The 54215-nt window shown below is 69.8% G+C and carries 56 protein-coding genes, 1 tRNA gene, 1 other RNA gene and 2 pseudogenes (1 of these 60 running past the window's edge); 32 read left to right on the top strand and 28 right to left on the bottom strand.

From position 1 onward, the window contains the following. Window positions 1-1794 carry the 3' portion of an acetate--CoA ligase gene (gene acs / locus ETO60_RS10315; RefSeq protein ID WP_130005397.1) on the top strand. Its footprint begins 132 nt before the window's first position, so 1794 of the gene's 1926 nt are visible here — the last part of the coding sequence; its start codon lies off the left edge, out of view; the stop codon is at window positions 1792-1794. Between the two features lie 24 nt (window positions 1795-1818). Here the strand turns inward: acs and ETO60_RS10310 are convergent, their stop codons facing one another. From ETO60_RS10310 to ETO60_RS10300, 3 genes are read right to left on the bottom strand one after another with little or no spacing between them, the layout of a single operon-like run. Further along, window positions 1819-2757, bottom strand: a complete 939-nt coding sequence (locus ETO60_RS10310) for a Gfo/Idh/MocA family protein (RefSeq protein WP_130005395.1) — start codon at window positions 2755-2757, stop codon at window positions 1819-1821. Next, window positions 2754-3395, bottom strand: a complete 642-nt coding sequence (locus tag ETO60_RS10305; RefSeq protein ID WP_199798877.1) for a 2-dehydro-3-deoxy-6-phosphogalactonate aldolase — start codon at window positions 3393-3395, stop codon at window positions 2754-2756. Before ETO60_RS10305 ends, ETO60_RS10310 begins: the two co-directional genes overlap by 4 nt. Continuing rightward, a complete protein-coding gene (locus tag ETO60_RS10300) occupies window positions 3392-4285 on the bottom strand; it encodes a 2-dehydro-3-deoxygalactonokinase (protein ID WP_130005393.1) in 894 nt (297 codons plus the stop codon). Before ETO60_RS10300 ends, ETO60_RS10305 begins: the two co-directional genes overlap by 4 nt. Window positions 4286-4395: 110 nt before the next feature. Between ETO60_RS10300 and ETO60_RS10295 the strand changes: the two genes are divergently transcribed. Beyond that, entirely contained in the window at window positions 4396-4725 is a 330-nt protein-coding gene (locus ETO60_RS10295) for an ArsR/SmtB family transcription factor (protein WP_130005391.1), read from the top strand. Then, entirely contained in the window at window positions 4722-4892 is a 171-nt protein-coding gene (locus ETO60_RS10290) for a metallothionein (RefSeq protein ID WP_130005389.1), read from the top strand. Before ETO60_RS10295 ends, ETO60_RS10290 begins: the two co-directional genes overlap by 4 nt. Window positions 4893-4910: 18 nt before the next feature. Here ETO60_RS10290 and ETO60_RS10285 read toward each other — a convergent pair whose 3' ends face one another. Further along, on the bottom strand, window positions 4911-5540 hold the full coding sequence (locus tag ETO60_RS10285; RefSeq protein WP_234026450.1) for a hypothetical protein: 630 nt from the start codon (window positions 5538-5540) through the stop codon (window positions 4911-4913). Window positions 5541-5656: 116 nt separating this feature from the next. On the opposite strand from ETO60_RS10285, the gene ETO60_RS10280 reads away from it, so the two are divergent. Continuing rightward, window positions 5657-5980: an HPF/RaiA family ribosome-associated protein gene (locus tag ETO60_RS10280; RefSeq protein ID WP_130005387.1), complete on the top strand. Its 324-nt coding sequence runs from the start codon at window positions 5657-5659 to the stop codon at window positions 5978-5980. A gap of 19 nt (window positions 5981-5999) precedes the next feature. Here the strand turns inward: ETO60_RS10280 and ETO60_RS11420 are convergent, their stop codons facing one another. Continuing rightward, on the bottom strand, window positions 6000-6233 hold the full coding sequence (locus ETO60_RS11420) for a DUF2061 domain-containing protein (RefSeq protein WP_234026452.1): 234 nt from the start codon (window positions 6231-6233) through the stop codon (window positions 6000-6002). A gap of 691 nt (window positions 6234-6924) precedes the next feature. Here ETO60_RS11420 and ETO60_RS10270 point away from each other — a divergent pair. The 6 genes from ETO60_RS10270 to ETO60_RS10250 all read left to right on the top strand — a co-directional run bounded on the left by ETO60_RS10270 (window position 6925) and on the right by ETO60_RS10250 (window position 9953). After that, complete coding sequence (locus ETO60_RS10270) at window positions 6925-7137, top strand: cold-shock protein (protein ID WP_130005385.1); 213 nt, start codon at window positions 6925-6927, stop codon at window positions 7135-7137. Window positions 7138-7354: 217 nt separating this feature from the next. Further along, complete coding sequence (locus ETO60_RS10265) at window positions 7355-7960, top strand: fasciclin domain-containing protein (RefSeq protein ID WP_130005383.1); 606 nt, start codon at window positions 7355-7357, stop codon at window positions 7958-7960. A gap of 125 nt (window positions 7961-8085) precedes the next feature. Beyond that, window positions 8086-8658: a hypothetical protein gene (locus tag ETO60_RS11415; protein ID WP_234026449.1), complete on the top strand. Its 573-nt coding sequence runs from the start codon at window positions 8086-8088 to the stop codon at window positions 8656-8658. After that, complete coding sequence (locus ETO60_RS10260; protein ID WP_234026448.1) at window positions 8655-9182, top strand: DUF3429 domain-containing protein; 528 nt, start codon at window positions 8655-8657, stop codon at window positions 9180-9182. The genes ETO60_RS11415 and ETO60_RS10260 overlap by 4 nt, the downstream gene beginning before the upstream one ends. A 74-nt stretch (window positions 9183-9256) precedes the next feature. After that, the gene (locus ETO60_RS10255; RefSeq protein ID WP_130005379.1) at window positions 9257-9529 is read left to right on the top strand and encodes a hypothetical protein; all 273 of its coding nucleotides are present in this window, start codon (window positions 9257-9259) and stop codon (window positions 9527-9529) included. Then, on the top strand, window positions 9516-9953 hold the full coding sequence (locus tag ETO60_RS10250) for a COG3650 family protein (RefSeq protein ID WP_234026447.1): 438 nt from the start codon (window positions 9516-9518) through the stop codon (window positions 9951-9953). Before ETO60_RS10255 ends, ETO60_RS10250 begins: the two co-directional genes overlap by 14 nt. Here ETO60_RS10250 and ETO60_RS10245 read toward each other — a convergent pair. Beyond that, on the bottom strand, window positions 9950-10279 hold the full coding sequence (locus ETO60_RS10245) for a DUF962 domain-containing protein (RefSeq protein ID WP_234026446.1): 330 nt from the start codon (window positions 10277-10279) through the stop codon (window positions 9950-9952). The two genes, ETO60_RS10250 and ETO60_RS10245, sit on opposite strands and share 4 nt — an antisense overlap. A gap of 71 nt (window positions 10280-10350) precedes the next feature. Continuing rightward, the gene (locus ETO60_RS10240; protein WP_130005375.1) at window positions 10351-11796 is read right to left on the bottom strand and encodes a S41 family peptidase; all 1446 of its coding nucleotides are present in this window, start codon (window positions 11794-11796) and stop codon (window positions 10351-10353) included. Between the two features lie 225 nt (window positions 11797-12021). Between ETO60_RS10240 and ETO60_RS10235 the strand changes: the two genes are divergently transcribed. The 3 genes and pseudogenes from ETO60_RS10235 to ETO60_RS11410 all read left to right on the top strand — a co-directional run. Next, window positions 12022-12609, top strand: coding sequence for a YbhB/YbcL family Raf kinase inhibitor-like protein (locus tag ETO60_RS10235; RefSeq protein ID WP_130005373.1), 588 nt, complete (start codon window positions 12022-12024; stop codon window positions 12607-12609). Between the two features lie 59 nt (window positions 12610-12668). Then, window positions 12669-12920 (top strand): SWIB/MDM2 domain-containing protein, encoded by a 252-nt coding sequence (locus ETO60_RS10230; RefSeq protein WP_130005371.1) that lies wholly within the window; start codon window positions 12669-12671, stop codon window positions 12918-12920. Between the two features lie 199 nt (window positions 12921-13119). After that, a pseudogene (locus ETO60_RS11410) lies at window positions 13120-13833 on the top strand (Brp/Blh family beta-carotene 15,15'-dioxygenase); the annotation flags it as partial. Window positions 13834-13898: 65 nt separating this feature from the next. On the opposite strand, the gene ETO60_RS10220 reads toward ETO60_RS11410, so the two are convergent. The 4 genes from ETO60_RS10220 to ETO60_RS10205 are packed head-to-tail and all read right to left on the bottom strand — an operon-like array spanning window position 13899 to window position 17483. Beyond that, on the bottom strand, window positions 13899-14513 hold the full coding sequence (locus ETO60_RS10220) for an ABC-type transport auxiliary lipoprotein family protein (RefSeq protein ID WP_130005462.1): 615 nt from the start codon (window positions 14511-14513) through the stop codon (window positions 13899-13901). Next, window positions 14513-15478, bottom strand: a complete 966-nt coding sequence (locus ETO60_RS10215; protein ID WP_130005367.1) for an MlaD family protein — start codon at window positions 15476-15478, stop codon at window positions 14513-14515. Before ETO60_RS10215 ends, ETO60_RS10220 begins: the two co-directional genes overlap by 1 nt. Window positions 15479-15487: 9 nt before the next feature. Beyond that, complete coding sequence (locus ETO60_RS10210) at window positions 15488-16360, bottom strand: ABC transporter ATP-binding protein (protein ID WP_234026445.1); 873 nt, start codon at window positions 16358-16360, stop codon at window positions 15488-15490. Between the two features lie 13 nt (window positions 16361-16373). Beyond that, window positions 16374-17483 carry an MlaE family ABC transporter permease gene (locus ETO60_RS10205; protein WP_130005364.1) on the bottom strand — a complete coding sequence of 370 codons (1110 nt, stop codon included), beginning with the start codon at window positions 17481-17483 and terminating at the stop codon, window positions 16374-16376. A gap of 106 nt (window positions 17484-17589) precedes the next feature. Here ETO60_RS10205 and ETO60_RS10200 point away from each other — a divergent pair, with 106 nt between their 5' ends. Both ETO60_RS10200 and ETO60_RS10195 read left to right on the top strand, forming a co-directional pair. Continuing rightward, a complete protein-coding gene (locus ETO60_RS10200; RefSeq protein WP_130005362.1) occupies window positions 17590-20286 on the top strand; it encodes a valine--tRNA ligase in 2697 nt (898 codons plus the stop codon). A gap of 217 nt (window positions 20287-20503) precedes the next feature. Next, window positions 20504-21238, top strand: a complete 735-nt coding sequence (locus ETO60_RS10195) for a 7-carboxy-7-deazaguanine synthase QueE (RefSeq protein WP_130005360.1) — start codon at window positions 20504-20506, stop codon at window positions 21236-21238. A gap of 10 nt (window positions 21239-21248) precedes the next feature. On the opposite strand, the gene ETO60_RS10190 is transcribed toward ETO60_RS10195, so the two are convergent. The 5 genes from ETO60_RS10190 to ETO60_RS10170 form a co-directional block, all read right to left on the bottom strand. Beyond that, on the bottom strand, window positions 21249-22970 hold the full coding sequence (locus ETO60_RS10190; protein WP_130005460.1) for an ATP-binding protein: 1722 nt from the start codon (window positions 22968-22970) through the stop codon (window positions 21249-21251). A 129-nt stretch (window positions 22971-23099) separates the two neighbouring features. Then, the gene (locus tag ETO60_RS10185) at window positions 23100-23813 is read right to left on the bottom strand and encodes a TIGR02186 family protein (protein WP_130005358.1); all 714 of its coding nucleotides are present in this window, start codon (window positions 23811-23813) and stop codon (window positions 23100-23102) included. 53 nt (window positions 23814-23866) lie between these two features. Beyond that, window positions 23867-24781: a sulfite exporter TauE/SafE family protein gene (locus ETO60_RS10180; protein ID WP_130005356.1), complete on the bottom strand. Its 915-nt coding sequence runs from the start codon at window positions 24779-24781 to the stop codon at window positions 23867-23869. Between the two features lie 55 nt (window positions 24782-24836). Next, entirely contained in the window at window positions 24837-25988 is a 1152-nt protein-coding gene (locus tag ETO60_RS10175; protein WP_165362165.1) for a hypothetical protein, read from the bottom strand. After that, window positions 25985-27412, bottom strand: a complete 1428-nt coding sequence (locus tag ETO60_RS10170; protein ID WP_130005353.1) for a glycosyl transferase family protein — start codon at window positions 27410-27412, stop codon at window positions 25985-25987. Before ETO60_RS10170 ends, ETO60_RS10175 begins: the two co-directional genes overlap by 4 nt. Window positions 27413-27717: 305 nt before the next feature. On the opposite strand from ETO60_RS10170, the gene ETO60_RS10165 reads away from it, so the two are divergent. After that, window positions 27718-28500, top strand: a complete 783-nt coding sequence (locus ETO60_RS10165; protein ID WP_130005351.1) for a metallophosphoesterase family protein — start codon at window positions 27718-27720, stop codon at window positions 28498-28500. A 14-nt stretch (window positions 28501-28514) separates the two neighbouring features. After that, window positions 28515-29825, top strand: coding sequence for a UDP-glucose dehydrogenase family protein (locus ETO60_RS10160; RefSeq protein ID WP_130005350.1), 1311 nt, complete (start codon window positions 28515-28517; stop codon window positions 29823-29825). Between the two features lie 48 nt (window positions 29826-29873). On the opposite strand, the gene ETO60_RS10155 is transcribed toward ETO60_RS10160, so the two are convergent. Continuing rightward, window positions 29874-31925 (bottom strand): S46 family peptidase, encoded by a 2052-nt coding sequence (locus tag ETO60_RS10155; protein WP_130005348.1) that lies wholly within the window; start codon window positions 31923-31925, stop codon window positions 29874-29876. Window positions 31926-32017: 92 nt separating this feature from the next. After that, window positions 32018-32448: RNase P RNA component class A (gene rnpB, locus ETO60_RS10150), an RNA gene on the bottom strand. A 196-nt stretch (window positions 32449-32644) separates the two neighbouring features. On the opposite strand from rnpB, the gene ETO60_RS10145 reads away from it, so the two are divergent. Next, window positions 32645-33664 (top strand): exonuclease/endonuclease/phosphatase family protein, encoded by a 1020-nt coding sequence (locus ETO60_RS10145; RefSeq protein WP_130005346.1) that lies wholly within the window; start codon window positions 32645-32647, stop codon window positions 33662-33664. Between the two features lie 4 nt (window positions 33665-33668). Here the strand turns inward: ETO60_RS10145 and ETO60_RS10140 are convergent, their stop codons facing one another. From ETO60_RS10140 to ETO60_RS10130, 3 genes are read right to left on the bottom strand one after another with little or no spacing between them, the layout of a single operon-like run. After that, complete coding sequence (locus tag ETO60_RS10140; RefSeq protein ID WP_130005344.1) at window positions 33669-34388, bottom strand: N-acetylmuramoyl-L-alanine amidase; 720 nt, start codon at window positions 34386-34388, stop codon at window positions 33669-33671. Then, complete coding sequence (locus tag ETO60_RS10135) at window positions 34388-35047, bottom strand: histidine phosphotransferase family protein (RefSeq protein ID WP_130005342.1); 660 nt, start codon at window positions 35045-35047, stop codon at window positions 34388-34390. Before ETO60_RS10135 ends, ETO60_RS10140 begins: the two co-directional genes overlap by 1 nt. 39 nt (window positions 35048-35086) lie before the next feature. After that, the gene (locus ETO60_RS10130; RefSeq protein WP_130005340.1) at window positions 35087-35497 is read right to left on the bottom strand and encodes a Mov34/MPN/PAD-1 family protein; all 411 of its coding nucleotides are present in this window, start codon (window positions 35495-35497) and stop codon (window positions 35087-35089) included. A gap of 16 nt (window positions 35498-35513) precedes the next feature. Between ETO60_RS10130 and ETO60_RS10125 the strand changes: the two genes are divergently transcribed. The 3 genes from ETO60_RS10125 to mtgA all read left to right on the top strand — a co-directional run bounded on the left by ETO60_RS10125 (window position 35514) and on the right by mtgA (window position 38297). Beyond that, window positions 35514-36458, top strand: coding sequence for an RluA family pseudouridine synthase (locus tag ETO60_RS10125; RefSeq protein WP_130005338.1), 945 nt, complete (start codon window positions 35514-35516; stop codon window positions 36456-36458). A gap of 122 nt (window positions 36459-36580) precedes the next feature. Next, a complete protein-coding gene (rpoH, locus tag ETO60_RS10120) occupies window positions 36581-37492 on the top strand; it encodes an RNA polymerase sigma factor RpoH (RefSeq protein ID WP_130005336.1) in 912 nt (303 codons plus the stop codon). A gap of 127 nt (window positions 37493-37619) precedes the next feature. Beyond that, window positions 37620-38297 (top strand): monofunctional biosynthetic peptidoglycan transglycosylase, encoded by a 678-nt coding sequence (gene mtgA, locus ETO60_RS10115; protein ID WP_130005334.1) that lies wholly within the window; start codon window positions 37620-37622, stop codon window positions 38295-38297. Between the two features lie 44 nt (window positions 38298-38341). On the opposite strand, the gene ETO60_RS10110 is transcribed toward mtgA, so the two are convergent. From ETO60_RS10110 to ETO60_RS10100, 3 genes are all read right to left on the bottom strand, one after another. After that, entirely contained in the window at window positions 38342-38962 is a 621-nt protein-coding gene (locus tag ETO60_RS10110; RefSeq protein WP_130005332.1) for a glycosyltransferase family 25 protein, read from the bottom strand. A 307-nt stretch (window positions 38963-39269) separates the two neighbouring features. Further along, on the bottom strand, window positions 39270-40538 hold the full coding sequence (clpX, locus tag ETO60_RS10105) for an ATP-dependent Clp protease ATP-binding subunit ClpX (protein ID WP_130005330.1): 1269 nt from the start codon (window positions 40536-40538) through the stop codon (window positions 39270-39272). Window positions 40539-40729: 191 nt separating this feature from the next. Then, a complete protein-coding gene (locus tag ETO60_RS10100) occupies window positions 40730-41431 on the bottom strand; it encodes an ATP-dependent Clp protease proteolytic subunit (RefSeq protein WP_130005328.1) in 702 nt (233 codons plus the stop codon). A 150-nt stretch (window positions 41432-41581) separates the two neighbouring features. Here ETO60_RS10100 and ETO60_RS10095 point away from each other — a divergent pair, with 150 nt between their 5' ends. Further along, on the top strand, window positions 41582-43141 hold the full coding sequence (locus ETO60_RS10095) for an amidase (RefSeq protein WP_130005326.1): 1560 nt from the start codon (window positions 41582-41584) through the stop codon (window positions 43139-43141). Window positions 43142-43166: 25 nt separating this feature from the next. Continuing rightward, a complete protein-coding gene (locus tag ETO60_RS10090; RefSeq protein ID WP_130005324.1) occupies window positions 43167-44486 on the top strand; it encodes a cation:proton antiporter in 1320 nt (439 codons plus the stop codon). 59 nt (window positions 44487-44545) lie between these two features. Here ETO60_RS10090 and tig read toward each other — a convergent pair whose 3' ends face one another. Together tig and ETO60_RS10080 are read right to left on the bottom strand one after the other, a co-directional pair. Next, complete coding sequence (tig, locus tag ETO60_RS10085) at window positions 44546-46225, bottom strand: trigger factor (RefSeq protein WP_130005322.1); 1680 nt, start codon at window positions 46223-46225, stop codon at window positions 44546-44548. A 59-nt stretch (window positions 46226-46284) separates the two neighbouring features. Then, window positions 46285-46369: transfer RNA gene (locus ETO60_RS10080), tRNA-Leu, on the bottom strand. Between the two features lie 149 nt (window positions 46370-46518). Here ETO60_RS10080 and ETO60_RS10075 point away from each other — a divergent pair. The 6 genes from ETO60_RS10075 (at window position 46519) to ETO60_RS10050 (ending at window position 49573) form a co-directional block, all read left to right on the top strand. After that, window positions 46519-46707 (top strand): hypothetical protein, encoded by a 189-nt coding sequence (locus tag ETO60_RS10075; RefSeq protein ID WP_130005320.1) that lies wholly within the window; start codon window positions 46519-46521, stop codon window positions 46705-46707. A gap of 8 nt (window positions 46708-46715) precedes the next feature. Then, a complete protein-coding gene (locus ETO60_RS10070) occupies window positions 46716-46898 on the top strand; it encodes a hypothetical protein (RefSeq protein ID WP_130005318.1) in 183 nt (60 codons plus the stop codon). Window positions 46899-46955: 57 nt separating this feature from the next. Then, the gene (locus ETO60_RS10065) at window positions 46956-47273 is read left to right on the top strand and encodes a DUF3297 family protein (protein ID WP_130005316.1); all 318 of its coding nucleotides are present in this window, start codon (window positions 46956-46958) and stop codon (window positions 47271-47273) included. Between the two features lie 42 nt (window positions 47274-47315). Beyond that, entirely contained in the window at window positions 47316-48710 is a 1395-nt protein-coding gene (der, locus tag ETO60_RS10060; RefSeq protein ID WP_130005314.1) for a ribosome biogenesis GTPase Der, read from the top strand. Next, on the top strand, window positions 48707-49225 hold the full coding sequence (locus tag ETO60_RS10055) for a DUF2721 domain-containing protein (RefSeq protein WP_130005312.1): 519 nt from the start codon (window positions 48707-48709) through the stop codon (window positions 49223-49225). Before der ends, ETO60_RS10055 begins: the two co-directional genes overlap by 4 nt. 72 nt (window positions 49226-49297) lie before the next feature. After that, window positions 49298-49573 (top strand): hypothetical protein, encoded by a 276-nt coding sequence (locus tag ETO60_RS10050; RefSeq protein WP_234026443.1) that lies wholly within the window; start codon window positions 49298-49300, stop codon window positions 49571-49573. 12 nt (window positions 49574-49585) lie between these two features. Here the strand turns inward: ETO60_RS10050 and ETO60_RS10045 are convergent, their stop codons facing one another. Then, window positions 49586-50860 carry a DUF418 domain-containing protein gene (locus ETO60_RS10045; RefSeq protein ID WP_130005310.1) on the bottom strand — a complete coding sequence of 425 codons (1275 nt, stop codon included), beginning with the start codon at window positions 50858-50860 and terminating at the stop codon, window positions 49586-49588. Next, window positions 50857-51819, bottom strand: coding sequence for an SPOR domain-containing protein (locus ETO60_RS10040; RefSeq protein WP_165362164.1), 963 nt, complete (start codon window positions 51817-51819; stop codon window positions 50857-50859). The genes ETO60_RS10045 and ETO60_RS10040 overlap by 4 nt, the downstream gene beginning before the upstream one ends. Window positions 51820-51980: 161 nt before the next feature. Here ETO60_RS10040 and ETO60_RS10035 point away from each other — a divergent pair, with 161 nt between their 5' ends. The 3 genes and pseudogenes from ETO60_RS10035 to ETO60_RS11265 form a co-directional block, all read left to right on the top strand. Continuing rightward, complete coding sequence (locus ETO60_RS10035) at window positions 51981-52697, top strand: ParA family protein (RefSeq protein WP_130005306.1); 717 nt, start codon at window positions 51981-51983, stop codon at window positions 52695-52697. A gap of 43 nt (window positions 52698-52740) precedes the next feature. Next, the gene (locus ETO60_RS10030) at window positions 52741-53268 is read left to right on the top strand and encodes a hypothetical protein (RefSeq protein ID WP_130005304.1); all 528 of its coding nucleotides are present in this window, start codon (window positions 52741-52743) and stop codon (window positions 53266-53268) included. Beyond that, a pseudogene (locus ETO60_RS11265) lies at window positions 53265-54215 on the top strand (SPOR domain-containing protein); the annotation flags it as partial. The gene ETO60_RS10030 and the pseudogene ETO60_RS11265, both read left to right, overlap by 4 nt.

Raw genomic sequence — 54215 nt, 5'->3', positions numbered from 1 at the left:
ACCACCCCGCCACGCCGTGCCGGGGAATGGTCGTTCGATCCGGTCGACATCCGCTGGTTCGCGGACGGCCGCCTGAACCTGTGCCACAACGCCGTCGACCGCCACGTGGGGGCCGGACACGGCGCACGCACGGCGCTGATCTTCGAGCCCGACAACCCGGAGGGCGAGCGCCGGACCCTGACCTATGCCGATCTTCAACGGGCGGTGATCCGCATGGCGAACGCGCTCAAGGCGCTGGGCGTGCGGCGCGGCGACCGGGTCACGCTGTATCTGCCGATGGCAGTGGAGGGCATCACGGCGATGCTGGCCTGCGCCCGCCTCGGCGCCGTCCATTCGGTCGTCTTCGGCGGCTTTTCCGCAGAGGCGCTGGCGGGCCGCATCCGCGACTGCGGCAGCCGCTTCGTCGTTACGGCGGATGGCGGGCGGCGGGGCGGCCGCGCCGTGCCCCTGAAAAGCGTCGTCGACGAAGCGCTGCAGGGTGACGGTCTGAAGGTCGACGGCGTGCTGGTCGTGGCGCACAGCGGCGAGACCGTCGCCATGGTTCCGGGGCGCGACCACTGGCTCCACGACCTCCAGACGGAGGACGCGTGTCCGTGCGAGGAGATGAGCGCGGAAGACCCGCTGTTCATCCTCTACACCTCCGGCTCGACCGGCAAGCCCAAGGGCGTCGTGCACACCACCGGCGGCTACGGCGTGTGGACCGCCACCACCTTCCGCTACGTCTTCGACTTCCGTCCGGGCGAGGTGTTCTGGTGCACCGCCGACATCGGCTGGATCACCGGGCACAGCTATGTGGCCTACGGACCGCTGCTGAACGGCGCGACGCAGGTCATCTTCGAGGGGGTGCCGAACTGGCCCGATCCGGGGCGCATCTGGGACGTGGTGGACCGCCACCGTGTCGCCGTCCTCTACACCGCGCCGACCGCCATCCGCGCGCTGATGCGCGAAGGGGATGCGCACGTGACCCGCCGCGACCGCTCCAGCCTGCGCCTGCTCGGGACGGTCGGGGAACCGATCAACCCGGAGGCATGGCGGTGGTATCACGAGGTCGTCGGCGAGGGCCGCTGCCCAATCGTTGACACCTGGTGGCAGACCGAAACCGGCGGCGTGATGATCACCACCCTGCCCGGCGCCCACGACATGAAGCCGGGGGCGGCCGGTCTCCCCTTCTTCGGGGTGCAGCCGGAACTTCTCGATGCCGAGGGGCGCGTGCTCGAGGGCGAGGCTTCGGGCAATCTGTGCCTCGCGGCGAGCTGGCCGGGGCAGGCGCGCACCGTGCACGGCGATCACCAGCGGTTCGTGGACACGTATTTCTCGGCCTATCCCGGACGCTATTTCACCGGCGACGGCTGCCGCCGGGATGCGGACGGCTACCACTGGATCACGGGGCGCGTCGACGACGTGCTCAACGTCTCGGGACACCGGCTGGGGACGGCGGAGATTGAAAGCGCGCTCGTGCTGCACGACGCCGTGGCCGAAGCGGCGGTGGTCGGTGTCGCGCACCCGGTGAAGGGTCAGGGCATCTACTGCTATGTCAGCCCGCTGGTCGGGGTCACGCCGTCCGACGGGCTGCGGGCCGAACTCAAGGCGCTGGTGCGGCGCGAGATCGGCGCGGTGGCGACGCCGGACGTCATCCACTTCACCGATGCGCTGCCCAAGACGCGCTCGGGCAAGATCATGCGCCGGATCCTCAGGAAGATCGCCGACGGACAGGTGGACGATCTGGGCGATGTCTCGACGCTGGCCGATCCGGCGCTGGTCGAGCGTCTTGTCGCCGGACGCGCGGACGACTGACGCCGCGCGCACGGCAACGGCGCCTCACGCGTCCGTCCCGTTCCAGTGGAATGCCGGCGCCGCGCCGCGCCTGGCGACCAGCATCGCGTCGGCGACGATCCGCATCGGCTCGGCATCGACCTCCACCGCGCGGGCGTTCACCAGCCCGGCGAAACGGCGATAGAGCGAGGGATACTCGCCCGCTCCGTCGAGCCGCTGCTCCGCACCGCCCACGAACAGCCGGGCGCCGCCCTCGCGCAGCGACAGCGACAGCCCGTCGGCCGTGTCGATGTCGATCGTCCACTCCTCGGCCCCGGTGTGGTTCCAGTTGAACGAAGCGGCACCGTCGATGCCGGAAAAGGTGATCTCCGCCCCGATCGGGGATTGCCGGTTTGCGGGTACGCTCAGGCAGGCGCCGCCAACGATCAGCGGCGCCGGCAGGATGGCGCTGGCGATGGAAAGCGCGTTGATGCCGGGATCGAAAACCCCCAGCCCGCCCGCGTCCCACACCCAGTCCTGCCCGGGATGCCAGACGCGCACGTCCTCGTGCCAGCGGATCCGCAGCCGCCCGACCGTGCGCCCGGCAAGGAGCCGTGCCGCCGGCTGGACGGCCGCAGCATGCTGCGAGTGCCAGCCGGCATACAGGGCCAGCCCGCGCTCATGCGCCTGCCGCACGAGCGCGTCCACTTCGCCAAGGGTCGCCGCCGGTGGCTTTTCCAGCAGCACCGCGCGCCCGGCGGCGAGCGCCGCCTCCGCGAGGGCGAAGCGCGGCCCCGGCGGCGTTGCCACCACCACCGCCTGCACTGACGCGCCGAGCGCGCCGAACATGGCTGCGGCATTGTCGAACACCGGAACCGGCGCGTCGCTGACGGGCCCCCGCGTGCAGATCGCCTCCAGCCGGAAGCTGTCGTTGGCGGCGATGGCCGGCACGTGCTGGTCGCGGGCGATCTTGCCATAGCCGATGATGGCAATGCCGATTGTCACGCCCGATCGCCCCGGCCCAGCTGCTCCACGAAGCGGCGCGCCCTGGCCCGCGCGGCCGCCGGCGAGTCGCCGGGCCGGTAGAGCGCGCCGCCGAGCCCGAACCCGGTCGCGCCGGCCGACAGGTAATCCGCCATCGCCTCCGGGGTGATCGAGCCGACCACGAGCACCGGAACGGCTGGCGGAAGAACGGCGCGGTGGGCGCGAAGGACCGCCGCCGAAGCCGCCTCGGCAGGAAACAGCTTCAGCGCGTGCGCGCCCGCGTAGAGCGCGACAAAGGCCTCGGTCGGCGTGAAATAGCCGGGTACGCTGGCCATGCCGAGCCCGGCGGTGGCGGCGATCACCTCCCGGTCGGTCGCGGGGGACACGACCAGCGTGGCGCCGGCGGCGGCCACGTCATGCACCTCGCCCGGCCGTGTCACGGTGCCGGCGCCGACGGTCGCCGCGCTTCCGAGCGCCCGCGCCAGACGCGCGATGCTCTCGAGCGGATCGGGCGAGTTGAGCGGCACCTCGATGATCCGCAGTCCCGCCTCGCACAAAGCTTCGCCCACCGCGACCGCCTCGCCGGGCCGGATGCCCCTCAGGATGGCGACGAGCGGGCAGGCAGCCAGATGCGCCTGAAAGGCGGTCACTCCCGTCATGTCAGCACCCTGTCCGCAAGCGCCTGCATCCCGCGCAGAAAGGCCGGTTCATCCCGGTGGACAAGGGTCTGCCGACCGGCCTCGGCCAGCGCCGCCGCGTAGAGCGCGCCAAGGCTGGGCTGGCCGAGCACATGCACGACGCCCTCCGGCCCGGCGGCGATGCCGGACGCCACATCGCTGCCGATCAGCAGCCCGCTGGCGAAGGATGCCGGGCTTCCCAAGTCAAGCTTCAGCACCTCGCGGACCCGGATCTGGAACAGGTCGCCCAGCAGATCGCCCCCATCCAGCGCACGGCGCACGCCCCGGCGGAAATCGGCATCGTCTTCGGCCTCGCCCGTCAGCCGAGCGGCAAGCAGGCTGTGTTCCCGCAGCAGCGCGAACAGTTCTCCGGTCATGCGAGTCCGGAACCAGGCGAGCCGCCCTCCGGCGACGCGCATCCACTTCGTGTGGGTGCCCGGATGACAGACGAGCGCATCCGGCGGAATGGCACCTGCGGCCACTGCACCGAGCACCTGCACTTCCTCGCCGCGCATCACGTCCGGACCGCCCCGTTCCGCCGCCACGCACGCGCCGGGCACGATGCCGGTGCGGCCCGGCTCGACCCAGACGATCGCATCCGCAAGATCGTCAAGAGCGACAGGACAGGCGAGGTAAGGCGCCTCGCGCCAGCCGCGCGCCGAGCCGATCATCCCGGCGAGCAGCATGGGATGGTCCCCGAGTGCTGTGCGCAGCCCCGCCACCGCTTCATCGAAGCCCCCTGCCGGCACCGAGCGGACGCCGAGCCCGTCCGACACCCTGCCCAGCACCGCGCCGCCAGGACCGACAAGCGTGGCCCGGCGGTTGGTCGTGCCCCAGTCGACGAGGATGACGGGTGCCGGTGGTCGCATCATTTGCTGTTCTAGAGGATGTGGGCGCCGGGGCAAACGCGCATTCCTGGTTTCCCGACGCCTCTCTCCTCTTGCCCTCCTCGGTCATCAGGTATATATGCAAAGATGTTCATATGTTGAAGAGTATCAGTCTCGACCGTGACGAAGGCACCCAGCTTGCGGAGCTGTTCCGCCTGCTCGGAGAGCCGAACCGCCTCCGGCTGGTGACGGCCTGTCTGGACGGTCCGCGCAGCGTCGGCGAACTGACGGCGCTTGCGGGCATCAGCCAGAGCCTCGTGTCGCAGCATCTGCGGCTGCTGCGGGCCGGTCGCCTGCTTCGCCAGCATCGGGCCGGGCGGCGGGTGTATTACGATCTTCCCGACTGTCATGTCCGTTCGATGCTCATCAACATGCTTGAACACATGCGCGAGCCCGATGAGGGCGAAGAGGAGAACGAGTCATGAGTGTCGCCGTTGAAATGGTGAAGTGCGCCTGCGCGGACTGCGTGTGCGTCGTAGGAGCGAGCGAGGCCATCATGGCCGACGGACGCGGCTTCTGCAGCGACACCTGTGCCTCGCACCATCAGGACGGGGCCGGCTGCGCCCATGCGGGCTGCCTCTGCCACGGGTGACGGCGGCGGCCGCCCGCGTCATGTCCAGCCCCACGCCGGCGGAGGCACGGGGATGGGCCGCGTGGTGTCGAACTCGACCCTGAACAGCCGCCCCTCGCGGCGGAGCTGATAGGCATAGCGGCCGCCCGGCACGCCGCGCGGGTCGACCTCCACGCGCCAGACGTTCGTGACGCTGGCCTCGAGGCCGTTTGCCCGGAACAGGGCGATGCTGAACGGATCGACCGGAAACTCCTGCGCGCGCGGGGTCCCCGGGCCGGTCGTACGGCCGCCATAGAGCGTCACCGCATCCGCGCTGCCGTCGGCATGGCGGTGATCGTGCTGCAGCAGCAGCCCCTCCTCCACCCGGCTGACCAGCCAGGTGCGCGAGCGGTCCCACACGCCATCGGCGGTCTCGATGTGGAAGGCGATGGCCACCCGCGTCCCCGTGCAGTCGCGCACGTGCATCTGCATCGCCCGGCCGGCCATGGCGGCGTCGGCCGCATCGCTCGACACCAGAGCGCCGGCATAGGCCCGCCCGCAGTGGCTCGACAGGGCGGCGAAGAACGCGTCCTGTGCAGCATGGCGTCCGGCGCTGGCGGACACGCAGCCGGAGAGCGCCGCCGCACAAAGCAGGGCCAGAACGCGTCCGGGGCCGAAAACGGGCTTCATCGGCAGGATGGTAGCGACCCAGGTCTCATCCCGCCAGTCCACGCGCGCCGTCCGGAACCGCCGGCGCCCCCGCCCGGTTCTCCTTCATACCGGCCACATCAAGGAGAGAGCAGAGCATGGACTTCCAGTTCAACACCGACAGCAGCGTGATGGGAACCGAGAACGTCGCCGAGCGCATCGAAACGCAGCTGCGCGAACGGCTGGCGCGGTTCGCCGACCGCCTGACCCGCCTGGAAGTGCATGTGGTGGACGAAAACGCCTCCCGCGGCGGCGCGGACGACAAGAAGTGCACGATCGAGGCGCGCCCGCGCGGCGGCGCACCGGTGGCGGTCACGGCGACAGCCGGTGACGTCGACTCCGCCGCCCGTCAGGCCGGCGCGAAGCTCGTGTCGCTGCTCGACAGCCACTTCGGCAAGGCCGACCGGCACCCGCGCGGATGACGGGGCTGCGGCCCGGTGCTCAGACGCCGGTCCGCGTGTGGCGGTGAAGCATGATGTCGAGCAGCGGCACCTCCGATCGCCGCCACGCCTTCTCGTGAAAGAAGAACACCACCGCGTTCACCAGCGGCTCGACGAGGGCGATGCCGCTGGCGATCGCGACTGACCCCGTGAATACATAGGCCACGGTGAAGCCGACCAGCAGGTGCAGCGCCAGAAAGGTCAGGGTCTTGGTGAAATCCCGGCCAAACGGCACCAGCCAGCGCGGCGGCACCCACGGTTCGGCACTGCCGGCCTCGGCCGGCGCGCGGGACGGGGATGAGGCCGGAGCAGACCCGCCCTGCGCGACCGGACGCGGCACGGGCGCGGTGCGGATCTCCCCGGCACCGGCCGCCGTCGGCGGCACGGCGACGTCGTGCCCGTCCCACCGCGCGGTGAGCGCCGCGCCGTTGTGCTGGCAACGGCCGAAGCGGACGCGGATCGCCTCCGCCCTTCCGAGCAGGTCCGCACCGGTCGCCGCCTCTGGAGAGAACACGGGCATCATCCGCCGCGCCGATCCCCGCCCCGCACACGCTGCGCCGCCGGACAGCCTGTGGAGGTCATCCGGCTGCACAGGCATACGGGCCGGCGCAGCCAGCGCGCCCGTGTCCCACCTGCACTCGCCTTCATCTGTCTGCACAACCTGCCTGCCCTCCTGACCTTCCTGAGCGAGCCATGCGTCTCCCGGTTCCACCAGGATGGCGAGGAAATCCACGATTAGGAGATTGGAGCGTATCGTGCTACGGCAACGGGGCTGACGTCGACGATTGCGACGGATTTCCGATTTTGCGCCGCCCGGCTTCAGCCGCGCCAGCCGCAGAGGACGAGTTCCCTTCCCTGAACGATGCGAAGCACGACCGTCCGGCACGACGCCGGACACACCACGACGTTCTTGAAAGGAACTCCACATGACCAAGACTGGCACCGTCAAATTCTTCAACGCCGACAAGGGCTATGGCTTCATCCAGCCCGATGACGGCTCGGCTGACAGCTTCGTCCACATCACCGCCGTGCAGGCGGCCGGGATGCACACGCTCGACAAGGATCAGCGGCTGAACTTCGAGGTCGAGCGCGGCCGCAACGGCAAGGAAAGCGCCGTGAACCTCTCACCCGCCGGCTGACGCCGCGGCGTTCCAGCGCTCGAAAGGCGCCAGGCGGGGAAGATCCGGCCTGGCGCCTTTTTTGTGCCCGCACCACGGGATTGTTCCCAAACGCCGCCACGAAACCGCCGCGGCTGGAACAACCGGCATTAACAATCGTCAAGTTGCGGGGTGCAGACGGGTCGCGAGCCCGTCCGCAACCCCGTGCGGATCAATTGCGAACGGAAAGAACGGACCAATGAGGACACGGACAGCACTCTTTGCCGGGCTCGGCGCGCTTGCCCTGACGGCGTGCGGGTCGGCGAACGACACCGGCACCGGCACCACCACCACGACGACGACGGCCGACACCACGGTCGCCGGGACGACGGCCACCGCCACCGCACCGGCCGCCTCGGGGAACGTGGTTCAGGTCGCTCAGGGCAATCCGGATTTCTCGACACTGGTGACGGCGGTGCAGTCGGCGGGACTGGGCGAGACGCTGTCCGGTCCCGGGCCGTTCACCGTGTTCGCGCCCACCAACGCGGCCTTCAACGGGGTGCCGCAGGCGACACGTGACCAGCTGCTCAGCCCGGCCGGACGCGAGGATCTGCGCTCGATCCTGACCTACCATGTGGTGCCGGGGACGACCGATGCGGCCACGCTGACGCAGGCCGTTCAGGCTGCGGGGAGCGGCGGGCACCGGCTGACGACCGTCAACGGCGCGACACTCACCGCGACGCTCGATGGCAACACCGTGGTCCTGACCGACGCCGCCGGCAACCGCGCGCGCGTGGTGCAGACCGACGTCAATGCCAGCAACGGCGTGATCCACGCCATCGACCGGGTGCTGATGCCGCGCTGAAGCGCTGCACGGCCCGCGGACAAGGCTGAGGGGCGGCGCCGGCCGGGGCCTCCCCTTTTCGTGTTGTCGCCCGCGCGGGAACACGTCATTCTGGGCGCGGCGCAGTCTGGCGAAAGGCGTTGGGGATGACCGGCATGACGAGCATCGGACGGAGCCTCGGGACACTCGCCACTGCCCTCCTCGCCCTCCTCGCCGCGCCACTGTCCGCGCAGCCGCAGGCGAATGTCGCCGCCGTCGAAAGCCGTGCCGGCAATCTCCACGTGATCCACCTGTGGACCACCGATCCCGACACTCTGGCGCAGCAGATGGGCAGCGGAGCCCGTCCCGCTCCCCGCACGTCGCTTGCGGCCCGCCGCCTTCAGCGCGTGCAGCAGCTCATCCTGTTCGGCAATTGCCGCCGCGACCCGGACGGCAAGTGCTGGCTGTCGGCGCGCGTCCGGATCACCGCCCCGGACGGACAGCCCTATGGCGAGGAACTGGCCTTCGACGCATGGCCGCTCGGCCCGGCTCCCGCCGGCAACGGCTTCGCGCTCGCTCCCGGAGCCGTGGCGGTCACGATCGAGCCGGGGGAAATGCTGGGGCGCTACACGGTCGAGCTGATGCTGACGGACGAGATTTCCGTCCACACGGCGGTGAGCGTGGTTCATCTCGACATCTCCGAGGCGGACGGCGCTCAACCGGCAGGTCCGAAACATTGAGAGGCGACCAAGGCCCGGTCGAACAGCTGGGCCGCCCCGGACACCCATCGCCGGACCGGCACGGGCATGGGCAGGCGGCCGTCCCGCACTGGCCGCTCCGGCTCGGCTGGGCCGGCCTGCTGCCGCAGCTCGCCTGCGCGGCGGCGGTGTGGGCGGGACCGCCGGAGTGGCGCTATGCCGCTCTGGCTATCGCCTGGGGTTATGCGGCGCTCATCCTCTCGTTTCTCGGCGGGCTGTGGTGGGGTCTCGCCGCAGCGGCCGACCACCGGCACGAGCCGGTCCCGACCTCTCTCTGGATCGCGGCCGTGGCGCCCAGCCTGCTCGCGCTCGCCACCTATCTGCCGTGGGTGTTCGGGCTCCAGTGGCCGGGACCGTCGCTGGTGGTGCTGGCGCTGGCGCTGGCGGCGAGCCCGCTTGTCGATCGCCGTCTCGCGCGGCATCATGCGCCGCGCTGGTGGATGCGCTTGCGCTGGCCGCTGTCGGAGGGACTGGCTGCGGCAACGCTGCTCGTCGCGCTGTCTTGAGGAGCAAGCGTCGTGCCGGCACTCCATGCCGGGACGATCGTTCGACGGTGACACTGCCAGAAAGGAACTGCCCGATGCCCCTTCGCCTTGCGGTCTTGAGTGCCCCCGTGCTGCTGCTCGCGGCCGCCTGCAACCAGAACGCGCCGACGAACACCGACCTGCCGACGCAGGCCGGCGCAACCGCGCCCGCGGCGGGAGTGGCGGCAACGCCCGCCCCGGTGCAGGCCGTTCCGCCCGGCGTCGAGCCCGGCACCGCCACGACGGCCGCCCCGGCCACGGCTGCCGGCGGTCCGCAGGGTGGCTACACGACCAACGAGGACGGAACCATCGCCGATGCGCCGCGGTGACCGGGTGCGTGTCGGGATGTGGGCGGGCGCGGCCGCGCTTGCCCTGTCCGCCTGCGGAACGATGGGGCAGTCCGACCAGACCTCTCCCTTCTCCGGCATCGGCCCGGACGAGACGGTGCGGATGATCGGCACGGAGCCGTTCTGGAACGCGAGCGTTCAGGGCGACACGCTGACCTACACGACACCGGACACGCCCGCAGGCAGCACCGCCCGCGTGCGCCGCTTCGCGGGCAACAACGGCCTGTCGTTCAGCGGCACGCTTGATGGTGCGGCGCTTGACGTGGTGCTGACCGCCGCGCCGTGCTCCGACGGCATGTCGGACCGGCGTTACCCGTTCACCGTGACGCTGAAGCTGGGAACGGAGCAGCGGGCGGGCTGCGGGTGGAGCGACCGGACGCCGTTCAGCGGACCAGCGGCGCCCTAGACGGCCGTTCCGGGCTGCACCCCTGCGCGGCGCAGCTCCGGCTCCAGCCGCCCGGTCAGCCACAGCCACCACATGCGGAAGTCCGCGCGCAGGCTCCACCACGGGTGCGTGAAGGTGGCCGGCCGGTTGCGCTCGACCAGCCAGTGCGCCAGCCAGGCAAAGCCGTAGCCGGCCAGCGGCAGGGCGGCGAGCAGCAGCCACCGCCCCGTGACAAGGGCAAGCAGGGCCAGCCCGACCACGAGCGTCGTGCCCGCATAGTGCAGCGCCCGTGTCCCCGGACGCGAATGTTCGCGCAGGTAGTGAAGCCAGAAGGCATCGGGTGTCATCGACGCGCGCATGACACGATGCTGCCATGTCCGCGACCGGCTTGTCAAAGGGCGCCGAGCGCAGGGGGCGTTCAGAACAGGCCCGGCACCTCGCGCTGCGCGGCGTTGTCGGTGAAGCTGCGCAGCAGCGCCCGCTCGGGCTGCGCCGCCTGCGGAGCCTGCACACCCTCGCCGGCGATCGGCGTGCAGCTGCGACCGGCAAGGAAGTCCAGCGCGGCGCGGGTGGAGGCTTCCTGCGGATCGCCGAGCGGGCGCGACAGGTCGTCGGCCGCGCGGCAGGTGTTCGGCATCACCCGCGCAAGGCCGTTGTAGTAGTCGCCCTGTCCCGCCGCGTTGACGGTCCGGAAGGCGACCACGCGCAGGCGGTCGTCGCACGCCGCCCGGTCCAGCGCGATCTGCCCCACCGGCTTGCCGGAGGTGTTCGCCCCGACAAGGGCGAGGTTGCTGCCCAGCAGGGGGATGAAGGCGTTGGCGACCTGCTCGCTCGCGGACGCGGTGCCTTCAGTGCCGATCACCGCCAGGCGGGTGACGCCGATCGCCTCGGCCTCGGCGCGGAACAGCGCGACCCGGTTCTCGCTGGCGAGGGAGGGGCGGAATTCCGTGCGGCTGAACACCTGGCCGACATAGTTGCGGCCCAGCAGGCTGCCGAGCAGCTCCGCCTGAGAGACGAGACCGCCGCCATTGTAGCGGAAGTCGAGGATGATCTGCGTCACCCCGGCCGCCTGGAACTGGCGAAAGGCCGCGCGCAGCTCGTCATCGCCCCGCCGGACGATGAAGGTGCGCAGGTTGAGATAGCCGACCCGTGTGCCGCCGTCGTCGAGGATCCGCACGCCGTAGCGGTCGGACACCGGGTCGAGGGCGTAGTCCGCCTTCGTCACGCTCGCCTCGCGGACAACCCCGCTCGCATCGGTGAAGCGCAGCGAGCGCGTCACCCCCGGATCGCTCGGCCCCAGGGCACGGCTCACGGCCGCCGGCCCGCCCTCCGCGATCAGGCTGGCGACGCTGGTTCCGTTGATGGCGAGCAGTTCGGTGCCGCGGTCGAGACCGGCCGCAAGGCCCGGCGCACCCTCGAACGCTTCGGACACGAACACCCGCGTCCCCTGATAGGACAGCCGGATGCCGAAGCCGGCATTGGAGCCGGTGTTGATGAGGGCGTTTTCCTCCGCGATCGAGGTGATGTAAGTGAAGAACCGGTCGCGGCCCTGCGCCCGCGCCGGCGCGACAAGCGCGTCGATGTAGTCCTGCACCGTGGTGAAGGCGGCCGGGTTCACCCCTTGCGCCACCAGTTCGGGGAACAGGTAATACTGGTCGATCTGCGCCTTCACCCAGCTCTGCCGCTCCGCCAGGGAACATTGCGCGGTTGGTGGCGGGGTCGGAGACGGCGCGGGATTGAAGCCGCCGGATGGCGGGCTGCCCGTGCCGCCCGAACCGCCGCCACCGCTCCCCCCGCCGCACGCCGCAAGACTGGCCGACGCGAGAAGGGCGACGACCATGCGCCAGCGGCGCCCCGATTTCATCCCTGCGCGTGCGTGCATCCTGAACCCGTCTTTCTGCGTCAGTTCCCCCGCAGCCCGGCAGAATGACCGCACAACTCCTTGTGATCAAGCGAAGATTTCGGCGGTCGATGGTGGCCCGTGCGGATGCTCTGGCGGTCGGTGCACCGACGTATGGCCGAAAGCGCTCGACCATCGGCGCGGCACCGGCCATGAGGCGGACCTGATGCAGCAAGGAATGCCCGAACGATGAACGAGACCCTACCCCCCTGGCTCGGCGCGCTTCTGGGTGACGGCCCGCCCCGCGCCGTGCCTGCCATCGCCAGTGTGCCGGAGGAGGTGGTCGGCGCCGGAGGACTGGTCCTGACAAGCGCAGCCTTCGCCAACGGCGAGGCGCTCGACGAAAGCTTCACCGCGCACGAGGAGGACGCCGTCGCGCCGCCGCTGGACTGGAGCGCCCCTCCCTCCGGCACGGCCGAACTCCTGCTGCTGGTCGAGGACGTCGACGCACCGGGCGCTCCCTGCCACTGGCTCGTCTGGGGCCTTCCGGCGCAGCGGGCCAAGCTGCTCGAAGGGGAGACGCCGCCACGCGCCGGCAAGAACGCGGCCGGCAATTCCGAATGGCTGCCGCCGCCGCTGGCGGCCGAGGACGGGACGCACCGCTACCTGTTCCAGCTGTTCGCCTCTGACGTCGCTGTGGACCTGCCGCCGGGAGCGACGCGGGAGCAGGTGCTGGCGCGGATCGCGGGCCGGGTGACCGGCGCCGCCGCTCTCCTCGCCCGCTTCGCTGCCCCGGACGAGGACTGGGACGAGGCTGAGGATGACGGGCCGGGCTGACTTTGCGTGTCGCCATTCCCGTGGCATATGGGCGCGTCGAGTTCAGGAAAGGAACCACCATGGCCGAAAAGAAGAACGCCCTGCAACAACCGGTAAAGGTGTCGGGCGAACTGGAGGACATCGTCGGCAAGGGTCCGATGACCCGCGCCCAGGTCACCTCTAAAGTGTGGGAATACATCAAGAAGCATGATCTGCAGAAGTCGACGGACAAGCGCATGATCGTGCCCGACGACAAGCTGGGCAAGGTCATCGGCAAGGACGAGATCTCGATGTTCAAGATGACCGCGGCGGTGTCGCGCCATCTGAGCTGAAGCTGATTCCCGCACCGGCGCAGCCGGACTGCGGCCCGCGTGGCCGGTCCGGTTGCGCCGCCCGGCAGGCGGCGCGCCGGGAAAGCGAACGCGCTCCCGGCGTTGCGGAAGGGTGAGCCTTTCGCCGACCGCCTTGCCCCGTTCCCCTTGTCGCACCGCGCGCCGCCGGGTCGGGACTGCACCGCGGCGGGCGCCGGGGATGCTGCCGCTGGCGCTGCTCGCCGCGGCGCTGGCGATCGGCGCAGGCGGCACCGAGCCCGCCGTGGGCGCCGGCCTAGCCCTGTTCCTCGCCGGTCTCCCGCACGGCGCCTTCGCGCCAGATGGCGTATCGCTGCTGCGCGACGCGCGGCACGGCGTCCGTTATGCCGGCGTCGGCATAATCGCGGGCACCACGGTTCTGCTGGCGCCGGTGATGGTGCTGGCGCTGTTCCTCCTCCTGTCCGGCTGGCATTTCGCCGCCGACGGCGCCGGCCAGCCGTGGGTCCGCCGCCTCGCAATCGCCGGCCTGGCCATCGGGGGCAGCGCGCTGCTGCGTCCGACCGAGACGGCGGCCGTGTTTGCCGCCCTGTGCGGCGCGCCCGTTCCCGGCGTCCTCGTCACGGTTCTCGCCGCTGCCGGTGCGGCCGCCGTGCTTCTCGCCTTGGCCGCCCTGCGCCGTGCGCCCGGCGACGCGGCGCTGTGGGCGATGCTCGCGGCGCCGGCGCTCCTGCATCCGGTGCTCGCGACGGGGGTGGTGTTCGTGCTGGGCCACGCAGGCCCGGTCTCAGCCCGGTTGCTGGAGAAGACCCCGCATCCGTGGCGCATCGTGGCCGCCGTGGGCGCGGCCAGCGCGCTGGTCGCGGCCGGGCTGGTGGTGGCGGTGCCGCAGGCGAACGTGCCGCTGCCCTTTCTGGCTGCGGCGGGAGTTGGTCTGATCCTGCCGCACCTCCTGCCGCTGCGCGCGCTGCGGGTGCCGGGCGCAGTCCCTCGGCGCAGCGTCTACAGGAACCAGGCGGCCACTTCGTCCGCGACCTGGTTGGCCGCCCGGTTGAGCGCGTCGCCGATCGCCGCGCCTTCGGGCGGGATGCCCGGCACCACCGCTTCGAACCGGCGGGTGGAGACGGCGCCCCCCGCGGTGCTGCGCACGGCGTCGAAGCGGACGACCACCGAGGACGTGCGCGCGTCGTAGCCGAATTCGCGCAGCACTCCCGTCAGCCGCTGCGACGAGACGACGCCCGGATCGTCCCCGTCCACGACCAGCCGGTTGGAGCGCGACCGCAGCGTTTCGGCGATGAGCCGGCGGAAGAGCCGCGCCGGCCGCTCCACCCAGGCGACATCGGCGACATAGGCGACCTGGCTGTCGGTGATCTGGACCGGCACGCGCAGCACGTCGAGGCGCGCCGGCGCGTCGAATTCGGACAGGGTGATGGCCGAGGACGCCGCGCCCGCAGCATCGCGCCCGCTGGCCGCCACGCTGGCCGGGGTGAGGGTGAGCAGCGATGCTGGAGGCCGCGGACCGAGCCGGACGCAGCCGGCGAGCGCCAGGCCCAGCATCACCACGGCAGCGGCAGAGGCGCCGCGACGCTTCGGAACGGCGTTCACACGGGAGAGCATCACCGGCTGTAATCCTTGCTGGGGTCGTAGTCGGGAAGGCGGTTGCCCGAGATGAGCGACGAGGCGCCCCGCGCCTGCACCTCCTCGGTCACGGCGCGCAGGGCGCGGCTCGTGGCGCGCAGGTCGCGCAGCGTCGCCTCTGCCGCGGGCAGGGTCGTTTCCGTCAATTGCCGGGCGACCGGCTCGGTCTGCGCCAGGCTCTGCTCCAGCGCCCGCGCGGCGCCGCTCGCAGAGTTGAGCGTGGTGCGCAGCTGCTGCGCCAGCTGGTTGCCCTCCTCGTTGAGGATCCGGTCGGTCGAGCGGGTCACGTTCTCGAACTCGTTCAGCGCCTCGCTCGACTCGCGCAGGGTGATCTGCAACTCCGCCAGCGTCCGCTCGGTGGCGGCGCCAAGGCCGGTGAATTCCCGCGTGAGCTGGTTGGTGTTGGCGAGAATGCCGGCGATCTCGCCCTGGTTGCGGTCGGAGAGCAGCTGCGTCAGCCGCTCCGTCAGCGTCGCCAGCCGCTCGAGCAGGAGCGGCGCGTTGGACAGGATCTCGCCCAGCCCGCCCGGCCGGGTCGGAATGATGGGGACGCCTTCCGGGCAGCCGCCGGTGGCGCAGGTGATCGGCGCCGCGCCGCGCCGGGCGCCGTCGAGCAGGATCGTCGACACGCCGGTGAAGCTGCCCTGGATGGTGGCGGTGGTGCCGACCAGGATCGGCACGCCTTCGTTCACGCGCACCCGCACCCGGACGAACTGGGGGTCACGCTCCCACAGGGCGATCTCGGCCACCTGGCCCACCGGCACCCCGGCGAAGCTGACCTGCGAGCCGTTGGCGAGCCCCTGCACCGACTGGTTGAAGAAGATGTCGTAGCTGTTCTGCTCGCCCTGTCCCAGACGGGCGATCCAGACGATGAACAGCGCCAGCGCCGCCAGAAGGGCGAGACTGACGACGCCGACCCACACGTGATTTGCCCGTGTTTCCATTCGTCCCGCCTATGCTCTTGAAGGATCGGCCTTGTCCATCGCCTTGATCGGCAGTCCGGCGATGGGCATGTCCATGTGGCTGCGCAGCGTCTCGAGCGCCTGCGCCGTCAGCGCCGCGCGGCCGCGCGGCCCGTTGAAGTATTCGTTGATCCACGGATGGTCGAGCTTCATGAGGTTGGGCACCGTGTCCACGGCGATGACCCGCCGGTCGGCAAGCACCGCCACCCGGTCGCAGATCTCGTGCAGCGTGTCGAGATCGTGGGTGATCAGGAACACCGTCAGGCCGAGCGTCTCCTGCAGCCCCGCGATCAGCCGGTCGAAGGCCGCGGCGCCGATCGGGTCCAGCCCCGCCGTCGGCTCGTCGAGGAACAGCAGTTCAGGATCAAGCGCCAGCGCGCGGGCGAGCCCCGCACGCTTCTTCATGCCGCCGGACAGCTCGGACGGAAACTTGCCGATCGCCTCTTCGGGCAGGCCGCTCATGCGGACCTTGTAGCGGGCGATGTCGTGGCGGCTCGCCGCCGAGAGGTTGGGATAGAACTGCTTGAGCGGAATCTCGACGTTCTCGCCCACCGTCAGGGTGGAGAACAGCGCCCCGCCCTGGAACAGCACGCCCCAGCGGTCGCGCACGCCGAGCACCTCGTCAGGCTCGCGGTCGGTGATCGAACGCCCGAACACGCGGATGTCGCCGGCGGTCGGGGTCTGCAGGCCGATGATCGACCGCATGAGCACCGACTTGCCGGTGCCCGAACCGCCGACGACGCCAAGGATCTCCCCCCGCCTGACCTTGAGCGACAGCCCGTCGTGGATCACCTGCTCGCCAAAGGCGTTGCGCAGGTCTTCGACCACAATCGGGAAGTTCTGCCCCTCGGCGGTGTCGGGCATGGGGTCTTCCATCTCAGCCCCAGCCGACATTGGTGAAGAACACGGCGAAGAAGGCGTCCACGACGATGACCATGAAGATCGCCGCCACCACGGAGGTCGTCGTCCGCAGCCCCACCTCCTCCGAATTGCCGCGCACCTGCATCCCCTGGTAGCAGCCGGACAGGGCGATGATCAGGCCGAAGATCGGCGCCTTGATCAGTCCGACCCACAGATCGTAGGTCGGCACGACGTCCTGGATCCGCTGGATGAAGCTGAGGAAGGGGATGCCGAGCGTCAGGTCGGCAATGACCGCCCCGCCGATGATCGCCATCACAGAGGCATAGAAGCCGAGCAGCGGCATGACGAGGATCGCGGCCAGCACCCGGGGAATCACCAGCGCCTCGATCGGGGAGATGCCGATGGTGCGCATGGCATCGATCTCCTCGGTCAGCTTCATGGTGCCAAGCTGGGCGGCGAAGGCGCTGCCCGAGCGGCCCGCGACCATGATCGCCGTCATCAGCACACCGAGTTCGCGCAGGGTGATGCGGCCGACGAGATTGACCGTCAGCGTCTCCGCCCCGAACTGCGCCAGCTGCACGGCGCCCTGCTGGGCGATGACGATGCCGATGAGAAAGCTCATCAACCCGACGATGGGCAGGGCGGACACGCCGACCTTCTCCATCTGGTTGACCAGCGCGTTGCCGCGGAAGCGGCGCGGATGGCGGATCAGCGCGCCCGCGGCGAGCAGGATCTGGCCGATGAAGCCGACGACGCCGACAAGCGCGGTGAAGAACTCCACCACCAGCTCGCCCATGCGAGCCGGCACGCGGCGCCAGATCGGCGCGCGCGTCGGCCAAGGCTCCTCCGCCTCGCCCGTGTCCGCCACGGCGCGGATCAGCCGCTCGGTCCGTTCGCTGCCGTTCTCGAGCGGCGCGTCGAGCCGCCGCGCCGTCGACAGCGCCAGCCACGCGCCCACCGTGTCGATGGCCGTGATGCCGCCAAGGTCGACCGCCGCCACCGGCCCGCTGACCTGGCCAAGCGGCTTTTCGACGGCTCCGATGGTCGACAGGAGGTATGCGCCCGACAGGCGCAGCCGCGCGCCGCCGTCCTCGCCGTCGATTTCGAAGGCCGCCCCCGTCCGCATCTCCCTCCCTATGCTGGCAAAACGGCAAGCGGGCAAGCCGCCGGACGCCCCCGTTGCGCTGCGCGCCGTTGCGCGCCGTGGAGCGCGCTGGCATGACGCGCGCGTCATGGACAGCGCCCTTCCCACCACCTTCGACCCCGCCGCCCTTGAGGCCCGCTGGTATGCCTTCTGGGAGGAACGCGGCCTGTTCCGCCCCGCGCGACCGGATGCCGAGCCGTTCACCATCGTCAATCCGCCGCCCAACGTCACCGGCTCGCTCCACATCGGCCACGCGCTCGACAACACGCTGCAGGACATCGTCGTCCGCCATGAACGGATGCGCGGCAAGGACGCGCTGTGGGTGGTGGGCACCGACCACGCCGGCATCGCCACGCAGATGGTGGTGGAACGCCAGATGGCCGAGCGCGGCGAGAAGCGCACCGACTTCACCCGCGAGGCGTTCGTGCAGAAGGTGTGGGAGTGGAAGGAGGAAAGCGGCGGCGCCATCACCCGCCAGCTGCGCCGGCTGGGCTGCTCGATGGACTGGTCGCGCGAACAGTTCACCATGGACCCGCACTTCACCCGCGCGGTGACCAAGGTGTTCGTCGACCTCTACAATGACGGCCTCGTCTACCGCGACAAGCGGCTGGTGAACTGGGACCCCAAGCTGAAAACCGCGATCAGCGACCTGGAGGTCGAAACGCGCGAGGTGCAGGGCCATTTCTGGACTTTGCGCTATCCGCTGGCCGAGGGCAGCGGCGAGGTGCGCGTGTCCACCACCCGGCCGGAAACCATGCTGGCCGACATGGCGGTGGCGGTGCACCCGGAGGATGAACGGTATCGCGACCTCGTCGCGCGCGGGGCAAAGGTGCGCCTGCCGATCACGGGCCGCGAAATCCCGATCATCGCCGACGCGCACGCCGACCCGGAACTGGGTTCGGGCGCGGTCAAGATCACGCCGGGGCACGACTTCAACGACTTCGAGGTGGCACGGCGCGCGGGCATCGCGGCCGCCGACATGCTCAACATGTTCGACGCCGACGCCTGCGTGACGCAGACGGCGGACGGGCTGGTGCCCGAGGAGCTGCTCGGCCTCGACCGCTACGCCGCGCGCGAGCGCGTCGTGGCGCTGCTGAAGGCGCAGGGCTTCCTCGTGCCGCACATCGACAAGGACGGCGCGGAACACGACGCCGAACCGCGCACGATCCAGCTGCCCTATGGCGACCGCGGCGGCGTGCCGATCGAACCGTGGCTGACCGACCAGTGGTATGTCGACGCCGCCAAGCTGGCGCAGCGGCCGATCGAGGCGGTGCGTTCCGGCGAAGTCGAGATCGTGCCAAAAAGCTGGGAAAAGACCTTCTTCAACTGGATGGAGAACATCCTGCCGTGGTGCGTCAGCCGCCAGCTGTGGTGGGGGCACCGGGTGCCGGCGTGGTACGATGCCGACGGCACGGCCTTCGTCGCGCCCGATGAAGCGGCGGCACAGGCGCTGGCCGGCCCGGATGCCGTGCTGCGGCAGGACGAGGACGTCCTCGACACCTGGTTCTCCTCCGCCCTGTGGCCGTTCGCCACGCTCGGCTGGCCGGACGCGGACGACCTCCTCGCCAGGCACTACCCCAACGACCTGCTGATCTCCGGCTTCGACATCCTGTTCTTCTGGGACGCCCGGATGCTGATGATGGGGTACTACAACAGGGACGAAGCGCCTTGGAAGCGGCTCTACCTCCATGGCCTCGTGCGCGCCGCGGACGGGCAGAAGATGTCCAAGTCCAAGGGCAATGTCGTCGATCCTCTCGGCCTCATCGACCGCTACGGCGCAGATGCACTGCGCTTCTTCATGGCCGCGACCGAGAGCCAAGGGCGGGACATCAAGCTCGACGAGAAGCGGGTCGAGGGATACCGCAACTTCGCGACGAAGCTGTGGAACGCGGCGCGGTTCTGCCAGGCCAACGGCATCGGCGGCAGCACGACCATCGCCGCCCCGCCCGCGCGCCTCGCCGTGAACCAGTGGATCGTCGGCGAGGTGGTGGAGACGCTGGCCCGGCTGGACAAGGCGCTCGCCGACCTGCGCTTTGACGCGGCGGCGGACGCGATCTACCATTTCGTGTGGGACCGGTTCTGCGACTGGTATCTCGAACTCATCAAGCCGGTGCTGCAGGGCGAGACGGACACGCCGGCCGCGGCCGAGACGCGCGCGGTCGCCGGCTGGGCGCTCGACCAGATCCTCGTGATGCTGCACCCCTTCATGCCCTTCGTCACCGAAGAACTGTGGCAGGCGCGGGGCGAGCGGTCCCACTATCCGCTGATCACGGCGCAGTGGCCTCGGCCGGACGCGACCGTGGACGCCGATGCCAAGGCCGCGATCGACTGGGTAATCACGCTGACCACCGCGACCCGCAGCGCGCGGAGCGAACTGGGCATTGCCCCCGGCGTGAAGCTCGCCGCGACCATCGCCGATCCATCGCCGCTGGCGCAAAAGGTCATCGGCCGCAGCAGCGCCGCCATCGAACGGCTTGCGCGGCTGGCCCCGGTGACGGTGGGCACGCCGCCGGCCGGCGCGGCGATGCAGGTGACGGCGGGCGAGGACGTGTTCGTCGTGCCGCTGGAAGGCGTGATCGACGTGGCGGCGGAACGGGCGCGGCTGCACAAGGCGCTGGAAGCGAGCCGCAAGGAGGCGGACTCGCTGACGAAACGCCTGTCCAACCCCGCCTTCGTGGAGAAGGCCAAGCCCGAAGCGGTGGCCAAGGCCCGCGCCGATCACGCCCACCACGCAGGCGAGGCGGAGCGGCTGGCGGCGGCGCTGGCGCGGCTGGGCGAGGCCTAGCGGCGCGAGGCGGGAGGCCAGCGTTTCCTACGGGCGGCCACCATGCCAGACACCCGGAATGATGATGATGCGAGCCGACCTGCCGATTCAATCCGCCCGCCTGCACGGGGCGGCGTGTTCTTGTTCTTCTNATCCGCCCGCCTGCACGGGGCGGCGTGTTCTTGTTCTTCTGGACCGTGTCACATGCGGTCCATGTGTGGCTGAGGAGCGACGAGGCGTGCCCCTGACCCTCGCGACGCAGGCGCCCGGCGAGCCGGAGATCTTCGCCTCGCTGCAAGGCGAGGGGCCGAGCATCGGCACGCCCGTCGCCTTCGTCCGGCTGTCGCGCTGCAACCTTGCCTGCGTGTGGTGCGATACGCCCTACACCTGGCATTTCGAGGGCGACAACCGCTTCCACCGCGGCGGCGTGCGGCACGCGCGCGCGGCGAACCAGATCACGCTGGAGGAAGCCGAGGTCGCCGCGCGCATCGCCGCGCTGGGACAGCGCCGGCTCGTCATCACCGGCGGCGAACCGCTGCTCCAGGGGGCGGCGCTCGCCCGGCTGCTCGACCACCTTCCGGACATGGCGGTGGAGGTGGAGACGAACGGCACCACCCGCGCTCCCGCCGCGCTCGACGCGCGGGTGACGCAGTACAATGTCAGCCCGAAGCTCGCGCACAGCGGCAACCCGGCTGCGCTCGCCCTGCTGCCCGGACGCCTCGCCGCCTATGCCGCCGATCCGCGCGCCTTCTTCAAGTTCGTGGTGGCGCAGCCCGGGGATGTGGACGAGGTGCTGGCACTGATGGAGGAGCACGGCCTGCCGGCGGAGCGGACCTTCCTGATGGCGGAAGGCACGGACAGCGCGACCCTGCACGCGCGTCAGCGCTGGCTCGCCCCGATGTGCCTTGCCCACGGCCTGCGGCTGTCGGACCGGCTCCACATCCACCTCTACGGGGACACGCGCGGCACCTGATCGGGCCGGATCAGCCGGCCTGCGCGCGCCAGCGCTGCACCGTGCGCCGCACCGCGTCCTCTTCCCCGCCCGCCTGGCTCCACAGTTCGACGAAGCTGGGGTCTTCGGAGGCCGGCCGCTTGGCTTCGTCGAGATTGTCGAAGGAGACGCGGATGGGGATCGACACACCCTCGCCGCAGATGATGCACTCGCGGTTGCGCAGGGCGGAGATGGAGTCGAGGAAGCCGCGCGCGCCTTCGGGCATGGCGGCCTTCACGAAGGACTGGTCCCGCTCGTTGTTCAGCCGCATCGAGATGATGGTGCCGCACTGCGACAGCACCCCTTCGGCAAGGTCGGACGGCCGCTGCGTGATGAGGCCGAGGCTGATGCCGTATTTGCGGCCCTCCTTGGCGATGCGGCTGAGGATGCGGCCGACCGAGTTGCCATCGGCATTGGCTTCGTTCGGCACGTAGCGGTGCGCTTCCTCGCAGACCAGCAGGATCGGCCGCGGCTTCTCCTCCCGGCCCCAGATGGCGAAGTCGAACACCAGCCGGCTGAGCACGGCGACGACGGTGGCGGTGATGTCGGACGGCACACCCGACACGTCGATGATCGCGATCGGCTTGCCGTCGGCCGGCATGCGGAAGATCTTGGCGATGAAGTCGGCCATCGTGTCGCCGACCAGCATGCCGGAAAACAGGAACTGGTAACGGGGGTCGGATTTCACCTCGTCCAGCTTGGCCTTGATGCGGATGTAGGGCGCGGACGAGGTCGCCTTGTCGAGCTTGCCCATCTGCGCCTGAAGCTCGGCGCTGAGGTCGGACAGGAGGTAGGGGATTGGCGAGTCGACCGTGATCTTCCCGAGCGATTCGGCCAGCCGGCTCTTCTTGCGGGCGACCAGCAGGCACTTGGCCAGAATGTCGGCGTCGACCTGCCGCTCGGCGTCGCGGCTGGTCAGCAGGATCTCGCAATGCTCCTCGAAGTTCATCAGCCAGTAGGGCATGTTGAGATTCGAGACGTCGAAGATGATGCCGGTGTGCCGGAATGCGGCCGAATATTCGCCGTGGGGGTCGATCATCACGATGTGCCCTTCGGGCGCGGCCTCGCAGATGCGGTGCAGGATCAGCGCGGCGCTGGTCGACTTGCCGGTGCCGGTCGAGCCCAGCAGGGCGAAGTGCTTGCCCAGCATGGCGTCGATGTAGAGGCCGGCTCGGATGTCGCGGGTCGGGTAGACGCGGCCGATCTCGATGTTCGGTCGCCCGTCGCTCGAATAGATCTGCTTCAGATCCTCGGTGCTGGTCGGATAGATCAGCGCGCCGGGGACCGGATAGCGGGTGACCCCGCGGCGGAAATGGTAGACCCGGCCGGTCAGCTTCTCCACGCTGCCTTCGCCAAGGAAGTCGATGTCGGCGAGGATCCCGCCTCCGGCTTTCCGGTCCTGCTTCTGGTTGCGAATGCTGGCGAGCAGCCAGTAATTGCCGACCTTGACCTTGATCTGGCTTCCGACCTGTCCTGTCTGGGTGATCGCCGGGTCGGGATCGTCCATGCACTCGCCAAGCCGCTGCGGGTCGATGGCGATCAGCGCGCCCGCGCCCGACACGTCGACGATGACGCCGATCGGCGTGTTGCTGTTGCCGCTGTCGCCGGGCACCTCGTCGGCCGCGGCGGCAGGGCGCTGGGGCGCCGGAGCGTCGGCGCCCTGCGAGGCAGGCGCCGCCCGAAGTTCCGCCGGCACCGGATGCGGGATCCGCATCGCCGGGTTGAAGCCTCTGCTGTCATGGCGGGAAATGTCGTTCACGGGCGCTGGTCCTTGCCGGATGGAGCCAGCCTCATGCACCGGCAACGGTTAACACGCTGCCAATGGCGCCTTGCCTGCCGGTGCTCAGATGAGGGCGAAGGCGCGTCCGGCGAGCCAGCCGGTCCCGACTGACAGCAGCACCGCAAGCGCCCCGTAGAGCAGCGAGCGGCGCTCGGCCATGTCGGCGATCGCGCGTTCGAAGCCGACCTTCTCGACCCGCACCTGCGCCTCGGCCGAGGCGATGACCCGGCCGCGGGCCACGGCAAAGGTTTCGGCGGTGTACAGACCGGTGACGACGTTCGACGGCAGATAGATCCGCGCCTGGTAAAGCACGCCCTCGCTCAGGCGCACGCCGTTCTCGTCCTCGCTGAAGAGCCCCTGCCGCCGCCGCAGATCGACCAGCCCCTCGGCGAAGCGCCGCTGCTCCGCGCTCTCGATGATGCCGCTTGGCGAGAGCTGGATGAAGCGGGTGCCGAATTCGAAGATCGCGGCCGTGCGCTCGTCGACGATCTCGCGGATCGGGCGGGTCGAGGAGACGGCGAAGAAGGCCGGCGCGGAGCGGAAATCGGTGCTGTCGGCGTTGATCCAGATGCCGCCGACCTGCTCCTTCTCGCGCAAGCGGATAGCCTGCGACGGGCCCTTGAGCACCACCACGATGTCGTAGCTTTCGCCCGCCCGGCGTCCGGCGGGATCGAGAATGGCGCCGAACAGCAGCAGCTCGGTGCCGGTGAAGCCCTGCCGCACGGCGACCTCGTGCTGCGACACCTCCGGAACGAGGATCGCGTCACGCTGGCCCATGCACGCCGCCGCGGCTACAAGGCACAGAGCCGCGCGGATGACGGCGTGCGGCGTCACAGCGGCTGCACCGTGAAGATCTCGTCCGGGCGGACGCCGAGGTTGAACAGCATCCGGAACGCGACAAGCAGCACGATGCCCGCCAGCGCCGCGCGCAGCAGTTCCGGCCGGGCCATCTGCGCCAGCCGCGCGCCCGCCTGGACGCCCGCGACCGAGCCGACCAGCAGAAGGGCGACGAGCACGATGTCGACCGCCTTCGTGGTCAGCGAATGGACGATGGTGGAGGCGATGGTGATGAACAGGATGTTGAACAGCGACGTGCCGACCACGACCCCGGCGCTCATCCCGAGGATGTAGAGCATGGCGGGCACGAGGATGAACCCCCCGCCCACGCCCATCAGCATGGTGAGAATGCCCGTGACAAACCCCAGCAGAAGGGGTGCGAGCGGCGATATGTAGAGGCCGGAGCGGTAGAAACGCCACCGCATCGGCAGCGCCGCGACCAGCGGGTGGTGCCGCCGCCGGACGACCGGCCGGGCGCCCTCGCCCTTCCCGCCGCGCAGGCCCTGCCACGCCTCGCGCCCCATCATCGCCCCGATGGAGCCGAGCAGCACCACATACAGGGCGCTGATGATCACGTCGATTTGGCCAAGCGACTGGAACAGCTGGAACAGGGCCGCCCCGGCAAGGGTGCCGACCAGCCCGCCGGCCATCATCACCGCGCCCATGTGGTAGTCAACACCGCGGCGCCGGCCATGGGCAAGCACGCCCGTCACGCTGGCCCCGGTCACCTGCGTCGAGGCCGAGGCCGCAGCCACGGTCGGCGGCACGCCGTAGAAGATCAGCAGCGGCGTCGTCAGGAAGCCGCCGCCCACGCCGAACATGCCCGACAGGATGCCCGTCAACCCTCCCAGCAACACGATCAGCAAGCCGTTGACCGACAGGTTGGCGATGGGAAGGTAGACGTCCACGGCCGAACCCTAGCGCCGGGAACTTGCGGCGCAAGGCTCCCCCGCGCGGCCCGCTTCAGAACCCTGCGGCAAGTGACAGCACCGGTCCGCCGGACGGCTGCGCCTCGCCGGCGAGGCGAAGGCGGTAGCTGGCCTCGACCCGGACGCGGCCGCGGCCGGCGGGCAGGTCGAGCGCCACCTGCGGCCCCGCCTCGAAACGCTCTGCGCCGCGCTGCGCTCCGCCCCACACTCCCGCGCCGAGACGCAGGTTCGCCTTCCCCGTTGCCACGACTTCGCGCTCGACCACCGTTTGACCGTCGACGAAGGCGGTCGCGTGTTCTCCGCCGGCATAGCCGGCCTGCCCGAAAGCGCGCAGCGTGACGCCGGCGCCAAGCGCCCGGTCGTGAACGCCGCCGCTGACGAACAGGGCGGGCGACACATCGGTCCCCTGTTCGCGGTCGGTGACGCGCAGTTCGGCATGGACGGTCATCGGCACCGGCGCGGCGAGCGAGATTTGGACCCCCGCCGCCGCTCCGCTTTCGCGGGCCGCGCCAAAGGACCGGCTGACGCGCGCGTAGACAGCGCTCTGCACGACGGCGGAACGGCTCAGCGCATGGCGGACGACCAGCCCGGCCTGGCTCCCGCCGAGCACCGCGCGTGCGGGCACGGCGCGTGCGGGGTCGGCGCTGCCGCCGGAGGAGCGCACCAGCACCCAGCCATCCGCCGACCACGGCGTGCCCCTTGCCCTGGCCGCTCTCATCGGCACCGGCACCGGAACCGGCAGAGGTGCGGCGGGGAGGCTCGCCGACACGGGCGGGAATCCAAGTGCCATGCCGCCGGCCGGGGTGACGACCGCCCAAGCCTGCGGCCCCGCGGCCCCGTCCGGCGCGGCGGGCCGCGCAGCGCACGAGGCACACCTCGCCGCCCACTTCCCGTCGTGCCGCACAGGCCCTGTCGGCGCGTGCGGTGGCAAACCCGCCCACAGCGGCAGGGGCGGGTGGAGCGCCGCGCTGCGCCGTGTCGCCGGCCGGGTGTGCGTTGGCCCCCGCACAGCCGCCGCGTGGAGCGTGACAGGGGTAGGCAGGAACGCCGCGCGCGCGCCGGGCCGAACCTCGGCGGGCAGCGGCAGCCCGGCGTGGCTGAGCGCGCGGACCGCAATCCACGCCGCCAGCAGCACACCCGCCGCCCGCAGGGGCGCGCCGCGCCTCGTCGCCGCCACGACCATCACGCCGCTTGGCGCAGCGGCAGGAGCGAGGCCGGATGGTGCGTGTGCTCGGTCTTGTCCCAGCGCACCTCGCCCCCGCGCAGGGCGCGCAGATAGGCGGCAAGGGCCCGGCGCGCCGACATGATCGCGATGATGTTGGCGATCACGATCCGCCCGATGGCCCGAACACCCTCGCGCCAGCCATGTTCGCGGGCGGTGAACATCGCCCGCAGCGCTGCACGCCACAGAAGAAAGGCGCCGTTGACGGTCAACAGCACGCGCATTCCGGGCGTGAGGCTGAGGGGCGGCACCAGCCCCGCCTCGCGCAGGACCAGCCCGGCGCCGGTCAGGACGAGCAGGCCATACGCAAGCGCCAGCAGCCCCGCGCCCAGCGGTCCCCGGCGATCGCGGGCCAGCATGTAGCGGTCACGCAGCCGCCCCGGCCACCCGATCCGGTCCCAACCCTGAAAGGCGATCCCGTGCGTCCAGCGGGTTTTCTGCCGCACCGCAGCCGTCAAGGTGGCCGGAAAATACGCCCGCGTCGCCACCAGCCGGCCGTCGGCACGGCGCACGCGGACGAAGCGGCTCCGGCCGCCCAGCCGGGCGATCTCGAGCCCGCACTCGTAATCCTCCACCAGCGAGCCGGCGCCGAACGGGCCGTGTCCGGGATGCGTCTCCGCCAGCCGGTCCAGCATGGTACGTCCGATGGCGCAGCCCACGCCCGCGGCCGGGAGCGCCGCCCCGAGCGCGTCGCGCACCACCATGGTCTTGGCGTGCGCCTCGGCGAATTCGTCGCAGTAGTGCCCGGCGATCCAGCGCGACTGTGCCTGCGGCAGCGCGAGCACCGGCAATTGCACGAAGTCGCAGCGGGCAAGCGCATCGCGCATGACAGTCAGCGCGGCCGGATCGACCATGTCCTCGGCATCGTGCAGCACGACGAAGCCGAAGCGCTCGCCCCGCTCGGCCTCGTGGGCGCACAGGGCGGCGAACAGGTGGTTGAGGCAGTCGGCCTTGCTCGTCGGTCCGGCCCTCTCCAGCCGGACGAGCCGGACCTCGGGCCCGTCACCCATGCCCGCCGTCCGTGCCGCCGCCACGGTGGCGGGATCGTTGGCGTAGCAGCCGACGAAGATCACCGGCCGCTCATCGCTCCACGCCGCGCGCATGTGGCGGATGGTCGCACCGATCACGAGCGCCTCGTCCCAGGCAGGAACGAGAACGGCCGCCGGCGGATGCATGGCGCGTCCCGGAGCGGCCGCCTCCGGCAGGGGCGCGAGGGCGCCGCCGCCGGTCTCCAAAAGGCAGGCTGGCGGCACAGGGTGACGCGTGCGGCCGGTCACGCGCGCCCACACATAGAGCGCGTCGATCACCAGCTCGTCGAGACTCGACAGCAGGAAGCACACCGCTGCGAACACCACCAGCTCGTGGTAGATCGCCTGCACCGCGCTCACCACGTTTTGCCGCCCCGCGCCAGCCCGCGCGGCGTTTGTGCTGCCCCTGTCACCGCCCCGTTCCCCCAAACGCCCCCTGACTCGACGCCTGCTTACAGGGAGCAGCTTCAAAGAAGGTTACCGCCCGACAGCCTTTTCCACCCCGGTCTGGTCCGAGGCAGTCCGGCTGGCGTATGCGGGAGCTTGTTCGGGCACGATTCAGCCGGTAGGGCGTAGTGCGCGCGTGGCGGCTGCACATCGGCCACGGCCGGCGAGCCGCCATCGGGATCCGCCAGCGGATCGCACTCACAGGCCCTGTCGTTGTTATGTTCACATCTCTGCGCGATCTGCTGCGCCCCCGCTCCTCCCAGCAACCGCCCAGTGTTCCGCAAGGAGAGCGGTACTACGCCATCGGAGACGTGCACGGACGCTCGGACCTGCTGGCGCAGCTGATCGACCGGATCGAGGCGGACGATGCCGAGGCGGGGCCGGCCGACACGACGGTGATCATGCTGGGCGATCTGGTCGATCGCGGCCATGACAGCGCCGGCGTGATCGAGCAGGTGATGGCCTGGGCCGGCCGCCGGCGCGTCCGGTGCCTGGCCGGCAATCACGAGGAGATGTTCCTTCAGGCCTTCCGCGACGAGACGCGGCTGCGCACCTTCGTGAAACATGGCGGCCGCGAAACGATCCTGAGCTACGGCATTCCCGTCGCCGAATACAACGCCCTCACCGTCGGCGAGCTGCTGGCGCGCCTGCCGAGCCTCGTGCCGGTGCGGCACCGCGAGTTCCTGCAAGGCTTCGAGGAGTACATCGTCGCCGGCGATTACGTGTTCGTGCATGCCGGCATCCGGCCGAACCGTCCTCTTGAGGAACAGGACCGCGAGAGCCTGTTGTGGATCCGCGAAAGTTTCATCAAGCACACCGCGCCCCACTCGCACGTGGTGGTGCATGGACACACAATAGTTGAAGACGCAGCCGATTACGGTAATCGCATCGCCATCGACACGGGCGCGTATCGCACCGGTCGCCTGACCGCCCTCGTCCTCGAGGGAGCGGGGCGACGGTATCTGGAGGCAGCGGACCGGGGCGACGCGGCGGCCGCTTGACGGGAAACGGGGTTATGAAGATTGCCATGGTCGGCTCGGGCTATGTCGGCCTGGTCACGGGAGCCTGTCTGGCGGAACTCGGCCATGAGGTCGTGTGCGTCGACCGTGACGGGGAAAAGATCGCCCGCCTGCAGCGCGGCGAAATCCCGATCTTCGAGCCGGGCCTTGGCGAACTGGTCCAGAAGAACGAGGCCGCCGGCCGGCTGACCTTCACCACCGCCCTGCCCGCCGCGCTCGAAGACGCGCGGGCGGTGTTCATCGCCGTGGGCACGCCGAGCCGCAATGGCGATGGCCATGCGGACATGTCGTTCGTGCATGCCGTGGCGCGCGAGATCGGCGCCCACGTCCAGACCGATCTCGTCGTGGTCACGAAGTCGACGGTTCCGGTCGGCACCGGCGACCACGTGGCGCGGCTCGTGGAGGAAGGAGGCACCAACCACCGCGTCTCCGTCGTCTCGAACCCGGAATTCCTCCGCGAGGGGGCGGCAATCGGCGACTTCATGAACCCAGACCGGGTGGTCATCGGCGCCGAGGACGATTTCGGCCGCGAGGTGATGCGCGAGATCTACGCTCCGCTGGCGGAAGCGGGCAAGCCGCTGCTGTTCGTCAGCCGGCGCTCGTCCGAGATGGTCAAGTACGCCGCGAACGCGTTCCTCGCCACCAAGATCGGCTTCATCAACGAAATGGCGGACCTGTGCGAGCGCGTGGGCGCCGACATCCAGGATGTGAGCCGCGGCATCGGCATGGACGAGCGGATCGGCAGCCGCTTTCTCCAAGCCGGTCCCGGCTATGGCGGGTCGTGTTTCCCCAAGGACACGCTCGCCCTGCTCAAGACGGCGGAGGACAACGACAGCCCCGCCCGCATCGTCGAGGCCGTCGTCCGGGCGAACGACGCGCGCAAGCGGGCCATGGGACGCAAGGTGATCGAGGCGCTGGGCGGTCCCGAGTTCGCGCGCGGCAAGACGGTGGCGCTGCTGGGCCTCACCTTCAAGCCCGACACCGACGACATGCGCGACTCCCCCGCCATCGCCATCGCCCAGACGCTGCACGATGCCGGAGTGGCCGTGCGCGGCTTCGATCCCGAAGGCATGGAGCAGGCCGCGCCGCTGCTGCCCTATGTCGACATGTGCGCGGACGGCTATGCCGCCATGGACGGCGCCGACGCGGCCGTGGTCGTCACCGAGTGGAGTGTGTTCCGCGCGCTGGATCTCGACCGGGCCAAGGCCCTGCTGACGACCCCGGTGCTGGTCGATCTGCGCAACATCTTCGATCCGGCCGCGCTGCGCGCCGCCGGGTGGCAGTACCAGAGCATCGGCCGCGCCTGAGGCCGGCGGCGGGAGCGGGCACGTCGTGATCCGCTCCCCGGCGCGCCGTCAGCGCCGCGCGGCAAGCTCGCGCACGAGGGCCGGAGCGGGATAGATCCTCTCCAGCGCCTCCTGGATGGCCTGCGTGCTGACCGCGACGGTCCGGTTCAGGCTGCCGTCGTACCCGTAATTGCCGCCCAGGGAATGGATGTTGCCGTCGAAGGCCGTGCCGATCACGGCGCCGGCGCGGTCGATCACCGGGCTGCCGGAATTGCCGCCGATGATGTCGTTGGTGGTCACGAAGTTGAACGTCGCCTGCGGATTGATCCGGTTCCGGTTCGCCGCGAAGGCGGGGGCGAGGTCGAACGGCGGGCTGCCGGTCGCGCGATCGAACGTGCCGCCCATCAGGGTCCGGTAGGGCACGGCCCGGCCACGCTCCTGCCAGCCGCGCACCTGGCCGTAGCTGATCCGCAGGGTGAAGGTGGCATCCGGGTAGATGCTGTCGCCGAAGGCGGCGAAGCGGGCGTCGGCGAGACGCGCGCCTGCCGCCGTGAGCGGCCCCGAGAACACCTCGTCCACCTGGCGACGGAGTTCGTCCTGCCGCGGGGCGAGCGCAAGGGCGTAACGGATCATGGGATCGTCGGACGCCTCGATCGCCGCGAGGCCGCCCTCCCACAGCTGCCGGCGGTAGGCAGGATCGGCAAGGCGCGTGCCCGACACCAGCCGCTGCGCCAGCGTCTCAGGGCTCTCGGTGCCAAGCAGGAGCCGCGTGTCCGGATCGTCGGCGCCCAGATACTCGCGCGCCTTGGACAGGCTCCAGCCGAGGGTCAGCTCGTCCAGCCACGGGTGGATCGGCCGCTGCTCCAGCACGCGCCGCTCCGTCAGCGGCAGGGCGCTGTCGGTGAAGCCGGGCAGGCGTTCGGCATTCGGCTTGGCCCGTTCGCGCGCGGCGAGCACAAGCGTCTGCGCATGGCTGTACAGGGCGCTCGAAGGCGTGATGAACCGCGCCGCCATGTACAGGTCCCGATAGGCCCGCACCGCACCGTCGACCTGCGCCCAGGGGTCGCCGATCGCCGCATTGCCGGCGACCCGCTGGCGCAGGTCCGCCTCGCGCGCGGCGAGGGTCGCCGAGAACGCCTGATCGTTGAGCGCGCGCTGCCGCCCGAGCGCCACCTTGAGGCTGTTCTCGATGCTGTTGAGGCGGTCCGTCCCTTCCCGCTCGCGTTCCGGACTTTCACTCATCGCGCGGATCAGCCGCCCGCGCAGTTCGGAATTGACCGCAATGGTCGTGGGCAGCGCCACCTCCCGCTCGAAAGCGATCTGGCTCTGCGTCCATCCGCGGCTGGTCGAGCCGGGATTGCCGACGACGAAGGTGATCTCGCCCTCGCGCGGCGCACGCGGATCCCAGCGCAGGTGGCGCGGGGTGGAAACGGGCCGGCCGTTCTCGTAGGCGCGCAGGAAGCTCGCATCGAGCGCGTAACGCGGGAAGTTGAAGTTGTCGGGGTCGCCGCCGAAGGTGGAGGCGCGCGCCTCGGGCGCCCACGCCAGCCGCACATCCGCATACTTGCGGTAGGTGTAGAGCCGGTACTGCCCGCCGCCGAACAGCGTCACGACCTGGCACCGGGTCCGTTCCCGGTCGGGGCAGTTTTCCGTCTCCAGCTGCGCGATGCGGGCGTTGCGCGCCCGTGTCAGCGCTTCGCCCGTCAGGTCGGCGATCGCGGTGCGAACGTCCTGTGTCACGTCGCGGATCGCGGTCACCACCTCCGCCTGCTGACCGGGACAGCGCAGCTCGTCCTCCAGCCGGTTGGCCACATGGCCGCGGGCAAGATAGTCCATCTGCGCATTGGAGTTGTCGGCGAGGCAGGTGCTGATGCAGTGCTGGTTGGTGAGGATGAGGCCGTTGGGCGACACGAAGCTCGCCGAGCACCCGCCCGTCAGGCGCACCGCGGCCGCCTGCGTGCGGTCGAGCCACGCCTGATCAGGTGCCCAGCCGTAAGCCTGCCGGACCTGATCGGCAGGGAAATTGTCGAACGTCCACATGCCCTCTTCCGCCGCGGCCGGAACGGCGGCGACGAGGGCCAGGGGCGCGGCGGCGAACAGCAGGGCGATGCGGTCAGGCATGGAGCAGGATCCTCGGAGATGATGTTCTGCGCGCTGTTTTCTGTGCCTTCTCGCGAATGTCCAGTGCGATCTTCGCCGACAGCACTGGCGGATGGTGCCGGGGTCCGCGTAAGCCGGGTTCTGTCATGCCGCTTAGCAAAGCGGCACGGGCAGCCATTCCTCTGGGCGCGGGATCGCTCCTCGCGCTCTAGCGGCCAACCCGAACGGCCTCGGGGCGAAACTCCCCTGCCCGCCTTCGTCCAGGTGGACGGATGCGGACGCGCCGTTCCTATTCGGCCTTGCTCCGGGTGGGGTTTGCCGTGCGGACCCTGTTGCCAGCGTCCCGGTGCGCTCTTGCCGCACCCTTTCACCCTTGCCTGTGCGCCGGACGTGTCTCCGAAGCCATCGGCGGTCTGCTCTCTGTGGCACTGTCCCTCACCGCCGCGCGGGGCGGCGGCGGGCGGGCGTTACCCGCCACCCTCGTTTCGTGGAGCCCGGACTTTCCTCGAACGGGAACCCCGTCCGCGGCTGCCTGGACCCCGGCACCACCCGGAACATAGGCGACGGTGCAAAAGGCGCAATGGCCGTGCGGCCGAAACCGTCCCGGCGCCTCGCCGTTGTGGAAGGCGATGATCTGCCTTCGCCTCGCCGCCCTGACCTCCGCGGCCCTTCTGGCGAGCGCATGCGCGCATCACCCTGCGGTGGCGCCCCTCCCCCAGCCGCCTCGGCAGGCGGCGCTGGTGACCGTCAGCGATGACGGAATCGCGTCAACCACCATCACGGTGGTGAACTACAACGTCGCCGGCCTTCCCTTTCCGGTGCGCCGCGGCACCGGCACGGCGATGGCCCGCATCGCCGACGCCATGACGGCAAGCTGGAACGGCGACGGGCGGCCTGACCTGCTTCTGCTCCAGGAGGCATTCGTGCCCTCGGCGAGCCGCCTCACCTTCGCGGCGGGTTTCGCCAATCACGTGCGCGGACCATCGGCGGCGTCCCGCCCCTCGGTGGTCAAGCCGAACCGGGAAAGCGCCGAGGTGCTCTCCCGCCGCATCTGGCGGCGCGGGGAAGGATGGCCACGCATGACCGGAGCCGGCCTCGCCCTTGGCACCGACTTCGGCATCGCGGCGCAGGTCAACGAGCCGTTCGGTCCGCGCAGCTGCGCCGGGTGGGACTGCCTCTCGAACAAGGGGGTGGCGCTGACCTGGGTCGAGATCCCCGGTGTCCCCGAGCCGCTGCTGATCCTCAACACCCACCTCAATTCGCGCGGGTCGACCGGGGTCAGCCGCGAGCGGGCCGATCTGGCCCACCGGCAGCAGGTGCGGGAGATGGGCGACATCCTTGCCCGGCACTGGCAGGGCGAAGTGCCGCTCGTCTATGCGGGCGACTTCAACACCCGCAACGTGCCGTTCCGCTTCGATCTCAAGGACGAGCGGCTGCCGGGCGAACTCGCCCACCGGTTCTGCTTCAACCATCCTGAACGGTGCCGCATCACGATGTCGTGGGACAGCGACGAGCCATGGATGGATACGCAGGACCTTCAGGGCTACGCCTCCTCGCGCCGCATCCGCGTCGAACCCGTCGCCATCGCGGCCGAGTTCGACGCGCCGGTCGACGGCGAGATGCTGTCGGATCACGACGCGCTGCGCGTCACCTACCGGTTGTCGTGGCGCGTCGATGGCCAGCCGTGGAGCGACGGCCTGCAGGCCGATGCCGGGGCCGGCGCGGCGGAACAGGCGTTGGGGGCGGAACCCGCGCCGTAGAACGCTAGCGCGCCAGCCCCCGATCGCGGTCGAGCAGGAGCTGGAACAGGATGGCGCGCGTCTGGCCGCAGATCTCGCCGTCGATCCGCTCCGGGCGCCAGCGCCGCTGGAAAGCCTCCACCGCCTTGCGTCCTTCCGTGATGTCGTAGCCGAACCGCTCCAGCGCGAGGAGGAAGGTGGCATCGTTGTCGTACGGATCGCCGCGCTCGAGCTTGTCCGGCCGGGCGAGGCACTGCCGCACCGCCGCGAGCCGGTCCCAAGGGAACAGCTCTCCGGGATCGATCTTGCGCGCAGGCGCGACATCCGAATGGCCGACGACGTTGGCGCGCGGAATGTCGTGGGTGCGCCGGATCCGGGCGAGCAGCGGGAGCAGCGCCCCAATCTGCGCGTCGGCGAATGGCCGGTAGCCGCCGGCATGGCCGGGATGGTCGAGCTCGATGCCGATGCTGGCCGAGTTCACGTCCCGAAGGCCGCGCCAGTAGGACTGCCCCGCATGCCACGCCCGCCGGTCCTCGGCGACAAGCTGGGTGACGGCGCCCGCTTCGCTGATGAAGTAGTGCGCCGACACCTTGCTGGCCGGGTCGCACAGGCGCTCCAGCGCCGCGTCCGCCGGCATCTCCGTGTAGTGCAGCACCACCATCGTGACGGGCAGCACGCGCGCGTCATGGTTGGGCGAGAGGCGGACGTGGTGGACCAGCTCTCCGTCAGCCTCGGGGCGCTGCATCAGCCGATCCACCCGTCTCCGAACGGAAGAACCGCCCCCATGAGGAGCGTGGTGTCGGTGCGCTGGTACTGCAGGCTGCCGCCCTTTGCTTCGGCCAGGAGCGCAAGCATGTGGGCTGCGGCGGTGCGGCTGCTGAGCCCGGCGTCGTCGAGCGCGCCTTCGAGCGCGCGACCGATCTCCTCGTCGAAGGCGATCCGGCTGCCGGTGGCCCGCACCACGATCTCGCTCTGCCCGTCACTGATCTCGGCGCCGATGTCGAGCGTGCCGCCCCGCACGAGCGCCTCCAGCCCGATCTGCGCGAGGTTGAGCATCACCTTGACCGCGTCCTTGAGCAGCGCGCTGCTGGTCAGCGCCCAGTGCAGCGTGACGCGGCTGTTGCTGCCCGCGAGCGCCTCGATCAGGGCGCGCGGCTCCTCCACCGGCACGCTTTCGTTGAAGCCTCCGGCCGCCCCAAACGCCAGGCGGAAGAACTTCAGCTTGTCGGCGCTCGTGCGCGCGCTCTGTTCCAGCAGCTCGATGCAGCGTGCGCGCATGGCCGGATCGCGCTCCTCTGCCAGCAGCTCCAGTCCGTTGTTCAAGGCGCCGATGGGGGACAGCAGATCGTGACACAGGCGCGAGCACAGCATGGCGGCAAGCTCGATCGCGTCGGTGTCCCTCATGATCGGCAATCTCCCCGGTGCAAACGGCAACGCTCCGCCTTAGCGGTCAAACCCTTGCAGTGGAAGCGGGTCGAATCCTCCGGCGCGCGCCCGCCACGCCCGCAAGGTCCAGCCGCCCTCCGCGCTCCGGCCGGCGATCGCCCAGACGGCGCCGTCTGCCGCCGCCATGGCGCGGTCCGCGGCCGACGGCTCGGGCGGGCCTTGGGGATGCGAGTGGTAGCAGCCCAGCACCTCCAGCCCCCTCGCCCGCGCGCTCCGCTGGACGGCGAGGAGCACCTCGGGAGCGATGAAGAAGAACGCGTGCGGATGCGGATGAACATTGGCGGCGGGGATGGCGCGCGTGACCGTGCCGGCGCGGCCGAGCAGCAGGCCGCAGCACTCCTCCGGCGCCTGTCGTGCCGCCATGGCGGTCACGGCGGCGCACACCTTTCTTGCGATCACGATCGCCATGGATCATTGCCATAGCATGGATGCGGAGCGCATCATCACCGGCACGCTCGCGGCGCCAGACCGCCTCGACCGCGCCCTCGCCGCCGCGACCGGCCTGTCACGCGAGCGGGTGAAGCGCCTTCTCGCATCCGGCGCCGTGTCGCTCGACGGCGCCCCCGCGCGCGATCCGTCGGCCCGCGCCGCCGCCGGCGCCGCCTATGCCGTGCGGCTCGCGGCGCCGCAGCCACTGGCGACTCCGGCGCAGGACATCCCCCTCGACATCGTGTTCGAGGACAAGGATCTGCTGGTGGTGAACAAGCCCGCCGGCCTCGTCGTTCACCCGGCAGCCGGCAATCCCGACGGCACGCTCGTCAACGCGCTTCTGCACCATTGCCGGGGCACACTGTCGGGGATCAACGGAACCGCACGGCCGGGCATCGTCCACCGCATCGACAAGGATACGAGCGGCCTGCTGGTCGTCGCCAAGACCGACCGCGCGCACGAGAACCTCGGCGACCAGTTTTCCCGCCACGCGGTCCACCGCCGCTATGTCGCGGTCTGCAACGGCCACCCTCAACCCTCCTCCGGCACGGTGACGGCGCGGATCGGGCGTTCCCCGCACGACCGCAAGCGCATGGCGGTGCTGCCGGCGGACAGCGCGCGCGGCAAGCATGCCGTGACCCACTACCGCCTGCTGCAGGTTCTTAAGGATTGCAGCGTAATCGAATGCCGGCTGGAGACGGGGCGCACGCACCAGGTGCGGGTTCATCTCGCATCCATCGGGCACCCGCTCGTCGGCGATCCGGTCTACGGCCGCGCGGTGCCTGCCCTGCGCCCGGTGCTGACGCGCCTCGGCTTTGCCCGGCAGGCACTGCATGCGGCCGAGCTCGGCTTCGCGCATCCGCAAAACGGGAGACAGTTGAGGTTCAGCGCGCCGCTGCCACAGGATATGGTGGAACTCATCGAAGAAAACGCACGTTGAAATCGCGATAATGCAACCCCGTCCGGGGCAATTTTCTGCTAGCAGGACGTTCTATCCGCACATCGGCATCGCATCGGGTTCAGCAAGGGCGCAATGGCCGCCCAGGGAAGGCAAGGGAACACGTGTCCACGAGCAAGCGCACCTCGGTTCCGGCTCTCAACGGCGAGCAGAGCCTCAACCGCTATCTGGCTGAAATCAAGAAGTTCCCCGTGCTCACGGCGGAGCAGGAATACATGCTGGCCAAGCGCTATGCCGAACATGGCGATCCCGAGGCGGCCGCGCAGCTGGTGACCAGCCATCTGCGGCTGGTGGCGAAGATCGCCATGGGGTACCGCGGCTACGGCCTGCCGGTCAGCGACCTCATCTCGGAAGGCAATGTCGGGCTGATGCAGGGCGTGAAGAAGTTTGAGCCCGATCGCGGCTTCCGCCTCGCCACCTATGCCATGTGGTGGATCAAGGCGTCGATCCAGGAGTTCATCCTGCGCTCCTGGTCGCTGGTGAAGATGGGCACGACGGCCGCACAGAAGAAGCTGTTCTTCAACCTGCGCCGGATGAAGAAGAACCTCGACGCGTATGAGGATGGCGACCTGCATCCCGACGACGTGGCGAAGATCGCCACAGATCTTGGCGTGCCGGAGCAGGAGGTCATCAACATGAACCGGCGCATGATGATGGGCGGCGACGGGTCGCTCAACGTCGCGATGCGCAACGGTGAAGAAGGCTCGGGCGAGTGGCAGGACTGGCTCACCGACGATCGGCCGCTGCAGGACGAGCTTGTCGCCGACGACCAGGAACGAATCCTGCGGCACGAGATGCTGACGGAGGCGCTCGAAAGCCTCAACGAACGCGAGAAGCACATCCTGACCGAACGGCGCCTGACCGACGACCCGCAAACGCTGGAGGAACTGTCGCAGGTCTACGACGTCTCGCGCGAGCGCATCCGCCAGATCGAGGTGCGCGCTTTTGAGAAGCTGCAGAAGGCGATGCAGCGGATTGCTGGGGAGCGGCTGCTGCCGGCGCCCGCCGCGTCATAGGCCGCCCCTCCATGCGGCATCAGGCGGCCGTGTCCGGAAGGCGATGTGACACGCTCTGAGCAACGCGGGCTGGCAGGCGACGCCAGCCTTTGCAGGCGCTCAACCCATCCGCTACTCCGTGGGCGTCATGTTGCGTCTCGCCCGGTTTCTGCTGTCCCTTCTTCTGGGCTTCATCCTGCTCAGCCTGGCGGTGGTGATCGTCTACCGCTTCGTCCCGGTGCCGGTCACCGCCACCATGCTGATGGACGAGAACGGCTGGACGCGCGACTGGACTGCGCTGTCGGACATCGACCGTGACCTCGTCCGCGCCGTGATCGCGGCCGAGGACGGCAAGTTCTGCCAGCACAACGGCTTCGACGCCGAGGCGATCGAGCAGGCGTTTCGCGAGAACATGCAGGGCGGGCGGGTGATCCGCGGCGGTTCCACCATCAGCCAGCAGACGGCCAAGAACGTGTTCCTGTGGCAGGGCGGCGGCTACCTGCGCAAAGGACTTGAAGCCTGGCTCACCTTCCTGATTGAAAACCTCTGGGGCAAGCGCCGCATCATGGAGGTGTACCTCAACGTCGCCGAAACCGGGATCGGCACCTATGGCGTGGAAGCCGGGGCGCGGCGTTATTTTGACAAATCCGCCGCCAGCCTGTCGCCGGCAGAAGCCGCACGCATGGCAGCGGCCCTTCCCCAGCCCAAGGCGCGGGCGGTCAACGCCCCGCGCGGCTGGACCCGCCGTTACGGCAACCTGATCCAGCAACGCATGACCATCGTCCGCCGCGACGGCCTCGACGCGTGCGTGTATAATCCGGGGTGAGGCACTGCTCTGTCCACGTGTAGTTATTCAGCGGCTGAAGAAGGTCAGACGCTTGTCAGGCGTTCCCGCAGGCGGCGTGCGCTGTTCGCCAGGACCCGGACGCCGGGAGTACGATCGAACCACTTGAGGTCAGCGACGTCGCTGGCAGAGTCGCGGTAATCGGCAAGCGGCAGAAACTCCGTCACCAATTCAGGATGGTATCGCCTGAACCAGACATAGGCGCCATCGATGGGCGGGCGAATGGCCGGGTCAAAATCCGAGCGCACGATGCGTGAGTCGAACTTCGTTGAGCGTTGCAGAAGCGAATTGAGAAATGGCACAAGCTTCTCCAGCGCCGCGACCGAAAACCCCATGCAATGCGAACCTTGAATGTCGGCGCTCAGCAGATCATCGGCGTCGCTTGCCTGCGCATAGCCACCGTAGAGGATGTCGGTTTCTGGTGACGGAGCAAGCCACCGCGCTTCGGGTCTGAAGCGGCAATCGTCCTCGAGCACCAGAACCGAAGAGCGCGCTGCCCAAGCCTCGCTCAGGACCGCGAGATGGCTGCGGAAGCAGCCATGCGCCCCCGGCCGGTGGAACAAGCCCGGACGGGTCTCCTTGGTCGCCGTGTAGAAGCCGATGCGGGCATCGCCGGACATGCCAAGGCGGGCAAACTCCCGCTCCATCTCGCGCCGGCGATCGGTCCGATGCGCAAGGTTGATAACGCGGATCAGTTCGAATTGGTCGAGCACCGCGACTTTCCGATCCGTCTTGATGAAGGCGTCGCCTTCAACATACGCTGCCGCCGTCCGCCTCGCAAACCTGTTCCGGGCAGACCATACCTTAGGCTCAGGCGCCGAGCCACCTCGCTGTCGCGTGCGGAAGCATCGCTCCGGCCCTGCAAAGCCGCCGCACCCGCGCCGGGCGCACATTACAGGCTCGGGTACATGGGCGGGCAGATGAAATGATCAGACGCTGTGTTCGCGGTGTCCGTCAGGCCGCCGCTTCCTTCTTCTCGGCCTTGCCGTGGCGGACCTGGACCGGAGCCTTGCGGCCTTCGACGACCTCCTTGTCGATCACGATCTCGTCCACCCCGTCCATGTCCGGCAGGTCGAACATCGTGTCGAGCAGGATGCCTTCGACGATCGAGCGCAGCCCGCGCGCGCCGGTCTTGCGCAGGATCGCCTTCTGCGCGATCGTCTCCAGCGCGTCCTGCGTGAAGGTCAGCTCCACGTCCTCCAGCTCGAACAGCTTGCGGTACTGCTTGACCAGCGCGTTCTTGGGTTCGGACAGGATCTGGACGAGAGCATCGACATCGAGATCCGTCAGTGTCGCGATCACCGGCAGACGGCCGACGAATTCCGGGATCAGCCCGAACTTGAGCAGGTCTTCAGGTTCGCCCTTCTCCAGCAGTTCGCCGACGCGACGCTTGTCGGGATCGGCAACATGCGCGCCGAACCCGATCGACCGCTTCTGCAGACGGTCGGCGATGATCTTGTCGAGCCCGGCAAACGCCCCGCCGCAGATGAACAGGATGTTGGTGGTGTCGACCTGCAGGAACTCCTGCTGCGGATGCTTGCGCCCGCCCTGCGGCGGGACGGAGGCGGTGGTGCCCTCCATCAGCTTGAGCAGCGCCTGCTGCACCCCCTCGCCCGACACGTCGCGGGTGATCGACGGGTTCTCCGCCTTGCGGGTGATCTTGTCGATTTCGTCGATGTAGACGATGCCGTGCTGCGCCTTCTCGACATTGTAGTCCGATGCCTGCAGCAGCTTGAGAATGATGTTCTCCACATCCTCGCCGACATAACCAGCCTCTGTGAGGGTGGTCGCGTCGGCCATGGTGAAGGGCACGTCGAACGTGCGCGCCAGCGTCTGCGCCAGCAGCGTCTTGCCCGATCCGGTCGGCCCGACCAGCAGGATGTTGGACTTCGCCAGTTCGACGTCGCCCGACTTGCCGGAGTGCTTCAGCCGCTTGTAGTGGTTGTGCACCGCCACCGACAGCACCCGCTTCGCCCGGTCCTGCCCAATCACGTAGTCGTTAAGGGTGGCAAAGATTTCCTGCGGCGTCGGAACGTCGCCTTCCTTGCGGCCGACGATGCCGGCCTTCGTCTCCTCGCGGATGATGTCGTTGCACAGCTCGACGCATTCATCGCAGATGAACACGGTCGGACCGGCAATCAGCTTGCGCACCTCATGTTGCGACTTGCCGCAGAAGCTGCAGTAAAGGGTGCTCTTGCTGTCGGAATTGCTCAATTTCGTCATTCCCAGGTTTTCCGAACCTTCCGGACGGGAGATTCGACGGAGTCTAGTGCCGACCCCGGATTAATCAACACGCGTTCCGCGCCGCGCAAGACGCGCTCCGCGCGGCGCCGCGTTCTGGCACGCTTCTGTCACCGGGCGGACCTGTCACGGAGCGGGGCAACGAAGCGTTAACCCGCGGGAACGGATCGCCGCTATTCCGGCGCGCCGCCGCTGCCCTTGTCACCCTCACCCGGCGTGTCCGTCTCCGGCCGGCTCTCGAACACCTTGTCGACGATGCCGAACTTCATCGCCTCTTCCGCTTCGAGGAACGTGTCGCGGTCCATGGCGCGCTCGATGTCGCTGAGGCTCTGTCCCGTGTACTTCACGTAGAGGTCGTTCATCCGCTGGCGGATGCGCAGGATCTCGCGCGCCTGAATTTCGATGTCGGACGCCATGCCGCGCGCGCCGCCGGACGGCTGATGGACCATGATCCGCGCGTTGGGCAGCGCGATGCGCATCCCCGGCTCTCCCGCGGCCAGCAGGAACGAGCCCATCGAGGCGGCCTGACCCACGCACACGGTGGAGACCCGCGGCTTGATGTACTGCATGGTGTCGTGGATCGCCATGCCCGCCGTCACCACGCCGCCGGGCGAATTGATGTACATGGAGATCGGCTTCGACGGATTCTCGGATTCGAGGAACAGGAGCTGCGCCACGATGAGGGAAGCCATGGTGTCCTCGACCTGACCGGTGACGAAGACGATGCGTTCACGCAGCAGGCGGGAGAAGATGTCGAAGCTGCGCTCGCCCCGGCTGGTCTGCTCGACCACCATCGGCACCAGCGCGCCCGTCACCGGATCTTGGGTGAAGCGTCCCTGCGTGCCATAGGCGTCGGTGCCGAACAGGTCGATCATGGGGGAAAGGTCCTCTTGTCCAGAAATGCGAGGCCCTATGTCGCCATCGCCCGGCGCAATTCAAGGGCGTTAACGGTGTCGCACGGAGGGGCGGGCCTTGCCGGACGGTCAAGGCTTGTGCGGCGCGGCAGCCCCCGTCAGGATACTGACATGATCAGACCGCTTCTGGCAGCGTGTGCCCTCTCCCTTATCGGGAGCCAACCTCTTCTCGCGCAGGAGCGGCGGGAAGAGACGCCCACGCTCAGGATCGAGCCGCCGACATCGGAACTTCCGGTCCCTTGGTTTCCCGCGGAGCGGCCAGAAGAAGCGGACCTTTTGGCAAACCTCGTGGCGATCTCGACCCACGAGGGCGGGGCGGACGGCGTCAACGCCATCGTCACGCTCAACCCGGATGTGCAGCGCGACATTCGCGCCGCCCTCGACCGGCGCCTGCCGCTTGCCGGCCGCACCGTGCTGGTGAAGGACAACATCGAAACGCGCGAGCTGCCGACCACCGCCGGGAGCCTTGCGCTGGCCGGCAACGGCACGGGCCGCGACGCGCCGCTGATCGCGCGGCTGCGGCAGGCCGGAGGTGCGGTGCTGGGCAAGACCAACCTGTCGGAATGGGCGAACATCCGGGACACGAACTCCACCAGCGGATGGAGCGCGTTGGGCGGCCTCACCCGCAATCCGCACGCCGTCGACCGCAACGCCTGCGGCTCCTCCTCGGGCAGCGGGGCGGCGGTGGCGGCGGGGTTCGCGTGGGCGGCGCTCGGGACGGAGACGAACGGATCGATCACCTGCCCCGCCTCCGTCAACGGGGTGGTCGGGTTCAAGCCGACGGTGGGTCTCGTCAGCCGCACCCACATCGTTCCGATCAGCGGCACGCAGGACACCGCCGGTCCCATGGCGCGCACCGTGCGCGACGCGGCGATGCTGCTCACCGCCATCAGCGGCCACGACCCGGCCGATCCGGCCACCGCCGAAGCCGACCGTCACCGCACCGATTTCGCCGCCGCGCTTGAGGGAGCCTCGCTGAAAGGCATGCGGATCGGGGTTCTCACCCGGCAGGTTGGGAGCGATGCGCGCGTGGCGGCGCTTCTCGAGCAGGCCAAGGCCGACATGGTGGCGGCCGGAGCGGTGCTGGTCCCCGTCGACTATGACTGGCCCGACGGGTTCTGGAGCCGCGCCCTTGCCGTGCTGCTGTTCGAGCTGCGGCGCGACATGGACGCCTATCTCGCCAGCCTGCCGGATCCGGCGATGCCGGACACGCTCGCCGATCTCGTCGCCTTCAACGCGGCCAACGCCGCGGCGGAGCTTCGCTGGTTCGGACAGGACCTGTTCGAACGCGCGCTGACGGCGAGGGATGAGGCGGCATACCGCGCGGCTTTGGAGACGAACCTGCGGGCGACGCGGGAGGAGGGCATCGACCGGCTGCTGGCGGAGCACGAGGTGGCGGTCCTGATCGCCCCGACGACTGGCCCCGCATGGCCGATCGACCTTGTGCTCGGAGACCACTTCCCCCGCGGGATCGGGGCGGGCGCGCTGGCGGCCATCGCCGGCTATCCGCACCTCACCGTGCCCATGGGCGCGGTCGAGCGCCTGCCCGTGGGCCTCAGCTTCATCGGCGGGCGCTGGCAGGATGCGGCCATCCTGCGTGCCGGCGCGGCGTTCGAACAAATTCGCAGCGCGCCGGTGCCATCTCCGTCGTTCCGGCGTTGGGAGCCGTAACCTACCGGATCAGCGAGTTTTTCCCATGTTCGAGTTCGAGCCGCGCATGTTCCTGTTCGTGCTGTTCGGCATGGGTCTGATGGCGACCTCGCTGGCGGAACGGTGGCTCGCCGACCGGTGGCTTTCGCTGCCGATCGCCTATGTGCTGCTGGGCTACGGCATCTTCTCGCTGCCGCTGGGCCTGCCGAACATCAATCCCGCCGCCGACGGGTTTGATGCCACCGTCCTCGAATATGCGTCCGAGTTCATCGTCATCGCCTCGCTGATGGGCGCGGGGCTTGCCCTCGACCGTCCGGTGAGCTGGTCCAACTGGCGTCAGGTCTGGCCGCTGCTGGTGATCGCGATGCCGCTCTGCATCGCTGCGGTCGCGGCGCTGGGGTGGGGTCTTCTGGGGCTGCCGGTCGCCACCGCCCTGTTGCTGGGCGCCGCGCTTGCCCCCACTGACCCGGTGCTCGCGAGCAGCGTGTCGGTCGGTCCGCCGGGCGACAAGCGCCGTCACGACGTGCGCTTCAGCCTGACCACCGAAGCAGGCCTGAACGACGGGCTTGCCTTTCCGTTCGTCTATCTCGCCATTGGCGCGGTCGGCGTGGCCGGCATCGGCACGTGGACGGCCGAATGGTTTGCGGTGGATCTGGTCTGGCGCGTCGCGGCCGGCGTCGTGGCGGGGCTGATCACGGGCCGGCTTGCGGCCTGGTACATCTTCGAGCGGGGCGGAGACGCGGCGCTCGACGCCGACGGCCCGCGCAAGGGCGAGCACACCGCCGAAGGGCTGATCGTGCTCGGCTCGCTGCTGTTTTCCTACGGCTTTGCCGAGATGGTTCAGGGCTATGGATTCCTAGCGGTGTTCGTCGCCGCCGTCACCGCCCGCCAGTACGAAAGCCGCAGCCGCTACCACCGGATGAGCCACCATTTCATCGAGCAGGTGGAAAAAATCGTCCTCGTCGCCATGCTGTTCGCCTTTGGCGCCATGCTCGCCAGCGGGGTGCTCGCGCAGCTGACCTTGGCGGGCGCGCTGATCGGCGTGCTGCTCGTGTTTGCGATCCGGCCGCTGTCGGGGCTCCTCGCCGAATGGCGTTCGCCGCTGCCGATGCCGGGCAAGCTCGCGGTCGCCTTTCTCGGGGTCCGGGGACTGGGTTCGATCTACTATCTTGCTTACGGCCAGAACAGCGCGGATTTCGGACAGCTCGGCACGGTCTGGTCGGTGGCGAGCTTCACCATCCTTCTGTCGATCCTCGTCCACGGCGTGAGCGCCAACCGGGTCATGCGCTTCGTGGAGAGCCGCGGCCATCACATCCACGAAGGCGAGGACGACCGCCTTCCGCCTGCCGACGCGGCGAAGGCATAGCCTCTCGCTGCGTCGGCGCAAAAGTGCATCTCGATCCCCGGCCAACCCGCCGGGACCGGTCAGGCGGCGGAACCGCTTTCCTTGGCGGGAGGTGTGTCGGAGGCGGCCTTCCCGCCGCTCTTGCGAGCCGGGGCGCGTTTCTTCGGCTTGTCGTCTGCGTCCGCCTTCGCCGCCGCATCCACGGCCGGCGCAGCGTCATCGGCCTTGCGCCGGGTGCGGGGCTTGCGCGCGGGCGCGGGCGCGTCCACTGCTCCGTCAGCGGCGTCGTCGCTGCGGCCCGCCTCTTTACCGGCAGCCGCATCCCCGCTCTCGTCCGCAGCCTTGTCCTTCGCCTTGGTCTTCGCACTGGTCTTGCGCGCCGGCTTGCTTTCCTTGGCGGCGCCCGCCTCCGGCTTGGACTGCGGCGCGCCCTCCTCGGCTTCGATCGCCGCCTCCAATTCCGCGCGCGTCACCTCGCGGTCGGTAATTTCCGCCTTGCCGAACAGGAAGTCGACCACCTTGTCCTCGTAGAGCGGCGCCCGCAGCTGGGCGGCCGCCATCGGCTCGGACTGCACGTAGTCGATGAAGCGCTGCCGGTCCTCGGCGCGGTACTGCTGCGCCGCCTGCTGGATCAGCATGTTCATTTCCTGACTGCTGATCTGGATGTCGTTGGCCTGTCCGATCTGCGACAGCAGCAGGCCAAGCCGCACCCTTCGTTCGGCGATGCGGCGGTAGTCGTCGCGCTCGGCTTCGATCTCCTTGCGCGCCTCGGCAGGATCTTCGGCGCGTTCCACCTCCTGCTCGAGCTGGCGCCAGATCTGCGCGAACTCGGCTTCGACCATGCCCTCGGGGACAGCGAAGTCGTGCCCGGCCGCCAGATGGTCGAGCAGCGCGCGCTTCATCTGCGTCCGGGTGAGACCCGCGGTCTCCTGCTCCAGCTGCGCCCGCATGATGTCACGCAGCTTGGCGATGCCGTCGAGGCCGAATTGGCGGGCGAAATCGTCGTCCAGCCTCGCCTCGCCGGGGATCTTCACGGCATGAACCGTCACCGCAAACTGCGCCTCCCGTCCGGCGAGGTGGCTGGCCTGGTAATCCTCGGGGAAGGTGACGGTGATGGTCCGCTGCTCTCCGGCTGTCACGCCGGCAAGCTGATCCTCGAAACCGGGTATGAAGGTTCTGGAGCCGAGCACCAGCGACGCGCCTTCGGCCTTGCCGCCCTCGAACGCCTCCCCATCGATGCTGCCGGCAAAGTCGATCACGAGCTGGTCGCCGTCCCCGGCCTTGTGCCCCTCGGGCGCATCGGCATAGCTCTTGTTCTGGCCCGCCAGCCGCTCCAGCGCCGCGTCGACGTCGGCGTCGCTGACCGGCACGGTCAAGCGGTCGAGGCGGATGCCCTCGAGCGAAGGGGTTTCGACCTCCGGCAGGACTTCGAGATCGACCGACACTTCGGCGTCCTTGCCGTTCTCGTAGCCGTCCTCCAGCTGCACCTGCGGCTGCATCGCCGGGCGCAGATGCTTGTCGCGCAGGAGCGCGTCCACCGCCTCGCGCACCGTGTCGTTGAGCGCCTGCGCATGCAGCTGCTCGCCATGCATCTTGCGGACCAGATTGGCCGGCACCTTGCCCGGCCGGAACCCCGGCATCCGCACCTGCGGAGCGATGCGGCCGAGTTCCGCGTCGACGCGCGCTGCAATCTCGCCCGCCGGAATGGTCAGGCGGTATCCGCGCTTCAGGCCGGCATCGGTCGTCTGGGTGATCTGCATAGGTCTGTTCTGCTGCCTCTACTTCGAAAGCTTCACGACAAGGGCGGGGGTGGGCGGACTGGTGCGGGCGAAGGGACTCGAACCCCCACATCATGCGATACTGGTACCTAAAACCAGCGCGTCTACCAATTCCGCCACGCCCGCCGAACGCGCAACGCGTCGAAGCCGGCAGCCCCGCCGCGCATGATGCCAGCGCCTCTAGAGACGTTGCCGCCAAAGGGCAAGCGCGCGAACCGCGGCGCGGGAACAGGTCCGCGGCCGCGTTCGTTCGACGCTGCGGAAGGACTGACATCATGGTCACGCCACTGCCCGAACCCGTCCCCTTGCCGATCGACACGGATCGGCGCCCCCTGGGCGCCAGCGAGCTGGAGCGCGACGCCGACGCGGCCGGGATCGACGCGGACGAGGCGGTCACGCAGCGTCGCCCCGACCGCGAGCAACCCGGCGAAGTGGCAAGCCCGGCCCTTCTCCCTCCCGACTAGGAGTGTTCATGGCCACCACCCCCGAACCGCCCGCGCCCGATACGATCGAGCCGGCCTCGCCTCCGGAAAGCCCGCCGATGCCGGCGCCGATGGAAGAACCGGGCACGACGCCCGACGAGATCGACCCGCCGCAGCCGGACTATGACCAGCCCGACACCGCTCCGAGCGAAGCGCCGCCGCAGACCCTGTAGGCCGCGCCGCGCTTTGTCGGTTGCCCTGCCGCAGCCGGCAGCCTAGAGCCGCCCTCCATGTCCGAAGATCTTCTCGACACAGCCGAGCAGGGTGCAGCCGCGGCACCGGACGTGCCGCCCGACCATCTGTCGGTCAACCCGCGCAGCCCTGCCTTCGACGCGGCGCTGCTGCGCCGGGGTGTGGGCATCCGCTTCAAGGGACGGGTCCGCCGCGACGTGGAGGAATACTGCATCTCCGAAGGGTGGGTGCGCGTGCAGGCCGGCAAAAGCGTCGATCGCCATGGACGGCCGCTGACCATCCGGCTCAACGGACCGGTCGAGGCATGGTTCGAGGATCTGGGCGAGGCGGCGCCGGTTGCCCGCGCGGCGTCCTGAGATGTCGTGCCCGGCGCGCAAGGGCGTGTGCCTGACGGCAGGATGAAGCCGCGCGTTGTCATCATCGGCCGGCCCAATGTCGGCAAGTCCACGCTGTTCAACCGTCTGGTCGGCAAGAAGCTGGCGCTCGTCGACGACCAGCCCGGCGTCACGCGCGACCGCCGCTACGGCGATGCCGAACTTGCCGGCCTTCAGTTCACCATCGTCGACACGGCCGGGTGGGAGGAGGAGGACCCCACCTCCCTGCCCGGACGGATGCGGGCCCAGACCGCCGCCAGCCTCGAAGGCGCGGCCGCGGCCCTGCTGGTCGTCGATGCCCGCGCGGGCCTGACGCCTCTGGACGAGGAGATCGCGCGCTATCTGCGTGAACAGCGCGGCGCGGCCGTGCCGGTCGTGCTCGTCGCCAACAAGGCGGAAGGCCGCGGAGCAGAGCCGGGGATCCTCGAAGCCTACGCCCTCGGCATGGGGGAGCCGGTGGCGATCAGCGCGGAACACGGTCAGGGCATGGCCGACCTCTTCGACGCCCTGCTGCCGCTGCTCGAACAGGCGGAGACGACGGGGTCCGGCGGTGCAGCGGCGCAAGACGGCGAAGACCCGTCCCCGTCCGGACCGCTGAAGCTGGCCATTGTCGGCCGGCCCAATGCAGGCAAATCGACCCTCGTCAACCGCCTGCTTGGCGAGGACCGGCTGCTGACCGGGCCGGAGGCGGGGATCACGCGCGACTCGATCGCGGTCGACTGGACCTGGACCGATGCCAGCGGTGTGCCGCACGAGGTGCGCCTCATCGACACCGCGGGGATGCGCAAGAAGGCGAAGGTCGACGACAAGCTGGAACGGCTGGCTGTCGCCGATGCGCGCCACGCCGTCGACTTCGCGGAGGTGGTGGTGCTGCTGCTCGACGCGACGCGCGGTCTCGAGCACCAGGACCTCAAGATCGCCAACATGGTGCTCGAGGAAGGCCGGGCACTCATGATCGCGATCAACAAATGGGACGTGGCGCAGGATGCCAGTCGCCTGTTCAACGGCATCAAGCTGGCCCTCGACGAGGGGCTGGCGCAGGTCCGCGGCCTCCCCGTCCTCACCGTCAGCGCGCGCACGGGCAAGGGTCTGGACGCGATGATCGGCGCGGCATTCGAGCTGCGCGAGGCGTGGAGCCGGCGCGTGCCGACGGCGGCGCTCAACCGCTGGTTCGAATCCGCGCTGGAGGCCAATCCGCCCCCTGCCCCCGGTGGCAAGCGCATCAAGCTGCGCTACATCACGCAGGCCGGCACCCGCCCGCCGCGGTTCGTGGTCTTCGGCACCCGGCTCGACCTTCTGCCCGCCAGCTACGAGCGGTATCTGGTGAACGGCATCCGCCGGGATCTCGGCCTCGGCGCGGTTCCCGTGCGCGTGACCCTCCGCTCGGCCAGCAATCCCTTCGACCGGTCGCGGCGATGATCGAGCACGGCCTTCTCGACCTGCCGTTTCTCGATCAGGCGCGCAGCACGCCCTATGTGCAGTCGGTCGTCCAGCTCAGCCTTGCCCCCGCGTTCCTGCTGGCGGGCATTGGCGCGATCATGAACGTGATGACAAATCGGCTGATCTGGGTCGCGAACCGGATCGAGCGGATCGAGCAGTCGGCGCGCGAGGGGACCGCCGGCTCATCGGTGCGCGACCTGCCCGCGCTGGAACAGCGCCGCATCTACGCGCAGGGTGCGGTGATGCTGAGCACGGCCGCGGCGCTCATCATCAGCGTGGTGATCGCGCTCCTGTTCGTGAGCGCCTTCATCCAGCCCCGGATCGGCGTGCTGATCGCCGGTTTCTGGATCCTGTCGATGGTGCTCCTGGTGGGCGGTCTTGCCCTGTTCCTGCTGGAAACGCGGGTGGCCACGCACCGCAACCGCCAGCGGATGCGCGAACGGCGCGATGCCCATCGACGCGGCGGAGAGGGCGACGGCAGCGCGCAGCCCTGACGGTGCGGCCGGAGCCGGTCAGCGCCGCCGCGTTCAGAATTTCGCAACCATCTTGTGGCACTCCGACGGGCGATGGCTGCGGCTCCGAAGGATCGGCCGCGGCCGCTGCGGGACGCGAACGGCTTCGGAGAGGCGGAAGGCGCGGTCATGGTGGCCTTGTTCAAAGCGGTGATGCCGGCGACCTTGCTGACCTGGATCGTGTGCCTGTTCATCGGCTCGGCCGGGTCGGGTGGCGGATTCCTGCACATCCAGCCGCTGCTGCTGGCCGATCACCGGATCTTCTGGTCCTGGCCGCTGTTTCTCGCCGGCACGCTGCTCTCGTGGTTCATCTACACGATGCTGGAGTGACGCTGGACCGCGTCAGCGGCGAAGCGGCTGCACCCGCCCGTAGGTGAGACTGCGCCACAGCCACTCCAGCGGCCCGAAGCGGAACCGCGCCAGCCACGGCGCCGACCACGCCAGCATGCCGATGACGACGAGCACGGCCACGCCGTAGAGCTCCCAGCGGTTCAGGGTGCCGAACAGTCCCAGCCCCCAGCCATGGAAAACCGGCAGCAGGACGAGCGAGGTGCCGATGTAGTTGCTGAAGGCGACCCGGCCGGCGGCGCGGATGCGCCCGGCCAGGAAACCCTGCCGCTGCGCGGAGAGGACCAGCAGCAGCCCGGCCAGTCCGAGGATCATCGGCAGCCGGGGGAGCGCCGTGGTGCCCATCACCGCGGCCAGCGAGTCCCAGTAGGTCAGCCCGGCGCGCAGCTCTGCCAGCCCGATGAGGAACGTCGCCGCACCGCCGGTCAGCAGCCCCGCCACGCTCAGCGCCAGCAGCCGTGACAGACGCTCAGGCGGGTGGAAGAAGCCTGTGCGCAAGAGCCCCATGCCGAGCACCGTCAGCGGCAGCGTCTCGCACAGCACCAGCAGCAGGGTGGAAGCGAGCGCCGCCGGAAGCTCACGCCAGCTTGCCGCCACAACGTCGAGGTAGCGGCCACCCTGGACCAGATCGGCAAAGGCGCGCTCCTGCGCGAGCGTGACGCTCTCGGCCGTCTGGAACTGGGCCTGCAACGGCCCCATGCCGCCGCCAGGGTCGAGCGAGCCGGCGGCCGTCCACGCGACGAACAGGTACATCGCACCCAGCACCGCCGCGCCCACGCCATACCCGACGAACCCGGCCCACAGCAGCCTCCTGCCGCTCCACTTCACCAGCGGCAGCGCCAGCAGGCCCGCCATCGCGTAGGACATCAGGATGTCGCCCTGCCACAGCAGCACGAAGTGCGCCGCTCCGAAACCAAACAGCCAGAGCAGCCGGCGTAGCTCGACGGCCGGGCCGAAGCCGCGTCGGCGCAACCGGTCCCGCATCAGCACCAGACCGGCGCCGAACAGGACGGTGAACAGTCCGCGCATCTTGCCGTCGATCAGCACGAGCTGCACCAGCCATCCCGTCTGGGCCTGCTCTCCCGCGGGGGTCAGGAAGGCGCCGGGATAGAAGGTGGCGGAGAGCGGATGTCCGAACCCCGCGATGTTGGCGAACACGATTCCCATGACGGCGATGCCGCGCACGAAGTCGAGCGACTCGATCCGCTCGCTCTCCGCCGTCGGCGCGGGCGCGACGGGCGCGGTTTTGGCGCTGTCCGGGGTGTTCAACGCCGCACCAGACAGTCAAAGCCGCGCCTGCGCAGGCGGTCGCACGTCTGCCGCGCCGATTGCGGATCGGCAAATCCTTCGGCCTGAACGATGTGGAGGCCGCCCTGCATCCTCATTGTGGGTGGCGTCGGACCGAGATCGGGCTCGGCGCGCAGACGCTCGAGCAGGCGGCGGGCGTTGGCGGGATCGGCGAAGCTCCCGAGCTGGAGCACGACACTTCCGGGCGGACGCGTGGTTCGCGGATCAGGGAGCTGGAGCCGAGACGCAGCCTGCTCGCCCACAGAACCCACGTCAGCGCGCGCGCCCCGTTCCTCCGCGTCGGCAAGGGCTGCCAAAGCCGCATTGCGCCTCGCATCCGCCGCGCGCAGCGCGTCGGCTTGGCGCCGCGCCTCGGCCTGCTGGGCGGCGTCGAGTCGGGGCATGGCCAGCGTCAGCGCCCGGCGTGCCGGTCCGGAACCCTGTTCGCTCGCGCGGAGCAGCAGCGCCGCGCCGCGCGGCAGGTCGAGGTCGAGCCAGTCGCCGTTGATGTGCGCCAGTCCGACGAGATAGCGCGCGCGGGCATCCCCCGCCTCGGCGGCCGCGCGCAAGAGCGGCATCGCCGCGCGCTGCTCGCCTTCGGCATAGCGGAGGATGGCGTGGTTGATCGCCGCCTGTTCATGTCCCTGCGCCGCAGCGGCGGCATAAAGGCGCAGCGCCTGCTGCCGGTCCGGCGCCACGCCCCGGCCGAGGCGATAGGCCTGCGCGAGGTTGAACTGCGCCGCCGCGTCGCCGGCCTCTGCCAGCGCCCGCCAGTGCCGCACCGCTTCCGCGTCGTCGCCCCGCTCCCACGCCGCAACGCCCGCCGCCAACGTGGACTCGCCGGCGCCGTCCTGCGGGGTGCCTTGCTGAGCCGCTGCCTGTCCGGCCAGAAACAGGACACCTCCTGCCAGCAGACACACTGCCCGTCGCGCTGCGACCATGCGCCCCTCCCCGCCTGTTCCGGCGCCCAGTTGTGAACCGCCGCCGGGGCGTGCGCAAGAGAGCGGACTTAACGCAATATTAGGGGTGCGCTGCAAGAACAGCCGGTGCCGGGCCGTGGAAGACTCACGATCGGGCGTGTGTCCATCAAGGGGGATGATCCTTGCGAGTACTGGCATTGGCATCGCAAAAGGGCGGTTCTGGCAAAACAACCCTGTCGGGGCATCTGGCCGTGCAGGCGCAGCGCGCCGGAGCGGGTCCGGTGGTCCTGATCGACATCGACCCGCAAGGCTCGCTCGCGGACTGGTGGAACGAGCGCGAGGCCGAATACCCGGCCTTTGCGCAGACCACCGTCGCGCGCCTTGCCAACGACCTGCAGATCCTGCGGCAGCAGGGCTTCAAGCTCGCGGTGATCGACACGCCGCCGGCGATCACCATGGCGATCCAGTCGGTGATCTCCGTGGCCGAACTCATCGTGGTCCCGACCCGCCCCTCGCCCCACGACCTGCGCGCGGTGGGCGCCACGGTGGACCTGTGCGAGCGCGCCGGCAAGCCGCTCGTGTTCGTCGTCAACGGCGCCACGCCCAAGGCCAAGATCACCTCGGAGGCGGCGGTCGCCCTGTCGCAGCACGGCACGGTGGCACCGATCACGCTCCACCACCGCACGGATTTTGCCGCCTCGATGATCGACGGACGCACGGTGATGGAGGTCGATGCCAACAGCCGCTCCGCGCTCGAAGTCACGACGCTGTGGAACTACCTTGCCGACCGGCTCGAGAAGAACTTCCGCCGCACCGTCTTCGCCGCCCCCGCCTCGACATCGCAGATCGCGCATCAGCAGCGTCCGGCCGGAGGGTTCGGACGTCGGGTCGCCCAGTAGTCACTGGTTCGGCGGCCCCGGTGCATCAAGGAAACCGATCGTCATGAACGATGCCAGCTTTGCCTCCCTTTCCCCGCGTCTTCTGGCCCGCAAGGGCGGTGCCCGTCCGGCGATGCGCTCGCAGGCCGGGCTCGCGCACAGCATGGCCAAGGTGCAGGAGAGCGATCTGGAGGATCTGGGCTGGAACGACCTCGGCGACGATGCGCATGACAATCCCGCGGCCGGGACCATCTCGACCGCATCGGCCGAGGTGATCGCCATCGCCGCGCGCAAGCCCGTCGCGAAGACCGCGCCCGCGTCCCCGCCGTCGTCTCTGCCCGCCAAGCGGTCCAAACGTGCTCCCTCCGACAGCACCGTCGCCCGCGACAAGGCGGATCGCGCCGCATTCACCCTGCGCCTCGATGCCGAACGCCACCTCCGGCTGCGGCTCGCCTGCACGCTGCGGCAGCGCAGCGCCCAGCAACTCGTCACCGAAGCGCTCGACGCCCTGCTGTCGGGCATGGCCGATGTTCAGAACCTGGCCGCGCAGGTTTCCGCGCGCCCAGCCCATTCGCAAGGGGGTCCAGCATGAACCACGCGAGCATCGACAACCGGCACCGGATGAGGGCGCTCGCCCTTGGTACCGCCCTTGCCGTCCTCGCGCTGCCGGGATGCACGGCCGAACGTGCCCCGGATGCGCGGGTGTCCGCCGGCAAGGCCGGAGCCGCTCTGGAGAAAGGCCGCGTCGACGCCGCCATCCGCCATGCGGAAGCGGCGGTGATGGCGGAACCGCGCGCCGGCGAGCACCGGGTGGCGCTGGGTGCGGCCTACCTTCAGGCCGGGCGCTTCCACTCGGCCGCGGAAAGCTTCGCCGAGGCGATGGAACTGGGCGAGGTGACCCCGCGCGTGGTGGTCAGCCGCGCCCTCGCGCTGGCGGGCAGCAACCGGATGACGGAGGCGCACGCGCTTCTCGCCGCGCATGCCGACTCGATCGATCCGGCCGATCTCGGCCTTGCCTTCACCCTGGCCGGGGATCCGCAGCGCGGCGGCGCCGTTCTCCAGCGCGCCATGATGCAGGGCCAGAACACGGCCAAGGTGCGACAGAATTTCGCCTACGCGCTGGCGATGCAGGGCGAATGGCGCGGCGCCCGGATCCTCGCGGCCGAAGATCTGCCGGCCGACAAGGTCGGGGAGCGGCTGGAGCACTGGGCCACGGCAGCCACCTCGGCGCCGCAGCCGCTTCGCGTCGCGAACGTGCTCGGCGTGACGGTCGCGCCGCACGACCAGCGGCCGGCGCATCTTGCGCTCGTCAATGCCCCCAGCGTGCCGATGCTGGCTGCCGAGGCCGCCGCCCTGCCCCGCGCCGAACCCAGCCCGTCGATCGCCGTCGTGACCACGGAGCCGGAGGCAGAGCTGCCTGCGCTGGCGGCCGCGCCGGTTCTGGCCGACCGGATGCGCGCCTTCGCCGACGTGGCGCCTCCCGCGCCTGTGGCGCCTGCCGCGCCGCCCGCGCGGCCTGCGGCCGCGGCGTCGCGCCCC

Source organism: Qipengyuania thermophila, from assembly GCF_004153605.1.
GTDB classification, from domain to species: domain Bacteria; phylum Pseudomonadota; class Alphaproteobacteria; order Sphingomonadales; family Sphingomonadaceae; genus Qipengyuania_B; species Qipengyuania_B thermophila.
This window is presented reverse-complemented; position numbering and strand designations above follow the sequence as displayed.

What these genes read in the sequence shown, in the direction of transcription:
- ETO60_RS10125 (WP_130005338.1), top strand. Translation starts at nt 35,514, where the DNA reads ATGGATGCGGAGCGCATCATCACCGGCACGCTCGCGGCGCCAGACCGC.
- ETO60_RS10090 (WP_130005324.1), top strand. Translation starts at nt 43,167, where the DNA reads ATGTTCGAGTTCGAGCCGCGCATGTTCCTGTTCGTGCTGTTCGGCATG.
- ETO60_RS10255 (WP_130005379.1), top strand. Translation starts at nt 9,257, where the DNA reads ATGCCCCTTCGCCTTGCGGTCTTGAGTGCCCCCGTGCTGCTGCTCGCG.
- ETO60_RS10075 (WP_130005320.1), top strand. Translation starts at nt 46,519, where the DNA reads ATGGTCACGCCACTGCCCGAACCCGTCCCCTTGCCGATCGACACGGAT.
- ETO60_RS10245 (WP_234026446.1), bottom strand. Translation starts at nt 10,279, where the DNA reads ATGACACCCGATGCCTTCTGGCTTCACTACCTGCGCGAACATTCGCGT.
- ETO60_RS10095 (WP_130005326.1), top strand. Translation starts at nt 41,582, where the DNA reads ATGATCAGACCGCTTCTGGCAGCGTGTGCCCTCTCCCTTATCGGGAGC.
- ETO60_RS10185 (WP_130005358.1), bottom strand. Translation starts at nt 23,813, where the DNA reads ATGGGCCAGCGTGACGCGATCCTCGTTCCGGAGGTGTCGCAGCACGAG.
- ETO60_RS10270 (WP_130005385.1), top strand. Translation starts at nt 6,925, where the DNA reads ATGACCAAGACTGGCACCGTCAAATTCTTCAACGCCGACAAGGGCTAT.
- ETO60_RS10240 (WP_130005375.1), bottom strand. Translation starts at nt 11,796, where the DNA reads ATGAAATCGGGGCGCCGCTGGCGCATGGTCGTCGCCCTTCTCGCGTCG.
- ETO60_RS10100 (WP_130005328.1), bottom strand. Translation starts at nt 41,431, where the DNA reads ATGATCGACCTGTTCGGCACCGACGCCTATGGCACGCAGGGACGCTTC.
- mtgA (WP_130005334.1), top strand. Translation starts at nt 37,620, where the DNA reads ATGTTGCGTCTCGCCCGGTTTCTGCTGTCCCTTCTTCTGGGCTTCATC.
- ETO60_RS10235 (WP_130005373.1), top strand. Translation starts at nt 12,022, where the DNA reads ATGAACGAGACCCTACCCCCCTGGCTCGGCGCGCTTCTGGGTGACGGC.
- ETO60_RS10265 (WP_130005383.1), top strand. Translation starts at nt 7,355, where the DNA reads ATGAGGACACGGACAGCACTCTTTGCCGGGCTCGGCGCGCTTGCCCTG.
- tig (WP_130005322.1), bottom strand. Translation starts at nt 46,225, where the DNA reads ATGCAGATCACCCAGACGACCGATGCCGGCCTGAAGCGCGGATACCGC.
- ETO60_RS10220 (WP_130005462.1), bottom strand. Translation starts at nt 14,513, where the DNA reads ATGCTCTCCCGTGTGAACGCCGTTCCGAAGCGTCGCGGCGCCTCTGCC.
- ETO60_RS10055 (WP_130005312.1), top strand. Translation starts at nt 48,707, where the DNA reads ATGATCGAGCACGGCCTTCTCGACCTGCCGTTTCTCGATCAGGCGCGC.
- ETO60_RS10210 (WP_234026445.1), bottom strand. Translation starts at nt 16,360, where the DNA reads ATGCCCGACACCGCCGAGGGGCAGAACTTCCCGATTGTGGTCGAAGAC.
- ETO60_RS10110 (WP_130005332.1), bottom strand. Translation starts at nt 38,962, where the DNA reads ATGGAGCGGGAGTTTGCCCGCCTTGGCATGTCCGGCGATGCCCGCATC.
- ETO60_RS10140 (WP_130005344.1), bottom strand. Translation starts at nt 34,388, where the DNA reads ATGCAGCGCCCCGAGGCTGACGGAGAGCTGGTCCACCACGTCCGCCTC.
- ETO60_RS10130 (WP_130005340.1), bottom strand. Translation starts at nt 35,497, where the DNA reads ATGGCGATCGTGATCGCAAGAAAGGTGTGCGCCGCCGTGACCGCCATG.
- ETO60_RS10295 (WP_130005391.1), top strand. Translation starts at nt 4,396, where the DNA reads ATGTTGAAGAGTATCAGTCTCGACCGTGACGAAGGCACCCAGCTTGCG.
- ETO60_RS10215 (WP_130005367.1), bottom strand. Translation starts at nt 15,478, where the DNA reads ATGGAAACACGGGCAAATCACGTGTGGGTCGGCGTCGTCAGTCTCGCC.
- ETO60_RS11415 (WP_234026449.1), top strand. Translation starts at nt 8,086, where the DNA reads ATGACCGGCATGACGAGCATCGGACGGAGCCTCGGGACACTCGCCACT.
- ETO60_RS10305 (WP_199798877.1), bottom strand. Translation starts at nt 3,395, where the DNA reads ATGACGGGAGTGACCGCCTTTCAGGCGCATCTGGCTGCCTGCCCGCTC.
- ETO60_RS10155 (WP_130005348.1), bottom strand. Translation starts at nt 31,925, where the DNA reads ATGCCTGACCGCATCGCCCTGCTGTTCGCCGCCGCGCCCCTGGCCCTC.
- ETO60_RS10070 (WP_130005318.1), top strand. Translation starts at nt 46,716, where the DNA reads ATGGCCACCACCCCCGAACCGCCCGCGCCCGATACGATCGAGCCGGCC.
- ETO60_RS10300 (WP_130005393.1), bottom strand. Translation starts at nt 4,285, where the DNA reads ATGATGCGACCACCGGCACCCGTCATCCTCGTCGACTGGGGCACGACC.
- ETO60_RS10205 (WP_130005364.1), bottom strand. Translation starts at nt 17,483, where the DNA reads ATGCGGACGGGGGCGGCCTTCGAAATCGACGGCGAGGACGGCGGCGCG.
- ETO60_RS10135 (WP_130005342.1), bottom strand. Translation starts at nt 35,047, where the DNA reads ATGAGGGACACCGACGCGATCGAGCTTGCCGCCATGCTGTGCTCGCGC.
- der (WP_130005314.1), top strand. Translation starts at nt 47,316, where the DNA reads ATGAAGCCGCGCGTTGTCATCATCGGCCGGCCCAATGTCGGCAAGTCC.
- ETO60_RS10200 (WP_130005362.1), top strand. Translation starts at nt 17,590, where the DNA reads ATGGACAGCGCCCTTCCCACCACCTTCGACCCCGCCGCCCTTGAGGCC.
- ETO60_RS10165 (WP_130005351.1), top strand. Translation starts at nt 27,718, where the DNA reads ATGTTCACATCTCTGCGCGATCTGCTGCGCCCCCGCTCCTCCCAGCAA.
- ETO60_RS10040 (WP_165362164.1), bottom strand. Translation starts at nt 51,819, where the DNA reads ATGGTCGCAGCGCGACGGGCAGTGTGTCTGCTGGCAGGAGGTGTCCTG.
- ETO60_RS10190 (WP_130005460.1), bottom strand. Translation starts at nt 22,970, where the DNA reads ATGCGGATCCCGCATCCGGTGCCGGCGGAACTTCGGGCGGCGCCTGCC.
- ETO60_RS10160 (WP_130005350.1), top strand. Translation starts at nt 28,515, where the DNA reads ATGAAGATTGCCATGGTCGGCTCGGGCTATGTCGGCCTGGTCACGGGA.
- ETO60_RS10290 (WP_130005389.1), top strand. Translation starts at nt 4,722, where the DNA reads ATGAGTGTCGCCGTTGAAATGGTGAAGTGCGCCTGCGCGGACTGCGTG.
- ETO60_RS10065 (WP_130005316.1), top strand. Translation starts at nt 46,956, where the DNA reads ATGTCCGAAGATCTTCTCGACACAGCCGAGCAGGGTGCAGCCGCGGCA.
- clpX (WP_130005330.1), bottom strand. Translation starts at nt 40,538, where the DNA reads ATGACGAAATTGAGCAATTCCGACAGCAAGAGCACCCTTTACTGCAGC.
- ETO60_RS10030 (WP_130005304.1), top strand. Translation starts at nt 52,741, where the DNA reads ATGAACGATGCCAGCTTTGCCTCCCTTTCCCCGCGTCTTCTGGCCCGC.
- ETO60_RS10285 (WP_234026450.1), bottom strand. Translation starts at nt 5,540, where the DNA reads ATGAAGCCCGTTTTCGGCCCCGGACGCGTTCTGGCCCTGCTTTGTGCG.
- ETO60_RS10050 (WP_234026443.1), top strand. Translation starts at nt 49,298, where the DNA reads ATGGCTGCGGCTCCGAAGGATCGGCCGCGGCCGCTGCGGGACGCGAAC.
- ETO60_RS10230 (WP_130005371.1), top strand. Translation starts at nt 12,669, where the DNA reads ATGGCCGAAAAGAAGAACGCCCTGCAACAACCGGTAAAGGTGTCGGGC.
- ETO60_RS10280 (WP_130005387.1), top strand. Translation starts at nt 5,657, where the DNA reads ATGGACTTCCAGTTCAACACCGACAGCAGCGTGATGGGAACCGAGAAC.
- ETO60_RS10250 (WP_234026447.1), top strand. Translation starts at nt 9,516, where the DNA reads ATGCGCCGCGGTGACCGGGTGCGTGTCGGGATGTGGGCGGGCGCGGCC.